This window comes from Clostridia bacterium, from assembly GCA_035628995.1.
In the GTDB taxonomy this organism is placed as follows: domain Bacteria; phylum Bacillota; class Clostridia; order Lutisporales; family Lutisporaceae; genus BRH-c25.
The window spans coordinates 1-57,671 of record DASPIR010000024.1; the positions used below are offsets into that span (position 1 = coordinate 1).

Annotated in this window: 53 protein-coding genes and 1 other annotated feature (1 of these 54 running past the window's edge); of the genes, 46 read left to right on the top strand and 7 right to left on the bottom strand. The window is 40.0% G+C overall.

Annotation, left to right across the window (positions count from 1 at the left end; genetic code table 11):
• Nucleotides 1-148: 148 nt before the first annotated feature.
• Nucleotides 149-1,897: an ABC transporter ATP-binding protein gene (locus VEB00_10480; GenBank protein HYF83436.1), complete on the bottom strand. Its 1,749-nt coding sequence runs from the start codon at nt 1,895-1,897 to the stop codon at nt 149-151.
• The gene (locus tag VEB00_10485; GenBank protein HYF83437.1) at nt 1,894-3,639 is read right to left on the bottom strand and encodes an ABC transporter ATP-binding protein; all 1,746 of its coding nucleotides are present in this window, start codon (nt 3,637-3,639) and stop codon (nt 1,894-1,896) included. The genes VEB00_10480 and VEB00_10485 overlap by 4 nt, the downstream gene beginning before the upstream one ends.
• A gap of 834 nt (nt 3,640-4,473) precedes the next feature.
• Between VEB00_10485 and VEB00_10490 the strand changes: the two genes are divergently transcribed.
• The 13 genes from VEB00_10490 (at nt 4,474) to VEB00_10550 (ending at nt 16,143) form a co-directional block, all read left to right on the top strand.
• Nucleotides 4,474-4,809: a hypothetical protein gene (locus VEB00_10490; GenBank protein HYF83438.1), complete on the top strand. Its 336-nt coding sequence runs from the start codon at nt 4,474-4,476 to the stop codon at nt 4,807-4,809.
• 63 nt (nt 4,810-4,872) lie between these two features.
• Nucleotides 4,873-7,269 (top strand): accessory Sec system translocase SecA2, encoded by a 2,397-nt coding sequence (gene secA2 / locus VEB00_10495; protein HYF83439.1) that lies wholly within the window; start codon nt 4,873-4,875, stop codon nt 7,267-7,269.
• A gap of 355 nt (nt 7,270-7,624) precedes the next feature.
• A complete protein-coding gene (locus tag VEB00_10500; protein HYF83440.1) occupies nt 7,625-8,284 on the top strand; it encodes an alpha/beta fold hydrolase in 660 nt (219 codons plus the stop codon).
• Nucleotides 8,285-8,501: 217 nt separating this feature from the next.
• Nucleotides 8,502-8,891 carry an ATP synthase subunit I gene (locus tag VEB00_10505; protein ID HYF83441.1) on the top strand — a complete coding sequence of 130 codons (390 nt, stop codon included), beginning with the start codon at nt 8,502-8,504 and terminating at the stop codon, nt 8,889-8,891.
• A 6-nt stretch (nt 8,892-8,897) separates the two neighbouring features.
• On the top strand, nt 8,898-9,587 hold the full coding sequence (atpB, locus tag VEB00_10510; GenBank protein ID HYF83442.1) for a F0F1 ATP synthase subunit A: 690 nt from the start codon (nt 8,898-8,900) through the stop codon (nt 9,585-9,587).
• 118 nt (nt 9,588-9,705) lie between these two features.
• Nucleotides 9,706-9,960: an ATP synthase F0 subunit C gene (atpE, locus tag VEB00_10515; GenBank protein ID HYF83443.1), complete on the top strand. Its 255-nt coding sequence runs from the start codon at nt 9,706-9,708 to the stop codon at nt 9,958-9,960.
• 58 nt (nt 9,961-10,018) lie between these two features.
• The gene (gene atpF, locus VEB00_10520; GenBank protein ID HYF83444.1) at nt 10,019-10,528 is read left to right on the top strand and encodes a F0F1 ATP synthase subunit B; all 510 of its coding nucleotides are present in this window, start codon (nt 10,019-10,021) and stop codon (nt 10,526-10,528) included.
• 9 nt (nt 10,529-10,537) lie between these two features.
• On the top strand, nt 10,538-11,080 hold the full coding sequence (gene atpH / locus VEB00_10525) for an ATP synthase F1 subunit delta (protein ID HYF83445.1): 543 nt from the start codon (nt 10,538-10,540) through the stop codon (nt 11,078-11,080).
• A 9-nt stretch (nt 11,081-11,089) separates the two neighbouring features.
• A complete protein-coding gene (atpA, locus tag VEB00_10530) occupies nt 11,090-12,592 on the top strand; it encodes a F0F1 ATP synthase subunit alpha (GenBank protein ID HYF83446.1) in 1,503 nt (500 codons plus the stop codon).
• Between the two features lie 17 nt (nt 12,593-12,609).
• A complete protein-coding gene (gene atpG, locus VEB00_10535) occupies nt 12,610-13,452 on the top strand; it encodes an ATP synthase F1 subunit gamma (protein HYF83447.1) in 843 nt (280 codons plus the stop codon).
• A 16-nt stretch (nt 13,453-13,468) separates the two neighbouring features.
• Complete coding sequence (gene atpD / locus VEB00_10540; GenBank protein ID HYF83448.1) at nt 13,469-14,848, top strand: F0F1 ATP synthase subunit beta; 1,380 nt, start codon at nt 13,469-13,471, stop codon at nt 14,846-14,848.
• A gap of 16 nt (nt 14,849-14,864) precedes the next feature.
• The gene (atpC, locus tag VEB00_10545) at nt 14,865-15,272 is read left to right on the top strand and encodes an ATP synthase F1 subunit epsilon (GenBank protein HYF83449.1); all 408 of its coding nucleotides are present in this window, start codon (nt 14,865-14,867) and stop codon (nt 15,270-15,272) included.
• A 106-nt stretch (nt 15,273-15,378) separates the two neighbouring features.
• Nucleotides 15,379-16,143: a DUF2087 domain-containing protein gene (locus VEB00_10550; protein ID HYF83450.1), complete on the top strand. Its 765-nt coding sequence runs from the start codon at nt 15,379-15,381 to the stop codon at nt 16,141-16,143.
• A 63-nt stretch (nt 16,144-16,206) separates the two neighbouring features.
• On the opposite strand, the gene VEB00_10555 is transcribed toward VEB00_10550, so the two are convergent.
• Nucleotides 16,207-16,557 (bottom strand): hypothetical protein, encoded by a 351-nt coding sequence (locus tag VEB00_10555; protein HYF83451.1) that lies wholly within the window; start codon nt 16,555-16,557, stop codon nt 16,207-16,209.
• A 240-nt stretch (nt 16,558-16,797) separates the two neighbouring features.
• Here VEB00_10555 and VEB00_10560 point away from each other — a divergent pair, with 240 nt between their 5' ends.
• From VEB00_10560 to VEB00_10645, 18 genes are all read left to right on the top strand, one after another.
• Nucleotides 16,798-17,652 (top strand): ABC transporter ATP-binding protein, encoded by an 855-nt coding sequence (locus VEB00_10560; protein ID HYF83452.1) that lies wholly within the window; start codon nt 16,798-16,800, stop codon nt 17,650-17,652.
• On the top strand, nt 17,649-18,356 hold the full coding sequence (locus VEB00_10565) for a hypothetical protein (protein ID HYF83453.1): 708 nt from the start codon (nt 17,649-17,651) through the stop codon (nt 18,354-18,356). The genes VEB00_10560 and VEB00_10565 overlap by 4 nt, the downstream gene beginning before the upstream one ends.
• Entirely contained in the window at nt 18,353-19,078 is a 726-nt protein-coding gene (locus VEB00_10570) for a hypothetical protein (GenBank protein HYF83454.1), read from the top strand. Before VEB00_10565 ends, VEB00_10570 begins: the two co-directional genes overlap by 4 nt.
• A gap of 162 nt (nt 19,079-19,240) precedes the next feature.
• Nucleotides 19,241-19,559 (top strand) — a binding site (T-box leader).
• A gap of 67 nt (nt 19,560-19,626) precedes the next feature.
• Nucleotides 19,627-20,646, top strand: coding sequence for a phenylalanine--tRNA ligase subunit alpha (pheS, locus tag VEB00_10575; GenBank protein ID HYF83455.1), 1,020 nt, complete (start codon nt 19,627-19,629; stop codon nt 20,644-20,646).
• Between the two features lie 29 nt (nt 20,647-20,675).
• The gene (pheT, locus tag VEB00_10580; protein HYF83456.1) at nt 20,676-23,066 is read left to right on the top strand and encodes a phenylalanine--tRNA ligase subunit beta; all 2,391 of its coding nucleotides are present in this window, start codon (nt 20,676-20,678) and stop codon (nt 23,064-23,066) included.
• A 230-nt stretch (nt 23,067-23,296) separates the two neighbouring features.
• Entirely contained in the window at nt 23,297-24,289 is a 993-nt protein-coding gene (locus VEB00_10585) for an ABC transporter ATP-binding protein (protein ID HYF83457.1), read from the top strand.
• A complete protein-coding gene (locus tag VEB00_10590; protein ID HYF83458.1) occupies nt 24,286-25,203 on the top strand; it encodes an ABC transporter permease subunit in 918 nt (305 codons plus the stop codon). The genes VEB00_10585 and VEB00_10590 overlap by 4 nt, the downstream gene beginning before the upstream one ends.
• A complete protein-coding gene (locus tag VEB00_10595) occupies nt 25,200-27,593 on the top strand; it encodes a M28 family peptidase (protein ID HYF83459.1) in 2,394 nt (797 codons plus the stop codon). The genes VEB00_10590 and VEB00_10595 overlap by 4 nt, the downstream gene beginning before the upstream one ends.
• Entirely contained in the window at nt 27,593-28,573 is a 981-nt protein-coding gene (locus tag VEB00_10600) for an ABC transporter ATP-binding protein (protein HYF83460.1), read from the top strand. Before VEB00_10595 ends, VEB00_10600 begins: the two co-directional genes overlap by 1 nt.
• Nucleotides 28,570-29,868 carry an HlyD family efflux transporter periplasmic adaptor subunit gene (locus VEB00_10605; GenBank protein ID HYF83461.1) on the top strand — a complete coding sequence of 433 codons (1,299 nt, stop codon included), beginning with the start codon at nt 28,570-28,572 and terminating at the stop codon, nt 29,866-29,868. Before VEB00_10600 ends, VEB00_10605 begins: the two co-directional genes overlap by 4 nt.
• Nucleotides 29,865-30,596: an ATP-binding cassette domain-containing protein gene (locus VEB00_10610; protein ID HYF83462.1), complete on the top strand. Its 732-nt coding sequence runs from the start codon at nt 29,865-29,867 to the stop codon at nt 30,594-30,596. Before VEB00_10605 ends, VEB00_10610 begins: the two co-directional genes overlap by 4 nt.
• Nucleotide 30,597: 1 nt before the next feature.
• Complete coding sequence (locus tag VEB00_10615; GenBank protein HYF83463.1) at nt 30,598-31,770, top strand: ABC transporter permease; 1,173 nt, start codon at nt 30,598-30,600, stop codon at nt 31,768-31,770.
• 142 nt (nt 31,771-31,912) lie between these two features.
• Nucleotides 31,913-32,482, top strand: a complete 570-nt coding sequence (gene zapA / locus VEB00_10620; protein ID HYF83464.1) for a cell division protein ZapA — start codon at nt 31,913-31,915, stop codon at nt 32,480-32,482.
• A gap of 30 nt (nt 32,483-32,512) precedes the next feature.
• Nucleotides 32,513-34,993, top strand: a complete 2,481-nt coding sequence (locus VEB00_10625) for a DUF3656 domain-containing protein (protein ID HYF83465.1) — start codon at nt 32,513-32,515, stop codon at nt 34,991-34,993.
• Nucleotides 34,994-35,006: 13 nt separating this feature from the next.
• Nucleotides 35,007-35,696 carry a response regulator transcription factor gene (locus VEB00_10630; GenBank protein HYF83466.1) on the top strand — a complete coding sequence of 230 codons (690 nt, stop codon included), beginning with the start codon at nt 35,007-35,009 and terminating at the stop codon, nt 35,694-35,696.
• The gene (locus VEB00_10635; GenBank protein ID HYF83467.1) at nt 35,693-37,177 is read left to right on the top strand and encodes an ATP-binding protein; all 1,485 of its coding nucleotides are present in this window, start codon (nt 35,693-35,695) and stop codon (nt 37,175-37,177) included. Before VEB00_10630 ends, VEB00_10635 begins: the two co-directional genes overlap by 4 nt.
• 122 nt (nt 37,178-37,299) lie before the next feature.
• On the top strand, nt 37,300-39,672 hold the full coding sequence (locus VEB00_10640; protein ID HYF83468.1) for an endonuclease MutS2: 2,373 nt from the start codon (nt 37,300-37,302) through the stop codon (nt 39,670-39,672).
• Nucleotides 39,673-39,685: 13 nt separating this feature from the next.
• Entirely contained in the window at nt 39,686-40,156 is a 471-nt protein-coding gene (locus tag VEB00_10645; protein ID HYF83469.1) for a DUF523 domain-containing protein, read from the top strand.
• Between the two features lie 307 nt (nt 40,157-40,463).
• Here the strand turns inward: VEB00_10645 and VEB00_10650 are convergent, their stop codons facing one another.
• The 3 genes from VEB00_10650 to VEB00_10660 form a co-directional block, all read right to left on the bottom strand.
• On the bottom strand, nt 40,464-40,994 hold the full coding sequence (locus VEB00_10650) for an SEC-C metal-binding domain-containing protein (GenBank protein ID HYF83470.1): 531 nt from the start codon (nt 40,992-40,994) through the stop codon (nt 40,464-40,466).
• A 19-nt stretch (nt 40,995-41,013) separates the two neighbouring features.
• The gene (locus tag VEB00_10655; GenBank protein ID HYF83471.1) at nt 41,014-41,271 is read right to left on the bottom strand and encodes a DUF5678 domain-containing protein; all 258 of its coding nucleotides are present in this window, start codon (nt 41,269-41,271) and stop codon (nt 41,014-41,016) included.
• A 626-nt stretch (nt 41,272-41,897) separates the two neighbouring features.
• Nucleotides 41,898-42,641 carry a DUF3800 domain-containing protein gene (locus VEB00_10660; protein ID HYF83472.1) on the bottom strand — a complete coding sequence of 248 codons (744 nt, stop codon included), beginning with the start codon at nt 42,639-42,641 and terminating at the stop codon, nt 41,898-41,900.
• 542 nt (nt 42,642-43,183) lie between these two features.
• Between VEB00_10660 and VEB00_10665 the strand changes: the two genes are divergently transcribed.
• From VEB00_10665 to VEB00_10685, 5 genes are all read left to right on the top strand, one after another.
• The gene (locus VEB00_10665; protein ID HYF83473.1) at nt 43,184-43,696 is read left to right on the top strand and encodes a hypothetical protein; all 513 of its coding nucleotides are present in this window, start codon (nt 43,184-43,186) and stop codon (nt 43,694-43,696) included.
• A 361-nt stretch (nt 43,697-44,057) separates the two neighbouring features.
• Complete coding sequence (locus tag VEB00_10670) at nt 44,058-44,903, top strand: HNH endonuclease signature motif containing protein (protein HYF83474.1); 846 nt, start codon at nt 44,058-44,060, stop codon at nt 44,901-44,903.
• Between the two features lie 917 nt (nt 44,904-45,820).
• Nucleotides 45,821-45,958 carry a hypothetical protein gene (locus tag VEB00_10675; protein HYF83475.1) on the top strand — a complete coding sequence of 46 codons (138 nt, stop codon included), beginning with the start codon at nt 45,821-45,823 and terminating at the stop codon, nt 45,956-45,958.
• 123 nt (nt 45,959-46,081) lie between these two features.
• Nucleotides 46,082-46,594 (top strand): N-acetyltransferase, encoded by a 513-nt coding sequence (locus tag VEB00_10680; GenBank protein ID HYF83476.1) that lies wholly within the window; start codon nt 46,082-46,084, stop codon nt 46,592-46,594.
• 383 nt (nt 46,595-46,977) lie between these two features.
• Nucleotides 46,978-47,868 carry a class I SAM-dependent methyltransferase gene (locus tag VEB00_10685; GenBank protein HYF83477.1) on the top strand — a complete coding sequence of 297 codons (891 nt, stop codon included), beginning with the start codon at nt 46,978-46,980 and terminating at the stop codon, nt 47,866-47,868.
• A 265-nt stretch (nt 47,869-48,133) separates the two neighbouring features.
• Here VEB00_10685 and VEB00_10690 read toward each other — a convergent pair whose 3' ends face one another.
• A complete protein-coding gene (locus tag VEB00_10690) occupies nt 48,134-49,342 on the bottom strand; it encodes an IS110 family transposase (GenBank protein ID HYF83478.1) in 1,209 nt (402 codons plus the stop codon).
• Between the two features lie 497 nt (nt 49,343-49,839).
• Between VEB00_10690 and VEB00_10695 the strand changes: the two genes are divergently transcribed.
• The 10 genes from VEB00_10695 to VEB00_10740 form a co-directional block, all read left to right on the top strand.
• The gene (locus VEB00_10695; protein HYF83479.1) at nt 49,840-50,172 is read left to right on the top strand and encodes a hypothetical protein; all 333 of its coding nucleotides are present in this window, start codon (nt 49,840-49,842) and stop codon (nt 50,170-50,172) included.
• Nucleotides 50,173-50,534: 362 nt separating this feature from the next.
• The gene (locus VEB00_10700; GenBank protein ID HYF83480.1) at nt 50,535-50,687 is read left to right on the top strand and encodes a hypothetical protein; all 153 of its coding nucleotides are present in this window, start codon (nt 50,535-50,537) and stop codon (nt 50,685-50,687) included.
• Between the two features lie 290 nt (nt 50,688-50,977).
• Nucleotides 50,978-51,115, top strand: a complete 138-nt coding sequence (locus VEB00_10705; GenBank protein ID HYF83481.1) for a hypothetical protein — start codon at nt 50,978-50,980, stop codon at nt 51,113-51,115.
• A 159-nt stretch (nt 51,116-51,274) separates the two neighbouring features.
• Nucleotides 51,275-51,742, top strand: a complete 468-nt coding sequence (locus VEB00_10710) for an NUDIX domain-containing protein (GenBank protein ID HYF83482.1) — start codon at nt 51,275-51,277, stop codon at nt 51,740-51,742.
• Nucleotides 51,743-52,076: 334 nt separating this feature from the next.
• Entirely contained in the window at nt 52,077-52,787 is a 711-nt protein-coding gene (locus VEB00_10715; protein ID HYF83483.1) for a class I SAM-dependent methyltransferase, read from the top strand.
• Between the two features lie 361 nt (nt 52,788-53,148).
• Nucleotides 53,149-53,970: an amidohydrolase family protein gene (locus VEB00_10720; GenBank protein HYF83484.1), complete on the top strand. Its 822-nt coding sequence runs from the start codon at nt 53,149-53,151 to the stop codon at nt 53,968-53,970.
• Between the two features lie 382 nt (nt 53,971-54,352).
• Nucleotides 54,353-55,579: a S8 family serine peptidase gene (locus VEB00_10725; GenBank protein HYF83485.1), complete on the top strand. Its 1,227-nt coding sequence runs from the start codon at nt 54,353-54,355 to the stop codon at nt 55,577-55,579.
• Between the two features lie 296 nt (nt 55,580-55,875).
• Nucleotides 55,876-56,559: a CPBP family intramembrane glutamic endopeptidase gene (locus VEB00_10730; protein HYF83486.1), complete on the top strand. Its 684-nt coding sequence runs from the start codon at nt 55,876-55,878 to the stop codon at nt 56,557-56,559.
• Between the two features lie 810 nt (nt 56,560-57,369).
• Entirely contained in the window at nt 57,370-57,543 is a 174-nt protein-coding gene (locus tag VEB00_10735) for a hypothetical protein (GenBank protein HYF83487.1), read from the top strand.
• 88 nt (nt 57,544-57,631) lie between these two features.
• A protein-coding gene (locus VEB00_10740) for a hypothetical protein (GenBank protein HYF83488.1) crosses the window boundary here: on the top strand, nt 57,632-57,671 show its start. The gene runs 296 nt beyond the window's last position; 40 of the gene's 336 nt are visible here — the first part of the coding sequence; its start codon is at nt 57,632-57,634; its stop codon lies off the right edge, out of view.

Sequence of the window (57,671 nt, forward strand, 5' to 3'; positions counted from 1 at the left end):
AGTTGAAATCTAAGCATTTTATGGGGATTTAAAGGCATTTAAGAAGATTATGTATCTTAAATGCCTTTGGGCTATTGCATAATTTGTAGTACATTTGTATATTTATTCTAGGCTACGCATTTTTCAGCGGTTTCCCTGGCACCATGAATTATACATCGCCCCAAATCCTGCGCATCTCTTCACATGATTCAAGAAGCATATCCAGACTGCCTTTTGCCTCTATTTTACCGTTCTTTAGAACTATAATCTGATCAGCTTGCCTTAAAGCCATACGACGATTGGATACTACAAGGCAGGTTTTGTCCTTTTTTTCAAACAATCTATTCCATAGGGTGTTTTCTGAATCAACATCAAGAGCGCTTGATATGTCATCAAAAACAAGGAGTTCCGGGTCTCTTATGAACATTCTTGCGGCTGCGGTCCTTTGAAGCTGGCCACCGGATAATTTTACTCCCTTTGGACCTATGAGAGTATCCACCCCTTTCTCAAGGGCTCCAATGTCCCTATCCAGAACAGCAGAGTACAGCGCCCCTTCCAGATTCTCATCCTTCTCTTTTAATCCAAGGAGAATATTATTTTTCAATGTATCGCTGAAAAGGTGAGGAATCTGGGGAGTGTATGCACTCCGTGGAGGAACAAAAAATGTTTCAGGATTGTCTACAAGCCTTGAGTTCCAATATATTTGCCCCCCGTCCTTCGGAAGAAGCCCCAGAAGTACTTTTAATAGTGTCGATTTACCTGAGCCTATACGCCCGGTAATGACTGTAAATGAACCTTTATCAATTGTAAAGCTTATATCTTCTATGCCCGATCCTGAACCTTGATAATAGTACGAAAGGCTTTTAACCTCGAGGATTTCAAGCCTGTCATATTCTGTCTTTTTAACATAGTGCGGATCAGGCAACTTTCCAATAATATATAGAGGCTTATGCTCTACCAGATTTTCTCCCGGGATTCCCTGCAGAAGCTCTGTCATACGTTCAAATGCTACATTGGACTGCTTTAAAGTGGAGAGAAAATTTCCAAAAAAGAGGGTGAAGTCCGAAACGAAGGCTAAATAGTATACAAATAATGCAAAATCTCCAATGGTGAAGGAACCGGTCCTCATATCATTTGCTGCAAGGAGTAGTATCAGCCCCGTGCCTATGCTTACTGTATTTTGATAGATAGCATCCAGGATCTGGCTTAAAACTCTGTCCTTCATCATAAACTTATGCCTTTCACTATTCAAGGACTTGAGGTTGTTTATTACAGACTCCTCTGCCGCGGCAGACTGAACCGCCTGGACCGTCTCAAACATTTCCCCTATTATACCGGTTACCTTGCTTGTAGCCTCACGGCTTGCCCTTCTGTATTTTTGTATACGTTCGCTGGCTACCTGGGCAAGGGCTACCACGGCAATGAGAGGCGTAAATACCAGCAGAGTAATCTTGACATTTATGGTTAAAAGTATTGCAATAGCCCCCGCTGCAAAACATGCTACCCCAATAGCATCAATAGTCCAGCTTACAGCATTTTCTATTTGAGCGGTATCTTCCCTGAAACAGCTTATCGCCTCGCCGACAGAACCCGGTATGGGTCTGTCCCCGGGCTTGTTAAGTATCGACTCCAGCATGTTACGGCGTAAAAGCCCACTGATTTTGAACCGGTGAAAAATATCAATTGGACCTCCTATTGCAATCACTATAACCTGTACAACACCTGCAATAAGTAACAGGGAAAGGATTCCCCATATGCCCTGCACCCGCCCGCCATTGCTTATGACATCGAAAAACTCCTTTGCAATAAGCCCTGGTACAAGGGGAACAACATAGATTAATGTCCAAGCTACACAGTTTGCAAGATAAAGCCATGGTGTGTATTTAATAAGGCACCATAAATATTTGAAAGTCTTCATGCTAGTACCTCCTCAATTCCGGATTGCATCAGGTGATAGAAATGGGAAGACTCATTCTTCAAAAGCTTCACTCTGCTGCCCTGCTCAAGTATGCTCCCATCTTCCAATATGAGTATATCATCAGAACGCTGGACTGTTTTGAGACGGTGGGCGATTATGATTGCAGTCCTTCCCATAAGCAGCTTGTCTATTGCTTTTTCAATAAGGTTCTCCGTTACAGGGTCCAGCCTTGATGATGCCTCATCAAGAATCAGGAGTCCTGGGTTCTTTAAGAATGCCCGCACAAATGCAAGAAGCTGTGCCTCTCCTGCGGAAAGCCCTCCTCCTCCCGAATCCAGCATGGTATTGAGCCCTTGAGGCATTGAGTCAAGCCAAGGTTTAAGTCCTATTTCGCAAATCGTCTTCATAATAGCATCGTCAGTAATATCGTTATTAAAGAAGGTAAGGTTATCCCTTACGGTTGCCTTGAAAAGCTGGACTTCCTGGGTCACATAGGCAATGTGGCTTCTTAACTCCTTTAGGGGAACATTCCCTATAACCTCGCCGCCCAGCCTGATTTCACCTTTCAGTACATCATAAAATCTCACAAGGAGCCTTGCAAGGGTGGTCTTGCCGCTGCCGGTGCGCCCCAGTATTCCTAAAACCCTTCCAGAAGGGATGTTCATAGTAATATTTTTAATTAGCGACACTCCTTCTTCATAATCAAAGCTTACATCATTCATTGAAACAGACAGCGCTCCATGGGGAAGGCAGCCGCCCTTTCCATCAACGACCTTTGATTTTATATTAAAAAGTTCATTTATGCGAACTATGCTAGAGCCCGCATTCTGCAAGTCCTGGAACTGCCTGCGTATTTGATTGATAGGCCTTATAATAAGGTCTGTATATTTAAATATTACATATATTGAGCCGACGGATATTATACCCCTGCTCCACAGGTATGCCCCCAATCCGAGGCCGGTAAAGTTTCCGATTTGGGATACCATCTCTGTTGCCATCCAGGGGGAATAATTCGCCACACCGCATTTGATTCTAGCCGGCGACCATTTTCTAAGAAAAAGATAGAAGCTATGCATCACATTGGGGGATGCACCGTTTGAGCGGACATCCTCCGTACAGGCAATCTGCTCCCCGAGAAACCCGAAAAACTTTGCATTAATCTCCCTATCCTTAAGGTTGTATGGGATTGAAGCTTTCTGTATGCGCCCGAATATAAAAAAAGTGATAAGGCAGTATATAACCATAACAGCACCCACTCTCCAGTCTATACCGAACAGCAGTACCACTACACCTATTATGAGACCGATGTTTGTCATAAGATTTACAGAAAACTTTGAAAAAAACTCAAACAAAGCTGTCACATCACCATCTACCCGCTGTATAAGCTCCCCTGACTGGTGTTCTTTATGAAAAGACATGTCAAGCTTCATACAGTGCAGAACAAGCTGACACCTAAGTTCATTTGTTGACTTCCAGCCTACATCCTGACTTACATATGTTGCAAATACCGCAATGACCTGTTGTACTATAGCTAAACCTATGTAAAGCAGCGCAGCATATATAAGATTTTTACCTGTACCATCACCAGTTACGGTATCTATAAAGTAGCGGATTATCTGTGGATTCACAAGTTGAAGCCCTATGCTGCCTGCAAGAAGGAATCCTAGAAGTACAACCTGGGGCAATTGGGGTTTTAAATACCTCGATAAAAGCTTTATGTATTCTCCAATACGAATTTTCAATCTATAATCCTCCTGTCAAATTAAAAAGTACGGTTTCCTACGAATTAACCACTTAAAAAGTGTAGATAGTCACTTTAGGTTTCAAATAAAATATAAAGCCATGGATTAGCAATCCATGGCCTAATACAAATCTTTTTATAAATCAAGCATTTGATATGAGGTAGGGCTATCCAGTGAATTTTCATTTCTTACTGAGCTAAAAATCATTGTAATTAACATATTTCCTACCTCTTTATCTGTATGATTATGTCATAAATATATATTACAGTAATATTATGGGAATTGCAAGCTGATGCAATAACGCTTATATTTTCCACAATTTCGAGACTTAAGTAGAACTTATTCTGGGTACGAGATGGTATTATTTATAGCTAGGTCTTATTATCCAACCCGTAGAGCAATACTTTATTATTTTAAGTACCACTTCTCACAAAGCAGAAATGCAAGTATGTGGCGGTTTAATTTATTTCATTTATAGCTTTGAATGGTAATGAGTGTCAGACATTGCGCAAAAAAACTTTGCATTAATGTCTGACAAGGTCACGCAAATTAGCCATTTCTTACTGGTTAAGTGTCAGTGATTCGCGCAAATCACCAGAACTGGTAATTTGCGCGAATGTTTGACACTCATTGCACGAATGTTTGACACTAGTTGCGGATTATAAATATCAATTAACACTTATGAAATAGTTTGATAAATAATCAAATCATTCCATACGTGTTAATTATTTTTATGTTTTTTATACTAACATAATACCCTTGAAAATTTAAAGGGCTTATGTTAGTGTATCTATAGAAATACTAGAAATTTGAATCATTATAAGAAGGGTTGAAATGCTTATACAGCTAGTTTTTCAAATAGTTATAATGTGTACATTAGCCGTTATTGCATGCATTGCATACCTATCCACTGTTGTTATAAAAAATGGTGGAGCAGGAATACCGGCGTATTTGTATGCCTACATCATTGAAAATCTGCCCCTGAATTTACTGCTTATGGTTGTGCTTCAGATGGTTTTTGCTCTTATGGGCCACAAGGTCTTCTTCAAACACGTCTCAAATCATATTATCATTTCTCTGGATATTCTATATAATGAAAGTCTTTTGCTGATTTTTTTCTGCCATACCATGAAGGGTTATAGGGATCCTCTGGAAGGAAGCTTAGTATAATTTAGTGCTGTACGCCATATAGGTGGTACATTTATACTGCGTTTTTTGAAGGAGGATATTATTATGCCCAAAAATGGAGTTAGAATAAATAGATTTTTGACTAAACTGTGCAATCCTGCTGTTGAATGGGATATCCGGTCCTATGAGTGTCAGCTCCAAGAGGTCAATCGGATAGCGTTGGGTTCTTTGAGTGACTCTGAGCTTCAAAATATGGCTTTTGAACTAAGAGATAGAATTAAGGCAGGCGCTCCCCAAAGCAAAGCAGCCATTGAAGCATTTGCGCTTGTCAGGGAGGCATCAGATAGAGTACTTGACATGCGCCCCTTTGATGTGCAGGTAATTGCCGGAATGGCCATGTGCGATGGAAGACTTGTAGAGATGCAGACTGGAGAAGGTAAGACTCTTGCTGCTGTATTCCCCGCCTTTTTCAAGGCTCTTTCGGGAAAAGGGACCCATGTTTTGACCGTTAATGATTATCTTGCTGGAAGGGATGCGGCATGGATGGGTCCGGTATATGAATTCTTGGGCTTGACGGTGGGGTATGTGAAGGAAGGGATGGGGAATGCTGAACGAAAAAGGGCCTATGGAAAAGATATAACTTATCTGACTGCCAAGGAGGCTGGATTTGATTTTCTCAGAGGTTTTCTTGCTTTATCAAAGGAAGAACTGGTACAAAGGTCTTTTCAGTTTGCAATCATCGATGAAGCGGATTCCATTCTGATTGATGAAGCACGGATACCCCTTGTTATAGCTGGAAATAGTGAGGCCTCCGGAGTAGATACCGGACTTATGGCCAGAATTGTTGAGAGCCTTAGACCACATGAGGACTATGATTCCGATGAGCAGGGCAGAAATGCATATCTGACTGAATCAGGAGTGTGTAAGGTAGAGGCTATCCTTCAATGTGACAATCTGTATGAAGAAAAAAATCTGCAGCTTTTGGTTGGATTAAATAATGCTCTGCACGCAGAGGCACTTTTGAAGCGTGATATCGATTATATCGTACGTAGGGGGAAAATTGAGCTTGTTGATGAGTTCACCGGGCGTATAGCGGATAAAAGGAACTGGCCTCACGGGCTCCAGGAGGCAATCGAAGCAAAGGAAGGGATCGTATCCCAGTCAAAGGGACAGATATTAGCTTCCATTACCATGCAGCATTTTATCCGCCAATATCCTGCAATATGTGGTATGACAGGGACTGCAATATCATCAGCAAATGAATTTCTGGAAAAGTACGGACTGAACGTAGTGGTAGTCCCAACAAACCAGCCATGCATTAGAGTCGACTATCCCGACATTGTTTTCGAAAACAAGGTGGCTAAAGAGGAGGCCTTGATAGCGGAAATAACCAGAGTGCACAAAACAGGACAGCCGATTCTCATCGGTACCTGCAGTATTGAGGAATCGGAGCGGCTGGCCAGTAAGCTTTTGGAATCGGAGATAGAGTGCCATATATTGAATGCAAAAAATGATGAGTTGGAAGCTCATATCATAGCTGAGGCAGGAGCAGTGGGGGCAGTGACCGTATCTACAAATATGGCCGGGAGGGGCACAGATATAAAGCTTGGAGGATCTGGGGAGCAGGATCATGAAAGAGTCGCGGGTCTTGGAGGCTTGTATGTCATCGGCACAAATCGGAATGCCAGTCTGAGGATAGACAGGCAGCTGCGGGGTCGTGCGGGCAGACAGGGGGATCCTGGGTTCACCCGGTTTTTTGTCAGTCTGGAGGATGAGCTTTTCAAACAGTACAGAATAAGTGATGGACTGCGTTCCATGCTATGCTCCGAAGCTTGTGACAGCTCAACAGACAATCCAATGTTCAGGAAGGAGATAGCACATGCCCAGAGAGTTGTCGAAGGGCAAAACACAGCTATCCGAAGTACCTTGAACAAATATAATGAAATACTTGAGCAGCAGAGAAGGATCATATTTAATCGCCGCCTTGACGTACTTCTGGATCGGGAGCCATTAAAGCTCATGGCTGAAAGACTTTGTGAACGATACAATATGCTTTGCCAACGGCTTGGAGAAGCAGCATTGCATAAAGCAGAAAAGCAGGTAACTCTTCATTTTATCAACAGCTGTTGGGCTGACTATATAGACTATATTTCCTATATACGGGAAAGTATTCACCTTACACACCTGGCAGGGAAAAACCCGGTATATGAATTCAACAGGCTGGCATTCGATGCTTTTGAAAGGCTTTTAGAGGATATTGAGGACAGTATCATAAAGACGCTGTCCCATGCCGAAGTTACCAAAGAAGGTATTGATATGAAAAAAGAAGGCCTGGAAGTACCAGCTTCAACCTGGACTTATCTAGTGGACGATGGAATGGAACAGCTTGGGCTTAACGCGTTATGCAGGGATCCTTTGTCTGCAGCGCTGCAGCTGCCGCTTTTCATGGTGCTTCTTCTGAGCAATCGCTATCTCAGAAAAAGGGAGAATATAAAAGATTGAGGTCGTTGTCATCAGACTATGCTGGATATTATTTTTGCCTTTCAATCATTTTGGTAATGAGTGTCAAAGAATCGTGTAAATCACCAATATTTACTCCTTATTCGTAGAGAATGAGGAGTTTTTTATTATCATAAATGCCAACATTTAATAAATAAGGATGGATTTACAGATGAGGTATCTAGTGATAACAGACTGGTAAAACTAATATATTATAAGCAGAAGCAGGTGAAGTGGATATGGGTTGGATTTTATTTATGATATTTTGTTGGTCGGCTGCTTTGATGCTTGTGCCCATAAAGCATTGGGGAAAGTCATGGTCTGTGGTTTGCAGAATGGCAAGAGAGGGGTGTAATATATGAAGCAGCAGAGCATGATTTTTGAAAAGGATATTACCATAAGACTACACCTTAAGTATCTACTGTATCTTCCTAATGAATATGGCAGGGACAGTAATGAGAAGTGGCCGTTACTCTTGTTCCTGCACGGCGCAGGGGAGAGCGGCGATGACGTGGAGCTTGTGAAAAGACATGCAATACCGAAGATGATTGAGGAAGGCCAGGATTTACCTTTTATAATAGCAGCACCCCAATGCCCGGCTGACTCATACTGGGATGCGCACTTTGACGCAATAGATGAGCTAATAAAGGAACTGGGGGCTTGCTACCCCATTGACAGCGATCGAATATATCTAACGGGGATAAGCATGGGAGGCTTTGGGGCTTTTGATCTCGCGATGGCTTACCCTGATAGGTTTGCAGCAGTAGTGCCTGTATGTGGGGGTGCATCGTACCCTGAACTGGCTTACGTAATAAAGAATGTACCTGTCTGGGTATTTCACGGGGCAAGGGATGAAGCTGTGCCTATAGGGGAATCGGAAAAGGTGGTTGAAGTGCTGAAAAGCTGCAATGGCAATGTTAGGTTTACCATCTATCCGGATAAAGGACATGATGTCTGTTCGCTGGCCTATCAGCATAAAGAACTTTTCAGCTGGCTTCTTGAGCAGAATCGGGGTTAAAGGCACTCTTTAATATATCCCAACTCAGAATCAATAGGCAATTAACACAAATCAGCGAAAGCCCGCGCAGCGACTATGCTATATGGTTAAATAAGCCATAATACGACAATTTTATACTTTTTAGGCAAAATGAGCTTAATTATTGGTTTGTAAAAGAAATTCGAAGATGCTAAAATTAATCGTTGTATAAAATTTGATTTTTGAAAAAGGTGTATGTGTGAGTAAATACGGGGATTTTGAAATATCAAGTATATATGATAAGGCAGTTAAATATTTTCTTGTAGTCTCAATAGTTTTATTTTCTTTATTTTATAGTGATGTTTCTTATGCTTTGGGTTTTGTTCTAGGTGGTGTAGCATGTCTTATAAATTTTAGTTTACTTGTTAATTCACTAGAAGGCATGGTAAGCAAAACTACTTATTCCAAAGCTTTTTTTAATGGATATTTTTCTCTTCGCCTTGTTTTAGTGCTGGCCGTTTTATTAGGAGCATTGTTACTGGAGTCTGTGAACCTGTTTACTACTGTAATAGGTGTTTTGTCAATCAAAATTGTAATAACCTGGGAAGTTTTATTAAAGCATATAAATAGCCTTAAGAATCCGGAGTGATGAAATATGTATGAAATTGAGATTTTTGGAATCCAAATGCAGATCGCGCAATCTATAATAAATATGTGGTATATAATGGCTGCATTGACTCTGATTGCACTTGCAGTGAATATTTATATTAAGCTTGGAGGCTTCAAGCTGATACCGGAGAGTAAATATCAGCTGAGCATCGAGGCATTTGTGGAGTTTATCTATAATTTTTCAAGGTCCACAATGGGCGAGAAAAATATAGGTCTGGCTCCATATATTGGGACAATAGCTATTTTCCTTATGCTTTCAAATTTTGTAGGACTTTTGGGGATCAGGAAGGTGCCTACAACCGATTATTCTGTAGCTTTAGGCTTTGCACTGACAACGTTTATTGTAGTTCAGTCCAATCAATTGCGTGCTCATGGTGTGAAGGGCTATTTAAAGGAAATGATTGAACCTTTTCCTGTATTTTTACCACTGAACATTCTAGAGAAGGTTACACCTGTACTCTCGATGAGTCTGCGTCTTTTTGGAAATATAACCGCGGGGGTAATAATTCTGGAGCTTTTGTATAGCTCACTTAGAGATGTTTCGGTATTTGCTATGGCTTTCATACCTGTACCGCTGCATTTTTATTTTGATATATTCGATGCTTTCATCCAGACAATGGTTTTTGTGATTCTGACGATGGAGTTTACTGCCAAAGTCACAGCGGTAGACGACTAAAGAACTTGTAGGATGAGTGAGGGGTGATGAGGAGTAATTTTGAAATAGTATAAGAGCAGATAGGAATAATATTTTAATACTTATTTTTGTTAAATACATTATTTGAGGAGGAAATAACATGGATCCAAGAGCATATGTAGTAGTTGGCTGCGCAATAGGTGCAGCTATAGCAATATTGGTAGCTGCTGCTGCGGCTATTGTGGAAGGTCTTGCTACAGCAAAAGCAGTTGAGGCAGTTGGAAGACAACCGGAAGCAAGGAAAGAGATAGTATCAACACTTATCATAGGTAATGCTATAACTGAATCAAACTCAATATACGGCCTTTTGGTATCGCTGCTTATAATTTTCGTTCTAGCTGGCAAATTAGGCTAAATGTAAGTAGGGGATGTTGAGTCATCACCTATTTTAGGAGGACTTGGAGGGTCGATATATGCACGAGTCTATAGTAGATTTGAATTTGAATTTGTGGACAATTTTCTTTACTCTTTTCAACGCAATGGTGCTGTATCTAATACTGAGAAGATTGCTTTTTACTCCCGTAATGAACTTTATTGAACAAAGAAAAAGCACTATACAGAACGAAATTGCAGCTGCGGATAGCTTGAAAAGTGAAGCGAATGCTCTAAAGGATGAATATGGAAGCAGACTTGCCAATATTGACAGTGAGAAGAAAGTCATTATAGATGAGGCAAGGAAGATGAGCGGCTATATTTATGAAAAGAGCAAGAAGGAAGCTGAAAAGGAAAAGGAAAGAATTCTAAAGAGTGCAGAAACAGAGAGAAGACATTTGTATGAAAAGGCCAGGGAGGATTTGAAAAAGGAAACTGCTGTACTGTCAGTAGATATAGCGGAAGAGATATTGAAGAAAAAGATAGACAGCAATGCCAACAGGCAGATACTTGACAGTATTATTGACGAATTATCAAATGTGAAGGTTTAGGTGGCATTCATGATTGAAATAGCAAGTAAAAGATATAGTCAATCTCTATTTGAAGCCGCTATGGATCAGGATAAGCTGAATTTGACATTTGAAGAACTGGATGGACTAAAGAGGATAATCGGGGATAATCAGGCATTTTTCAAGGTCCTTGAATATCCCTTTATTACTTTGAATGAGAAAATCAAAATTATAGATGAAGTATTCAGCAAGAGCTTTGATGCAATTATCTGCGACTTTTTAAAGGTCCTGATAGAAAAGGATAGGGTCTATATACTGAACGAAATCCTCAGGGACTTTGAAGAATTATACTATGATCATAAAAGACTTCTGAAAGTACAGGTCACAACAGCCTTTGAACTGGAAGAAGACTACAAGGATAGACTTATAAACAAGCTAAAGGAAGTATTCAAACAGGATGTTGTCATTGAGACCAGCATAGATCCATCAATTGTCGGAGGTCTATATATTAAGGCAAAGGATAAGATAATTGATGCTACCGTAAAAGGCAAGCTGGATAAGATGAAAGACAACCTTATGCATGACAAAAACTGAGGTGAGATAATGAGTATTAAACCGGATGAAATAAGTGGAATATTGAAAGAGAGAATAAAGCATTTCGACCAAAGGCTGCAATCAAGCGATATAGGTACCGTAATACAGGTTGGGGATGGCATCGCAAGAGTATACGGACTTAGGGATTGCATGGTAAATGAGCTTTTGGAGTTCACAAATGGTGTTTATGGAATGGCCTTGAATCTTGAGGAAGATAATATCGGTTGCGTTCTTATGGGTCCCGATCAGGATATAAAAGAGGGGGATACAGTAAAGAGCACCGGAAGAGTTGTAGAGGTCCCTGTAGGTGATGCTCTGCTTGGCAGAGTTGTTGATGCACTTGGGAACCCTATAGATGGAAACGGTCCCCTCAAGCTGGATAAGTACAGGTCTATAGGAACAACAGCACCCAGTATAGTTGAGAGAAGGCCTGTTAATCAACCGCTTCAAACAGGTATAAAGATTGTTGATGCTTTGACACCTATAGGAAGAGGCCAGAGGCAGCTTATAATAGGAGACAGGCAGACAGGCAAGACCGCTATTGTAGTTGATACAATCATAAATCAGAAAGATAAAGATATCATATGTGTATATGTAGCCATTGGGCAGAAAGCCTCAACAGTTGCTCAGATTGTGGAGACACTGAAAAATAAGGGCGCTATGGAGTATACGATTGTAGTAGCTGCCTCTGCAAGTGAGCCGGCACCTCTCCAATACCTTGCACCATACTCGGGATGTGCAATGGCAGAGGAATTCATGTATAAGGGCAAGGATGTACTGATAGTATACGATGATTTGTCCAAGCACGCCGTTGCATACAGGGCTATGTCCCTGCTGCTCCGCAGACCGCCGGGAAGAGAAGCTTACCCTGGTGATGTATTCTATCTGCATTCCAGACTGCTGGAAAGGGCTGCAAGGTTAACTGAAGAAGCAGGAGGAGGCTCCCTGACTGCACTCCCGCTCATTGAGACTCTTGGGGGAGAGCTTTCATATATACCTACAAACGTAATATCCATCACTGATGGTCAGATATTCCTTGAATCCGAGCTTTTTCATGCAGGAATCAGGCCTGCTATGAATGTAGGTATATCTGTATCCAGAGTTGGCGGAAATGCACAGATAAAAGCAATGAAGAAGGTATCAGGAAAGCTGAGGCTCAGCCTTGCGCAGTATAGAGAGCTTGCTGCTTTTGCACAGTTCGGTTCGGAGCTGGACGATGATACCAAGCAGGTTCTGGAACAGGGAGAGAGAATTCAGGAACTTTTAAAACAGCCTCAGCATGAGACAATTCCGGTTGAAGAACAGATAGTTGCTATATATGCAGTATCCAACGGCTATGCAAAAGATATTTTGTCCAGTGACGTCGGGCATTTTGCTAAGGAGCTTGTAGAGTATATAAGGAATTGCTATGAAAAGATACTGATAAATATTACTGAGACAAAAGATCTGAGCGAAGAAACGGAAAACATGTTGAAGCAGGCTATTGAAGAATTCAAGAAAAAATTTGTTTAGTATCGAGAGTGATATAATTGGCTGGATTAAATGATGTAAAAGCAAGAATTAAAAGTGTTACAAGCACCAGGCAGATTACAAAGGCTATGAACCTTGTGGCAACAATAAAATACAAGAAATCAAAGGAAAGCACCGAGCATATAAGGCTGTACCTGAGTGAGCTTAAAGAAGCAGTGAAAAACTTGTACAACTACAGAGTCGAAAAGGCATACAGCGAGCTTACAGTTGAAAGGGTGACAAATAAATCCCTTGCTGTGGTAATAAGCTCTGACAGAGGACTTTGTGGGGCATACAACTCCTCGGTAATTAAAAGTGCAGTTCATGGTATGGTTGGGAAAAGCCTTTGTGTATTAGCTGTTGGAAATAAAGCAAGGGAGTTTTTCAATAAAACAGGATTTGAACTGGTGGAAAGCTATGAGGGCATTACTGATACTGTGACATACCATGATGCAGGAATTATTGCCCATAGGATAATTGACATGTATAGGGCAAAAGAAGTAGATGAGGTAGTTGTATTTTACAACAAGTTTGTATCCACAATTAAATATGATACAACAGAGCTTAGGCTCCTTCCTCTTTTACCAGAAAAAACCGCGGGTGACAGCAATTACATTTACGAGCCCTCTCCTGTGGATGTATTTGACACGATGGCTACCGAGTATATAATAAACCAAATATACGGCATACTGCTTGAGGCGTCTGCCAGCGAGCACAGCAGCAGAATGACCTCAATGAATTCGGCAACAGATAATGCAGACAAGATGATAGATGAGCTCACGATGCAGTATAACAGAGCAAGACAAGCCTTAATAACAAATGAGATTTCTGAGATTGTGGGCGGGACAGAGGCTTTGAAATGATTAGGACGGTGAGAAAATGAATAATATAGGCAAGATTGTTCAGATAATTGGACCGGTTATAGATATCAAATTCAGTTCGGATAGACGTCCTTCACTGTATAATGCAATTAGAATCAAAAACGGTGAGGATGAGATTATCGCTGAAGTATCCCAGCATATGGGCAATGATACTGTCAGATGCATAGCTATGTCTGCAACCGATGGTCTTATGAGAGGCTTGGATGCAGAAGATACCGGCGAGCCTATAAAGGTTCCTGTTGGAAAGGATGTTCTAGGCAGAATAATAAACGTAGTTGGCAAACCGGTTGACAATATGGGAGAAATAAAGGCAGAGAAGTATTCCTCCATTCATAAGCCAGCGCCGAAGTTTGAGGAATTGGAAACAAAGACAGAGCAGTTCGAGACCGGCATAAAGGTAATTGACCTCATCTGTCCCTATTCAAGAGGCGGTAAAATAGGCCTGTTCGGTGGCGCAGGTGTAGGCAAGACAGTACTTATTATGGAGTTAATAAATAATATTGCCAAACAGCACGGAGGTCTGTCGGTTTTCGTAGGCGTAGGTGAGAGAACAAGGGAAGGCAATGACTTATGGCTTGAGATGAAGGAATCAGGAGTAATAGATAAAACCTCACTGGTTTTCGGACAAATGAATGAGCCCCCGGGAGCAAGAATGAGAGTTGCTCTTACCGGACTTACAGTATCGGAACATTTCAGGGATGAGTACGGACAGGATGTATTGCTGTTTATCGACAATATTTTCAGGTTCACACAGGCAGGCTCTGAGGTATCGGCTTTGCTTGGCAGAGTACCAAGTGCGGTTGGATATCAGCCTACACTTGCTACAGAGATGGGCCAGCTTCAGGAGAGGATAACCTCCACAAAAAGAGGCTCAATAACTTCTGTACAAGCAGTATATGTGCCGGCTGACGACCCAACTGACCCGGCTCCTGCTACTACCTTCGCTCACTTGGATGCTACCACAATGCTTTCGAGAAGCATTGTAGAGTTAGGTATATATCCTGCTGTGCACCCCTTGGAATCAAATTCCAAGATACTTGACCCCAACATAGTAGGAAAAGAGCACTATGACGTGGCAAGGGGAGTTCAGAAAGTCCTCCAGAGATATAAGGAACTCCAGGATATTATTGCTATTCTGGGTATGGATGAGCTTAGCGATGAGGATAAGCTGATAGTATCAAGAGCAAGAAAAATACAAAGGTTTTTCTCCCAACCGTTCTTTGTGGGTGAACAGTTTACAGGGATTAAAGGTAAATATGTACCCCTTGCAGAGACAGTGAGAGGCTTTAAGATGATTCTTGAGGGCGAATGCGACCATGTGCCGGAATCTGCTTTCTTCATGGCTGGAGCTATTGATGAAGTACTTGAAAAAATTTGATGTGTTGGTGATGTGAATGGCTGAGTTTAACCTTAAAATAATTACATTGGACGAAGTGTTTTATCAAGGTCGGGCAGAAGCGCTGATAGTTAGAGGCGTTGATGGCGATTTTGAAATACTGCCCCGTCATACCAACCTTATTGCTGCTGTACTGCCGGATGATATAAGGATCAGGACAGCAGAAGGGGAAAGACATGCTTTTATCAGCAGAGGTATAGTGAAGGTTACGGATGGAAGTGTGACAATTATTGTAAACACTGCCGAATGGCCAGAGGATATTGATATTGCGCGTGCTGAGGAAGCGGAAACGAGAGCTAGAAGTCAGCTTGTGTCCAGAGCTAGCGCAAACCTTGATATAGCAAAGGTGGAGCTGGCGCTTATGCGGGCTCTGGGGCGTAAGAAGACATCTAAGTTCCGAAGTTAATTCTAAATAAAAATGACAGGAAATAACCTGTCTTTTTTTATTGACATTTGCTAAACAAAAGTGTAATATGTTTATGAAATATATAAACGTTAGGGGCGAGCAGCAAGTGAATGATTTGTCGGAAATATTTTGGAATGCCAGTGTTGAAGAGATAAAAAGGGGATATGTTTTTAAGGAAGATACTGGAGAATACTTATGCTTGATCTGTGGAAAAAGCTTTGTAAAGGGCATAGTCTATTCTGAAGCTGACATTCTGTATGAAGCAGAGAAGTATATGGAAGTACATATTGTAAAGGAGCACTCATCCACATTTGAGTTCCTCATCAATCTTGAAAAGAAATATACTGGGCTGACAGACCATCAGAAAAACCTTCTGGGTTATTTTCATAAGGGGTATAGTGACAGTGATATAGTGAAGAAGCAGGAAAGCGGCAGCACATCAACAATCAGAAACCATCGCTTCACCCTTCGTGAAAAGGAGAAGCAGGCAAAGGTTTTTCTTGCGATTATGGAGCTCCTGAACCGGAAAACTGGAAAGAAGGAAAGCCTGATAAATGTGCATAGATCGGCAACTATGACAGATGAACGCTATGCAACCACTGAGGAAGAAAATGAGCAGACTCTGTGCAAATACTTCAAACATGGCTTGGAAGGTCCACTGACCGAATTCCCCACAAGGGAAAAAAGAAAGATAGTAGTACTGAGGCATATTGTGAAAAGGTTTGACTTGAATAAGAAATATACAGAGAAAGAAATAAACGAAGTTCTAAAAGGCATTTACCCTGATTTTGCAACAGTCCGAAGGTATCTTATAGAATATGGTTTCATGGATAGGCATGACGATGGCAGCCTATATTGGGTGAAAATTTAAAAAAGCAGCATTCTGTATTACTTGCAGAATGCTGCTTTTTATTGAAAACTTTTCCATCATACGTCAAATAAGAAAAAACAAATAAAGTAAAATACCGATGAGGGCTGCGGATGCATTTAAAATAAGTGTCTTGTTGAACCTATCGCTCTTGCGTCTGTATCTCATAAGATTTACAGCCATGGATATCATACAGAAAAAGAAAAGCAGCACTAAGAGCAGAAGAACATACTGCATCATATCGGTATCCCAAGCAGTTTGGAGTTTTATGTGCAAGGAGTCGTCCATATACGATTCAAAGCCGGGTTTTGCAATTAAGGTAATAAAAAGTATTAATGATATCAGGATCCAGGATATAATACCGGACCATTTGACCCATCTTACGAGTGTATCTGGACCTCTTCTTCGGTCGAGCATAATCTCACCTCCTATAGCTTGATTATAATAAACTACATAAAGGTAAGCAATGAATAATTGCAAATTTATACCTTTTGTTCTATATGAGGCGATTGACTTTATGAGACTAAAGGCTTATAATAGCAATGAATTTTTCACCCTAGGATTGCATAAAAAAGAAATCGGGGAAGGTATTTTTCAAGAGGTGTTGGAGCTCTTGATCGAGTTGATAGCTCAAGGCATTGTCAAAAAGGAGAAGCTATGATTGATGTAAAAGATTTAAAGTTCAGTTATACAGGAAAAGGGGAACAGACCCTGAAAGGCTTTGACTTTTCTGTAGGAAAGGGTGAAATATTCGGCTTCCTGGGTCCTTCGGGAGCAGGGAAAAGTACGACTCAAAAGATAATAATAGGCATTTTGAAAAACTACCATGGCAGTGTAAAGGTAATGAACAAAGAGCTGAAAGAACAAAAATCCGATTATTATGAAAAGATAGGAGTGGCCTTTGAATTTCCTAACCTTTACAGCAAGTTCACAGCAAAGGAAAATCTGTCATACTTCAGATCTTTATACTCCGGTGAAACAGAAGAGCCAATGAGGCTTCTGGAGCTGGTCGGCCTGGAGAAGGATGCTGATACCAGAGTTTCAGGCTTCTCCAAGGGCATGAAGATGCGGCTTAATTTCTGCAGGGCTCTGTTGAATAAGCCTGAAATACTTTTCCTTGATGAACCAACTTCTGGCTTGGACCCTGTTAACGCAAAAAAGGTGAAGGATATTATACTGGAGCGAAAAGCAGAGGGTTGCACTGTTTTTCTGACAACACACAATATGAATGATGCTGAGGATTTGTGCGATAGGGTAGCCTTCATTGTTAATGGGAGCATCTGCCTTATTGATTCACCCAGACAGATGATGATAGATAAAGGCAGAAAGAGCTTGAGGGTAGAATACCGCGAAAAGCAGGAGACATGCTTCAAGGACTTTGAACTTGCCAATTTAGGAGATAATCTGGAGTTCATGCAGCTTATAAAAAACAAGTCCATAGAGAGAATGCATACTCAGGAGGCAACTCTGGAGGACATTTTCATAGAAGTGACTGGAAGGGGACTGGTATGAGAACTCTAAGCGCAATATCATATGATATCAAGTTCCAGATAAGGCATGGCTTTTATTATGCTTATGCACTAGTAAGCGTTCTGTATATTGTGCTTCTCAGGGTAATGCCGGCGGATAGCAGGGAGTACCTATCCATACTCATACTATTAACTGACCCAACTGTGCTTGGATTCTTCTTCATAGGTGGAATAGTGCTCCTTGAAAAGGACCAAAACATATTCGCAAGTCTTTTTATCACTCCTATGAAGGTAGGGGAGTACATTACAGCAAAGCTTGTGTCGCTTACAATGCTTTCATTACTATCTTCTCTAGTCATTGCATTTTTCTCAACTCCGGGAAGCTATGATCCACTGCTGCTTTTAATATCGGTAGCTCCAAGCTCGGTATTTTTCACACTTGCAGGACTTGCTCTGGCAGTCAGGGTTAAATCAATAAATGGATATATAATAGCATCTCCCTTTTTCCTGACACCGTTCATACTGCCATTATTGGGATTTATGAAGCTTTTCAACTCTCCAATTTACTATTTACTTCCTGGGTATAGCTCAGTACAGCTGCTTGCTGGTGCTTATAACGGAATTTCATTTGCTGATGCGTTGTATTCCATAGTACTTATTGCTGTATGGGATGTACTGGCATATATCTGGGCATGCAGATGGTTTAGAAAATATATAATAGCAGGAATTGGAGGTGGAAGCATATGAGAAAGTTTTTGGCACTTTTCTTCGGGGATATGAAGAATATCAGCCGTGACTCAATGCTGCTCATATCTATATTTGCTCCCTTCATTCTTGCTTTTTTGATGAGACCGGGACTGACCTTTGCAAGGGAGATACTGCTCAGAGAACTCTCCTTTGATCTTTCTCAGTACTACACTCTCATAATGAGTGTCATTATTCTTATCACTCCAATGATGATGGGAATGCTGTCCGGGTTTCTGATACTGGATGAAAGGGATGAAAACATCCTGTCTTTCTATTCGGTTACTCCTCTTTCAAAGTCAGGATACCTTTTTTATAGAGTTGCAATGCCTACGGTTATGAGCTTTCTACTCTCCTTCTTCGTATTTTATTTCATAGGGATAGCAGAATGCAGAATAGAGTTTCTTATACCGGTGCTTCTGCTCTGTGCACTAGAGTCACCGATGATGGCATTATTTCTTGGTGCTTTTGCTTCCAATAAGGTGGAGGGACTGGTACTGACAAAAGCTTTTGGGATACTTTTTATTGCTCCTGTTGCTGGGTACTTTATCAAGTCAAATTGGCAATATGCAGCTGGAATAGCCCCGACTTATTGGGTTTCAAAGGCATTGCTTGAAGGCTCTCTGGCAAACGGCAGCTATTGGATATATGTTGTTGTTGGGGCGACTGTACACTTACTAATTATTAGCTTGCTCGTAAGGCGTTTTGAGAACCTTTATATATAGTAATGCATATTATGAACAAACCTCAGAGCAGCACTGAATAATTGTTTGTTATAAAGTGAATTATAGGTTTATAAAGCTGGCAAAATGTACTCATATTATTGTCAAGTATAAAGCCTTGTGATATAATCAATTAAGATTGATTTGGATAAAAATATAATATTGTAGTAATCGTTGATGGAGAGAGTAAATTGTGAAAGGCTTAAAGAGAGGTGCTGCCACAGGCTGAGAGCGCACCAGCAATGTAGCAATTGAAGTTCACTCCGGAGATTCAAGGCTGAACATGGTACCTCGTAAAGCATTTTATTTCTAGGGCGAGCGAGGCACCAAACAGATGTAGTGCATTTTTAACACTTGAAATACGGGAAATCTGTGGTGTTAAAAAGCACTGGTAGGCTTTGACGGCTGATACCGTTATATTTTTAAGCGGTTTGCAGTTATGCAAACAAGCAGGGTGGTACCGCGGATAACCTTCGTCCCTTTTTTGGGAATGAAGGTTTTAATTTTTGCCTATAATTAGTAATATGACCTTATAGAAAGGAGCATGAAAAATGAAAGAAACGCTAGAAAAAATCAAGATGCAGTCCGTTAAGGAATTGGAAAGTGTCCAGTCGCAGAAGCAGCTGGAAGAGTTAAGAATCAAGTATCTGGGTAAAAAGGGAGAGCTTACACAGGTACTTAGGGGGATGGGAGGTCTGACCACAGAGGAAAGACCCATAATTGGACAGCTTGCTAATGAAATCAGGGATTATATCAATGAGAAGATTGAAGAAACAGCATACTGCTTGAAGAGAAAGGATTTGGAGAGCAGGCTGAGGAGCGAATTCATCGATGTAACAATGCCGCCAAAAAGAAAAGCACTGGGCAATAAGCATCCGCTTACTAAAGTGTTGGATGAAGTCAACCAGATATTCATAGGCATGGGATTTTCCATAGTTGAAGGGCCTGAAATAGAAAAGACCTACTATAACTTTGATGCATTAAATCACAGCAAATATCACCCAGCAAGGGATATTCAGGATACCTTCTATGTTACAGAGGAAATACTATTAAGAACACAGACCTCTCCTATGCAGGTCAGGACAATGGAGCAGCAGAAGCCCCCAATAAGGGTTCTGGTGCCTGGCAAGGTCTACAGGAGAGATGAGATAGATGCAACACATTCACCTATGTTCCATCAGATAGAAGGTCTGGTTGTGGACAAGGGGATAACAATGGCGAATTTGAAGGGGACTCTGGACGTGTTCGCAAAGAGGCTTTACGGTGAGAACACAAAGACTAGATTCAGACCTCACCACTTCCCATTTACAGAGCCAAGCGCTGAGATGGACTGCACATGCTCCGCCTGCAAGGGAGCAGGCTGCAGAGTGTGCAAGAATGAAGGCTGGATAGAGATACTGGGTGCCGGCATGGTACATCCTAATGTACTCAGAAACTGCGGCATTGACCCGGAAGTGTACTCAGGCTTTGCATTCGGCATGGGCCTCGATAGGATTGCACTGCTGAAGTACGATGTGGAGGACCTCAGGCTTTTCTTCGAAAATGACAAGAGGTTCCTTGCGCAGTTTTAAGAATGAAAAAGAAGGAAAGGTGATAGATTATGCTGGTACCTATTAAGTGGTTAAAGGACTATGTTGATATAAAGATTGACTCCAAAGGCTATGCAGATGCAATGACAATGTCGGGGTCAAAGGTTGAGAGAATTGAAGAGCTTGGAAAGGAAATCGACAATGTTGTCGTAGGAAAAATTCTGAAGACTGAGAAGCATCCGGATGCTGACAAGCTGACTGTTGCGCAGTGTGATGTCGGAACAGAGGTTATACAGATTGTAACAGGGGCTGATAATATAAAGGAAGGGGATTATATTCCCATAGCCAAGAACGGTTCAACCCTGCCTGGCGGAGTTAAGATAAAAAAAGGAAAGCTTAGGGGCATAGAATCAAACGGAATGATGTGCTCAGCCCAGGAGTTGGCTTTAGAGCTTGACAATCTGCCTGAGGAGCTGCTGGATGGAATATATATACTGGACAAGGAATATCCTCTCGGTGCAGATATAAAGGACATACTGGGACTTAATGACACTGTGATAGAATTTGAAATAACAAACAACAGACCGGATTGTCTGAGCATCATAGGCATAGCCAGGGAAACGGCAGCAACCTTTGAGCGCGTGATGAAATACCCGGAAACAGGCTTTAAGGAAAATGCAGAAAACATAAAGGACTATATTGACATACAGGTGAAAAACAGTGAACTATGCCCAAGATATTCAGCCAGAATGGTCAAGAATATCATCATTAAGGATTCGCCCGCTTGGATGCAGGAAAGACTGATAAAAGCAGGTGTCAGGCCAATAAGCAACATAGTTGATATAACTAACTATGTAATGCTGGAGCTTGGTCAGCCCATGCACGCTTTCGACTACAGGGATTTGGAAGATAAAAAAATCATTGTAAGGAATGCAATGCCGGGAGAAACCATTAAAACTCTTGATGAAGTAGAACGAAAACTTGACGAGTCAATGCTTGTCATAGCAGACGCAACTAAACCTACTGGAATTGCAGGAGTTATGGGCGGTTATGGCAGTGAAATAAAAAATGATACTAATGCAGTAATATTTGAATGTGCGAACTTTGCTCCAGTCAATATAAGAATGACATCCAAGAAGCTGGGGCTAAGGACTGAGGCATCTTCGAGATATGAAAAAGGTATAGATACCGAGCTTGCCACAATTGCACTGGACAGAGCATGCAGTCTGGTTGAGCAGATAGGTGCAGGAGAAGTTGTCGGCGGAAAGATTGATCTGTACCCTGTTCCCAGAAAAGCTCGAAAACTGAACCTCAATGTCAAGAAGGTCAGGGACTTCATAGGAGCCCAGGATATAACCGGAGAAATGATAGTGAAGTATCTCACCTCACTTGAATTCAAGGTAGAAGTTAAAGAAGACCTGGAGATAACAGTACCTACTTTCAGAGACGATGTTAATGTAGATGTAGACTTGATAGAAGAAATCGCAAGGCTTTACGGGTATGATAAGATACCTACAGACCTGATGGATACCACCTTCACACAGGGAGGAAAGAACTACAGGCAGAATATAAGAGATATGGTAAAGACCAACATGGTTGCGCAAGGACTATACGAAGTATTGACATATTCCTTTGTCAGCCCAGGGGTATATAATAAAATAAACCTTAAAGCAGAGAATCCACTGAGGAATGCCATAAAGCTCACTAACCCCCTTGGGGAAGATCAGAGCATAATGAGAACCACAATGATACCTAATATGCTGGAGGTAATATCAAGGAACTACAACAAGAAGATAGCTGAAGGGCAGTTCTTTGAACTTGCAAAGGTGTATCTGTCTGAAGTACTGCCTTTAGAGGGACTTGCAGAGGAGAAAGAAACGCTTACCATTGGAATGTATGGAAATGTGGATTTCTTCGACATGAAGGGTGTTGTGGAGAATCTATTGGAAGAACTGAACATATATAAATACAGGATATTGTCCTCCAATAATGACAGCATGCATCCGGGAAGGACAGCAGAGCTTCTGATAAACAACAAGAGGGTAGGCTGCTTGGGCGAAGTTCATCCTGATGTGCTGGATAACTATGATATACCGGTTGTGGTGTATATTGCCGAGCTTAATTTTGAGGAAATACTAAAGCAGAGTGATATGAATATAAAATACAGGTCTCTGCCTAAGTATCCATCAGTTGCAAGAGATATCGCAGTAGTTGTGACTGAAGAGATCACAGCTGGGCAAGTAGAGGAGATTATCAGAAACAAAGGCGGCAAGCTAATTGAAGAGGTCAAGCTATTTGACATATACAGGGGCAGCCAGATTGAGGAAGGCTACAAGAGCATGGCGTACTCAATAGTATACAGGTCTGACGAAAAGACACTGTCAGAAGAGGATATCGCAAAGGTTCACAACAAAATAGTGAACTCACTTATAAATCAGGTGGGAGCAGCACTTAGACAGTAAGAATAACTATAGGGCGAACACTGTTCGCCCCTACATTTCATTAAAGATTAAGACCTCGTCAGGAAACTGACGGGGTTTTTGTTGACTTTTTCACTGATATTTCACTAAATGTTCATAAAATATTCACAATTATCCAATGAAAGTTCAATATTTTCTGATAATATATAAATAATGCGCAATAAGGTACAGTAGATTTCTGCGATTTGTTTGGGAAGCGGGGGTAGGTTGGCTTGAATAAAATCATAGAAGTAAGGGATTTGGTTAAGCACTTTGAAATCACCTCAACTAAAGGGCTTAATAAGAACTATGTAAAAGCAGTAGACGGTGTGTCCTTTGACATACTGGAGGGGGAGACTCTCGGACTTGTGGGTGAAAGCGGGTGCGGAAAATCTACCACAGGAAGGCTGATTCTAAGACTTATAAAGCCTACGACCGGGGAGATATATCTTGAGGGCAAAAATATAAACGATATTTCGGAAAAGGAGCTGAGGGGCATAAGGAAGGACATTCAGGTTGTCTTTCAGAACCCATATTCAGCCTTGGATCCAAAGATGATAATCGAGGATATCCTTTCTGAGCCCTTGAGCATACATAAAATAGTATTCAAATATGATTACGACAAAGAGGTAAAGAGACTCCTGAATTTGGTAGGCTTAAGCGAAAAGGACGCAAAGAAATTCCCACACGAGTTCAGCGGCGGGCAGCGTCAGAGAATCGGAATTGCAAGAGCAATAGCTACGAAGCCCAAGTTCATTATATGTGATGAGCCTGTTTCTGCTCTGGACGTATCAGTCCAATCTCAGATCCTCAATCTTTTAGACGACCTTCAAAAGGAGCTTAAGGTATCCTATCTTTTCATAGCCCATGGACTAAATGTCATAAGACATGTTTCCAACAAGGTAGGGGTCATGTATCTTGGGAAAATCGTTGAGTTGGGAAGCGTAGAGGAAATATTCAACAACCCGGTGCATCCTTATACAAAGGCGCTGCTTTCATCTGCGCCAATACCTGATCCCTTCAGCCATAAAGAGAAAGAAGTGTTGGAAGGGGAAATACCAAGTCCGGTCTCACCACCAAGCGGCTGCAGCTTCCACCCCAGATGCAGGTATGCTATGAGGATTTGCAGTGAGAAAAAACCATTCATACAGAATATAAACGAAAATCATAAGGTATCATGCCACTTGATTGATTCAGATAATGACTTCAAGGGGGTGTTAGCTTGATAAATAGATTTAAGTTTGCTTCAAAGAAAGTATTACTATCTGTTCTCATTTTTCTAATATTTGTCTATGTTACAGTGCTGTTATGCACTATACCAACAGACTTTACCATTACATTTGAAAATGGGAAGGCGACGCCCTCACATATCGGAGTTTTAATAATCAAAGACACAAATGAAAAGTTCATTTCGTTATTAAAGCTTGATTTGGGTAGGACAGGCAAGGATGAAAGGTCTTTGAACTATCTGGTCACAAGTATAATGAAGAATTCTGTATTTCTTTTGGCTGGCGGAATAATACTTGCAGTACTTCTTGGTGTTTCAAAGGGCATAATTGACAGTAAAAGGGGTAGTACAAGTGAGTCCAGCCTTAAAGTACTGGGCACAATTATACCCATTTCCCTCCCTGACATATTGGTTATAGCACTTCTGCAGCGTCTTGCAGTATTTCTGAACAATCACGGTATAGAGATATTCAAGGTAGGGGGCGGTGGTTCGATAAATCACGTGCTGCTTCCGATAATAGCTCTTTCGATACTTCCTGCCTGCTACATAGCAAGAATAACCTCGATGGCAATAGATAACTGCTATCAGCAGGATTTTATCAAGGTTGCAGTAGGGAAGGGCTGCTCAAGCTACAGGGTTCTCTGGAATCATGTTATGAGAAATGCAATACCGTCTATAATAGACAGTTTTCCTACTATCACTTCGATTATAATTGGCAATCTTCTTATGGTGGAAAAGCTTTTTTCTTATCCCGGCTTGACACAATCGCTTCTTAATTTTTACTCCCATAATGATAGAGACGGGGTAATAGCAAATATTATCTTAATTGGAATAATTTATTTTATTCTTGATGCGACCTTTAACATGCTTAAATGGTTGATTGTCAAGCCTCTTAAGGAGGAAAGCATATGAAGAAATTAATTGCTGGCATGGCAATGTCTAGGTTTAATATAAAGAAGCTGAACATTCCCCTGATAATTGGCATTGCAATCATTGCTGCTCTGATAATGTTCAGCATTTATCCTGAAATTTTTACCCCCTCTGATCCTTATGGAAAGGAGAGACAGGAATTTGTATTCATAGACGGCAAAATAAACCTTTTCAGTCCTCCGGTTGAGCCCTGCGCAGAATATCCATGGGGTACTGATGTATATGGACGAGATATGAGAAGCTTAATATTTTACGGCTGCAGGCTTACACTTCTTACTGCCATATTTATCGCTTTCGGAAGGCTTCTGATATCGCTTCCCCTTGCAATATTGGCGGGATATAGAAATAAACTGGCTGTATGGGTTATGCGACAGTTCAGCATAATGTTCAGTGCATTTCCTCTGATAATATTCACACTGCTTTTCACGCGAATAAAGCTTGTAGCGGATGTTTTCAAGGAGCCTACAAGTATAGTGGCATATATACTTATAATCTTTGGATGGAGCAGGCTTTCGAATCTCCTTAAAGAGAAAGTGGAGGGAATACTCAGCCAGGATTTTATTGAGGGTGAGATAGCGATAGGTAAGAACAGGCTGGAGATTGCTCTTCAAAACATAATACCACATTTGATACCCACTATTGTTGTGCTGTTTTTCCTCGAGATTGCACAGGCATTGCTGATATTATCGCAGATAGGCGTGTTTGGACTCATCGTGAGCGGAGGAATTGTCAACGGGGATGGGGATTACCGCATGCCCTTTGAAATAGACTGGGCATCACTTTTGATGGCATCTCAATGGTTTATATCGACTGGGAAGTACTGGCTTGTGCTTTATCCAGCGGCGGCCTTTTCTGTTAGCATAATAGGCTTTAACCTTCTCGGAGAAGGATTGAGGCTGGAGTTTGACAAGAGAAGCTCAAGGATAATAAGCTGGATCAGAGGAATACCCGGTTTTCTTTCCCCTATAAAACTTATATATGAAATCAGACATATTGATACCTACAGGAGAAGTGTAAGAAGAAAGCTGCTATTCTACACTGTAATACTTGTTATAGCATTCTTCCCTCAAGGAGGCAGCTTATATAAGTTCAATACAGTAAATGCTTTCAGCACAATAAGCGAGCTGTCCAAGCCTGAATATGAGGGGAGAAAAGCGGGAAGCGGAAAAAATGAGATTATAGCAAATTATATAGCGGATAAATTGAAAGGGTATGGGATTCAGCCCTTTGACGGCAATTACTTCCATGAATTTGACATGGAGACGGCCTTTAATGTCAAGAACTCGACGATGACAGTAGTTGGAGAGGCTTCAGGATCTGCTGCCCTTGAATTCAGGAAGGATTATTTCATTACCACTCCTGCAAATATAAACGGCACTTATGAGTTAACATACGTTACTCCGAAGGAAGTAGGTCTCTATATGTACAGTCGGAATGCATTCGACCATCTGCGAAACAAGGTGCTGCTCGCAGATGTCAGAGGACTTGACGGTATTGCCTTTAAAAGGTTTGTGGGAGTAATCAATAATATTGTGAAACCACAGGCTCTTATATACATTTCTGATTGGGAAAGTGAGAAGGTAATAAAAAAGGAGACTGTTGACCGCAATGCAGCAAATGACAAAGCGACGCTCAATATCTCGCTGTCCTCTGACAAAGGCGATGAACTTCTCAGGAAGGCTAATTCCAAGATAACATTGAACATAGAGTGTGAGCTTTTCAATAATCCCAAGAGTACAAGCGTGGTAGGTTATATTCCCGGTTCTGATAAAAGTCTGAAGGATGAAATCATATTTGTGGGCAGCAGCTTTGATTCAGTGGGTGATGACGAGAATATCAAGTATCCATCCTCAATGGAAGCAGGTGGCACCGCCCTTGAACTGGAGATTGCCCGTGTAATCGGCAGCAGTAAGAAAAGGCCTGAGCGGACAGTGATATTTGCTTTCTGGGATGGCACACTGACCAGAGACAGTGGCTGCATGATCTTCCTGGAGAAGTATTTTAAAGAGGAGTACAAGAAAGCCTTTTATGTAGATCTTAAAAACTTTGGCTTCGAACAATCCGATAAAGTTATTATAGATACTACCAATACCCTTCCTAAAGAGTACCTTGCGCAGAAATATATAAAAGCTTTAAAGAAGCATGCAAGAAGAAATGAAGTAAAGGTGATATATGGAAAAATTGGTTCTCCAATTACACAGTACACGCTAGAATCGGATATAAACTCTATTATTATTGATAGCGAGGGAATAGAAGAGGACATAAAGACGGCAAATGATAATCTGGATAACATAGACAGGGGAAAGCTCAAAGGTCCGGGACAAATGATTGTTGATACAGTTTATGATATAGTGTGCGGGGGTATAAGATAATGGGCAGCTTGTTTGAGATTAAGGATTTGAAAACCTATTTCATGATGGATAGGCAAGAGATAAAAGCAGTTGACGGAGTAACCTTCAGCCTCGACAGAAATGAAACCCTTGCAATCGTCGGTGAATCGGGCAGCGGAAAAAGTGTAACTGTTCTTTCTGCCATGCGTCTGATAAACCCCCCAGGAAAGATTGTAAATGGGGAGATAATGTTTGATAACAAAAACCTCCTGCAGCTGACAGAAAAGCAAATGACAATGATTCGGGGAGATAGAATCTCCATGGTTTACCAGGAGCCCATGACCTCGCTGAATCCGGTAATACCGGTAGGAGAACAGATAAGAGAAGCAATTACTATTCATAAAGCCTCATCAAAAATGGAATCCAAGGAGCGAGCTATAGAGCTTATGAACTTTGTAAGCATTCCTGAGGCCAGGTTGAGATACAATGAACTGCCGGCAAAATTCAGCGGAGGCATGCGGCAAAGGATAATGATTGCCATAGCAATAGCATGCAATCCTGATGTACTTATAGCCGATGAACCGACCACCGCACTGGATGTAACTATTCAGGCTGAAATAATGGAGCTTCTAAGATCCATGAAGAATAAGCTGAACATGTCAATGCTGCTTATCACCCACGATCTGGGGATAGTAGCGGAGAATGCTGACAGGGTCATCGTGATGTACTGTGGAAAAGTTATGGAGGAAGCGACTGTGGTCAGCCTTTTCAGAAATCCGATGCATCCATATACAGTAGGCTTGATGGAGTGCATTCCGAGGATTGACATAAAGGTAGACAAATTGAATGCAATACCCGGCTATGTGCCGCATCCCTCCCAATATCCAAGGGGCTGCAGGTTCAGCAACAGGTGCAGCAGGGCAATGGATATATGCAGCAAAGAGCTGGCGGAGCTTATAGAAATTGAAGATGGACATAAGGTAAGGTGTTGGCTATATATGAAGGGAGGAGAGGCACGATGAAAGTCAAGAAAAAGTTAGGCTTGCTGCTGGGAATAATTCTTTTGATATCAATAATAAGTATAACGACCATCATTGCAGCTGTGCCATCAAAGCACAGGAAAATTGTTATAAGCACGGCGCACAAGAAGAATCTGGTGCAGACGGTTACTGTGGAAGGTGTTGTAGAGCCTAATAAAAAGCAGATAATAAACCTTGATTCCAACCAGAAGGTGTTAGAGGTATTTGCTGCGGTCGGTCAGGAGATAAAAAAGGGAGACCTGGTCTTAAAGCTGGATAGCTCTGATAACCAGTATAAGCTGAGCGTTGAGGAGATAAACCTGAAGCTGGCAGAAAGAGAGCTGTCAAAAGTATTGAAGAATGGGAAGACTGACAAGAAAGATGTGGAGTACTCTTTTAAACAAGCGGAAATTGCATATGCAGATGGGTCGGCTGGACTGGAGTCTGCACAGAATTCACTGGCGGCTGACAAACTGCTTTTTGAAAATGGTGCAATATCAAGGAGTCAGTATGTGGAGTCACAGAAAAATGTCAGAGACCAAGAGAACAGAATGACTCTGAAGGCTATGGAAATGAACAGGGCCAGCCAGAGTCTTGCTAATTTTGACTTGGATAAGGATGAGCAGGTTTTTAAGCTTGGGAGCAACATAAGCCTTATACAGCAGAATATAAGCAATCTGAAATCAAAGGTGGATGCAGACACAAGGGCTAATATAGACGGGAAGATAGTAAAGCTGGAGGTTGAGACGGATCAATATCCGACCGATGATAACTCTCAAATACTTATATATGACATGTCAAAGCAAATGGTTAATATTCAGCTTAAGCAGCAGGAGGCCTTGTATATAAAAGAGGGAATGAAGGCTGGTATAAAGGTCAAGGGTTTGGATGAAAAAGAGTATGCGGGCACTGTAGTTGATGTTGATGATGTAGCCCTGACTTCGATAAGCGGGGGAAATGGTTCAAAGGTAAATGTCAAAATAAGCATAGATAACCCCGACGAGAGGATAAAAATAGGATACGATGTAGAGGTGAAAATTAACCTCTACATAAAGGATGAAGCAGTTGTAGTCGATTTTGAGTCTATTGTACAGGACAATGACGGGAAGAAGTACATTTATTTCGTTAAGGATAATGTGGCACAAAGAAGGCCTGTAGGCACAGGTATAGAAACAAGCTTTGAGGTTGAAATCACTGAAGGAATCATTCAGGGCGACAGGTATGTGGTGAATCCCCCGGAGGAAATGCAGGAAAAGAGTTCAATGAAGATCTGGGGTTGGAGGTATGAGTCAAAATGATTCTTAATGAATCCAGAGTACTTATCAGAACAGAGAAGCTGAGTAAATCCTATAAGCTGGGAAATGAGATGAAGGTAGCGGTTAGGGAAGTTGATATAAAGATAGTGCAGGGAGAGTTTGTTATAATCGAAGGCTTAAGAGGGCTTCAGAAAAATGTATTTGTTAACCTTATGGGGTGCCTTGAGAGACCCACTGTGGGAAAGTACTACTTTGATTATGAGGATATCGCTTTAGCAAAAGAAGGCATATTGGATGACATAAGGAAGCTTAAGCTGGGCTATCTATTCAGGGATTTCAACCTTATTGCCAGATTGACAGCAGCTCAGAATATAGAAGTACTACTGCAGGGCTTGAATATATCACAGGCGGAGAAAAGGGACAGGCTGCAGAAGACATTAAAACGCTTTGACATCGAGTCAATTGCTGAGAAAAAGGTATCTGAGCTGACCGATTATCAGAAGCAGCTGGTTTCACTCGCAAGAGCAGTTGTGAACAGCCCGCTGATGATAATTGCAGACGAACCTGCAGCAAATCTTAACAGCAAAGAAGAGAAGGAACTCATGGAGCATTTGCTAAGGCTGAACAGTGAAGGCATTGCTATTATGCTCATTACTGAGAATACAGAATTGAAAGCCTCGAACAGATTCAGGCTGATTTCCTTTCAGGACGGCAGGATATCTGAGGATAAGGAAGTCCAAAAGCTTTCCCTTGTAAGGAGGGAGGCTTGATATGAAAGTATTAATGCTTAAGAGGACTGCAAGATATTTGATATCAGCAGCAGGAATAATCATAGGTTTAGCTGCAGCAATGGTGATTTTTGGGATTGCAGAGGGTGGGACGTCTGTATTGAATGACAGCTTTTGGCGCAATGGAGTTAAGGTTTATGACGTAGAGCTTAAGGATAGAGGACTTGACTCACAGGAATATCTGCTTAAGGAGGATGTAAGGCTGCTCACTGATAAGATGCCCGAAGTTGAGGGCAGTATCCCGGTACTTAGTCTGGAAGCACAGCTAAAGTCCTATAAGGCTGCGGTCAGTGCCCGCACATTTGCAGTGAATGAAAAGTACCAGCAGTATGCCAACCTTGAAATGCTTAAGGGTAGTTTTATTAATGAGCAGGATGTGCGTCATGCAAGCAAAATTGCAGCTATTGATGAGCTTACTGCATTGGAGCTCTATGGCACGACTGATATAATTGGACAGAAGCTGGACCTTCAGGTAAACGGAAAAAAGGTTGAGTTCATAATTGCAGGAGTTTTCAGGAACTTTAATAAGAACATTGAAACAATGTTTGATGATAAGATTCCGGGCATGTGCTTTATTCCGGACAGCGTACCCGAGGATGTTTCTTTTGAATACAGCGTAGAAAAGCTGGTTGCATTGGTGAAGGATAATCTGCATAAAGAAGAAGCTGCCGCTAAGCTCAGCCACCTGCTTGAGAAAGAGCATGGGGTTGTGGGTATGTACGATATTAATGAATATAAGCAGCTGCCGGAAGTGGCAGAGTTTACAGACAAGTATCTCGTATTCGCTGTGATTATAGCAATAGTAGGGCTAATATCCGGTGGGATTGGGGTAATGTATGCAATGCTCCTCAATATACAGGAAAGAAAAAAGGAGATAGGACTATACAAGTTTTACGGCTCGGGAATAAAAGAGCTTCAGTATGATATTGTATATAGAACCCTAGTTATTTGTCATAGCTGCGGCGCGTTGGGGTTGATATTGGGAATACTGACAGGAAGCTTTATAGGGAGCTTTATAAACATCCGTGCGAGGTTTACACTGCTGTCAATTTTTATAACAATAGCGGCTTCGGTACTTGTGGGTATAATAAGCAGTCTGTATCCGGCTTCAAGGATAAAGCAGGTTGATGCTTCGGAAGCTATTTGGGGTGAGTAAGAAGTGCTTATACAGGGCATATGCGCTTATATTACAATTATTTTATGCGTATGGTAAAAAATGAAGGAAAATTTGCATTTTTTGAAGAATAATATACGGATATACATGCGATAAATTTTCAACCCAAAAGGAGTTGTAATATATGACCGAGAAGAAGAAGATAGGAGTTAGCATTTTTGGCACTGAATATGTGATGCTTGCTGAAAAATCAGAAGAATATGTGCTGGAGCTTGCAAATAGAGTAGATGCAATAATGAATGAAATCGCCAAGAGCAATTTCAGGTATAACTCAACTATGGTTGCGGTGCTTACTGCCTTGAATCTGGCGGATGCCCTTTACAAGTCACAGGAGGAGCATGCAGAAGTTTCAGAGAAGCTGGAGAACATTCAAGGAGAAATGCAGAGACCCTTTGAGGAGCTAAATGAGCTGAAACAGGAATCGGAGGCAATAAAGGAGCAATACACCAAGATGCAGAGTGAGCATACCAGATCGCAGATTGAACTGGGGAAGATAAGCCGGGAGTGGGCTAAGGCGCAGGAAGAGCTCAAGGACTTAAGGTGTGAGCTGGATGTCTCAAGAGAGACAATGAACGATGTGCAGAATAAGCTTTTCGAAAGTCAGATAGAGCTTTTGAAGACGAGGAAAGAACTTGATGATACAAAAGTAAAAAGAATAGATAAAAATAGGAACAATAGGGTAAATAATATATAGTATAAATTATTTACCTAGGAAGTGAACTTAATGAATAAAATAGAACTTCTAGCGCCTGCCGGAAATTTCGAAGCATTAGCTGCTGCTGTTGAAAGTGGTGCTGATGCTGTTTATTTGGGCGGGAATAAATTTAGTGCGAGAGCTTATGCTGACAACTTTGACGGGGAAACCCTTGCCAAGGCTGTTAGCTATGCTCATATTAGGGGTGTCAAAGTGTTTGTCACCATTAATATTTTGCTGTCAGACCGTGAGCTTGTTGAAGCACTGGACTATGTAAACTACTTATATCAGATAGGTATTGATGCAATAATAGTACAGGATCTTGCACTATTGAAACTGGCTGCAAGCGCCTTTCCCGACCTGAATATACATTGCAGCACTCAAATGACTGTGCACAATGCTGAAGGAGTCAAATACTATTCTGACTTAGGCGCAAAAAGGATAGTGCTGGCGAGGGAATTGCCCCTTGAGGAAGTGACGCATATAGCTGAGAGCACAGGGGTGGAGACTGAAATATTCATCCATGGGGCTCTTTGCGTAAGTTATTCAGGTCAATGTCTTATGAGCAGCCTTATCGGAGGCAGGAGCGGAAACCGAGGAAGATGTGCTCAGCCCTGCAGGAAGAAATATTCCTTCTACAACTTTAAAACAGGTAAAGTAGAATCTGAGAACCAAGACAAACACATTATGAGTACCAGGGACCTCAATACTTACAATAGGCTTGAAGAACTGGTGGAATCAGGGGTGACATCTCTTAAGATAGAAGGAAGAATGAAAAAAGCTGAATATGTAGCAATAGTAGTAAAGCATTACAGAACAGCTTTGGACAGCATTCTAAAAAAAGGCGGAGGCAAAGCTAAGGAAGCAGAATATGAGCTCACAAGTGCATTTAACAGGGAGTTTACTGAAGGATATCTATTCGGTAAACGAAATAGTGATATTGTAAGTATAGAGAGGCCTGACAATAGAGGCGTGAGATTGGGGAAGGTACTTAAACAGAAGGGTGATATAGCTTCTATTTACATTGAAGAAGGTTTTTTGAATGATGGTGATGGAATCGAGATAGTACCACAAGAGGGCAGAAGCACGGGAACAATAATAAGCGGCATCAGGGTTAATGGGGAAAATGTTAAAAGTGCCTTTACGGGCGATACTGCAGAAATATTCATTAGAGACAGGGTTGAAGCCGGTTCCCAGGTAAGCAAGAACCTGGACAGTGCGCTAAATAAGAAGGCAAGAGAAGAGTATGCACCGGAAAACACAAGAAAAATTACATTAGATTGCAGGATTGTTATGAAAGCCGGACAGTTTCCTGTGATAATGGCAGCAGATAAGGTTGGAAATTCAGTAAGTTATACCGATGAGGAAAAGATAGAGCCAGCCCAGAAATCCGCCACTTCAACTGAAAAAGTGATGGAGCAGCTTGGAAAAACAGGTGATACGCCTTATTTGATAAAGGTTACAGAGGCTGAGATAGAAAACAATTGCTATATACCTGCAAGACAAATAAACCGCATGCGCAGAGAGGTACTGAGGCTGCTATCCCAGAAACGATCACAAAAGCATGACCGTCCAATACTTCAATTGGATGCCGCGGCCTTAGTAGATAGTATGATATCTGATAATGAAGTTAGCAAGGATACTTCAGTGGAATTTATAGCGGGGGTCAGGAATCAGGCTGCTGCTATTAGTGCTGTGATGAATGGGGGCGCAGACACTGTATATCTTTTAAGTGATGCTTACGAGGGAGATATCACTGCTGATTCCATTAAGCTTGCTGAGCTATGTAAGAGCATGGGGAAAAGCTTGTTTTACGTGCTCCCCAACGTTGCAAGGGAAAGGGAGCTCAAGCAAATCCAAAGCAGACTTGTGAAAATTACAAAAAAGATTGGACACGAGAATTTCGGTCTTGTCATTTCGGCTTCTGGACAATTCGAGCTTGCCAGGCAACTGGGAATTGACAGGGTAAGAGTCAACTATAGCTTCAACGTATTCAATTCTGTGTCTGCAAGCCATTTATACCGTGACGGTGCAGAAGCTGTAGGGTTGTCGCCTGAGTTGAACCTGCCCCAGATACGAACAATAAGCTCTGCCTGTAAGTTCCCCCTGGAGGCTGTGGTGTACGGATATATGCCGGTTATGACCACGGAATACTGTCCCGTATCTATACAGCAAGGAGGCAGCTGCAGCGATGCGGGAGGTTGCATTAACTCTGATTATGGTATAATAGACGAGAAGGGCAAGATATTCAGAATAATCAAGCTTGGCTCCTGCAGGACACAACTTCTGAATTCCAATGCTCTACTTTTAGCAGAGGAGTTGGGAGACGTACTAGGCAGCGGCTTAACGAAGCTGAGGGCTGATTTTTATTTTGAAAGTCCCGATGAGATAAGTAATATTATGAAGTTGTTCAGAAACTATAAGAATATTGATGAAAACGACAGATTGATTATAGAGAAAATAAAAGACAAGGGATTTACAAAAGGGCATTTTTATAGGGGTGTTGATTGATAAGGAGGGGTTAATGATGGAAAGCAGTGTTAGAGTGTTGCTGGTTGAAGATGAAGAAAAGATGAGAGAGCTAATAAAGATATCTTTCAAAAAAGAAAATTTTGAAACAATAGAGGCTATTGACGGTAAGCAAGGATTGAATCTTTTCAAGACCAATCAGGTGGACATTGTGATACTGGATATCATGCTTCCTGAAATTGATGGCTGGACTGTGTGCAGGGAAATAAGAAGAATGTCTAATATTCCTATAATACTCCTGACTGCAAGAGGTGAGGAATTCGACAAGCTCTTTGGCTTTGAGCTGGGTGCTGACGATTATATAGTCAAACCCTTCAGTCCTAAAGAGCTGATAGCAAGGGTGAAAGCCTTACTCAGAAGGTCGGAGATAAAGAGCAGCGACTCGGCTTCTTATTTTCAAGTTGGAGATATTATGATCAACAGGCTTTCAAGAGAAGTAACGGTCAATGAAAAGCAGATCATTCTTACTAATAAGGAATATGAATTACTGTATTTCTTAGCCACCAACCCCAAGATCGTTTTTACCAGAGAGCAGCTGCTTCTGAAGGTTTGGGGTTATGAGCAGTACGGAGATCCCAGAACAGTGGACACTCATGTCAAGAAGCTGAGGGAGAAGCTTGGTGATTATAGCAGCTATATAAGCACCATGTGGGGGGTTGGATATAAGCTAGAGGTGCCAAAATGAGAAGCTATGGGATTTCCTTTAAGCTGTGGGCTGCAATTATTGCTATGACAATGGCACTTCTTGTTCTGACGTTGGTATTTCAGACTGAGTTTCTATATGACTTTTATTATGATCAGGAAGCGAAGCAGCTTGAAAAGGATTGTAACCTATTGTCAAAGTATATAGCAAGGGGTCAATATAATTTCACAATTCCCTATAATGGCGTAATGAGAAGGGTAAATGATATAATAATCGTTACTGATAGAAATCGAAAGATTACCTATGTGGAAGGTACAAACGAGTACAAGACGGGTTATCTTTTTGGGTTTAAGCACATTGGCAAGATCCTCAATGGTGAGACTGTTCATGAAAAAAACAAGATGATCAGGAATCCAAGCTCCGCAAGGTCAAAAGAGCTTGATACCCTTATGGTTGGGATTCCGATAAGGCAGAACTTGGGCTTTCCACAGGGGGATAGGCGGAGGTTCAATGAAAGCTATGTTGAGGAAAGATATAAAACACCTGAAATCATTGGAGCGGTTTATATTATAACCACTCTTGAGCAGATGCAGACTACTGTAGATGCCATAAGAAAGCAGTTCCTATATATTTTTATCGGTGCAATTGTGATTGCTTCTGCACTGTCATACTTCCTGTCTCAGAGCTTTTCTACACCGCTAAAGCTTATCAACAATGCTGCACTGGAGATTTCCAAGGGCAATTACGATACAAAGATAGACCTGCGTTCCAGCAGAGAGATAAAGGAGCTTGGAATCACCATTAACAACCTGGCGAAGCAGCTTTCACGTGTTGAACAGATAAGAAGGGAATTTATAGCCAATGTGTCCCACGAGATCAGAACGCCTTTAAGCTATCTTCAGGGTTACTCTGAGGTGCTGCTGGATGACCTTGTTGAATCAGAAGAAGACAAGAAGAAGTATCTTGGTATAATAATGGATGAGACGGTAAGGCTTAAAACAATGGTAGATGAGATATTGCAGTTGTCCCAGATTGAAGCGGGCTTTATACAGCTTAAGCTGGTGCCCTTCAGCATGGAAGCAATGATAAGAAGGACCATAGATAAGCTTTTACCCTATGCGTCCAAAAGAAATATAACTATTAAATTTATAAATATGTCAGAGGATGTACTTACTTGTTTCGGAGATGATAATAGAATAAAACAGGTGCTCATAAATCTGATTAATAATGCAACCAAGCATTCTTATGATTACGGAAACATTTTGATAAGCGCATACAGACAAAATGAGAGTATTTATGTGTGCGTAAGAGATTTTGGGGAAGGGATACCGGAGGAGGATCTGCCCTTTATCTGGGATAGATTCTACACCGTTGACAAGCACAAGTCAGAGAACAGCACAGGTCTTGGGCTGGCAATAGTAAAGAACATTATAAACGCCCATGGCTGTGAAATAACTGTCAACAGTGTATTTGGGGAAGGCTCAGAGTTCTGCTTTTATCTCCCCAGTTATAATGAATTTTAAACAGTTTCGCGTTTCAAGTTACGCGTTACGCGTGGCATACCAAGGCTAGGCTTCGTAGGGATGCTTAAACCCATCGCCTATTGTCCATCGACTATTGTCCGTAGAAATTTGAGGTGAATAAATTGAACGAGAAAGCACTAAGAGTTCTTGAATATAATAAGATAATAGATATGTTATGTGAGAGTACAGTTTCTGGAATGGGAAGAGATATAGCCTCGGATTTGAAGCCCTCAAGCGACCTAAATGAGGTAAAGGAGCTTCTTCAGGAGACCACAGAGGCTGTTAACCTGCTACTTAAAAAAGGGAACATTCCCATTGGGGGAGTCCAGGATATAAGGGTGCCTCTAAAAAAGGTCAAGCTGGGAGCTGCCTTGGATCCAGGGGAGCTTCTGAAGGTGGCAGATACCTTAAGAGCGGCCAGGAGACTCAAGTCCTTCATGAATGAGGACAGAAGAGAGGAAAGCTTTCCTATAATCGAGTACTATATTGAGACTTTGTCACCCTATAAAAACATAGAAGACAGAATAGGAAGCGCAATCATAAGCGAAGAGGAGATATCAGACAATGCAAGCCCGCTGCTGAACAGCATAAGGAGAAAGGTCAAGGAAAGAACAGCAGCCATGCGGGAAAAGCTGAACCATATGATTTCCTCTCCCGCTTATCAGAAATACCTGCAGGACCCCATTATTACCGTGAGGGGGGACCGTCATGTAATACCGGTAAAGCAGGAATTCAGAACTAACATACCGGGAATTGTCCATGACCAGTCGGCAAGTGGTGCGACACTATTCATAGAGCCAATGGCAATCGTGGAAATGAACAATGATGTAAAGAAGCTGAAGCTGGATGAAGAAAATGAAATCGAGCGCATTTTAAGAGAACTTACTGCATTGATAGATGAGAAGTATGACAGCATAAAGATTAATATGGAGATATTGGCTACACTGGACTTCATATTTGCCAAAGCTAAATTTGCATTGGAGCTAAGATGCACTGAACCCAGTGTCAATGCAGAGGGCAGGGTAAACATCAAGAAGGCTAGACATCCTCTCTTGAAGCCGGATATAGTAGTGCCTATTGATATATATGTAGGTGAGACCTTCAATACTCTGGTTATCACAGGACCGAACACGGGAGGAAAGACAGTCACGTTAAAGACCATAGGACTTTTGTCTCTTATGGCCCAGTCGGGGCTTCATATTCCCGCCAGTGATTACAGTGAAGTGGCTATTTTTGACGAGGTATTTGCAGATATAGGGGATGAACAGAGCATAGAGCAGAGCCTAAGCACCTTTTCATCCCATATGACAAACATAGTGTCCATACTTAAGAATGTGACTCCCAGTTCTCTGGTGCTGTTTGACGAGTTGGGCGCCGGCACAGACCCCACGGAGGGTGCTGCTTTGGCAATGTCAATACTGGAGCTGCTGCATAAAAAGGATATAAGGACTGCTGCTACCACTCATTACAGTGAACTTAAGATATATGCACTTACAACCGAAGGAATCTGCAATGCCAGTGTTGAATTCGACATAGCAACTCTAAGGCCTACTTATCGGCTGCTTATTGGCGTACCAGGGAAATCAAATGCCTTTGAAATATCCAGAAAGCTTGGACTTCCTGATGGAATCATCAAGAGAGCAAAGGAATTCATATCTCAGGATGATGTCCAGTTTGAGGATTTGATAAAAAGCCTTGAGGATGATAAGCGGAAAGCCGAAGAGGAAAGGGATACCGCTGCCAGGTTGAGATTCGAACTTCAAAAGGCTAAAGGAGAAATGGATAATAAGCTTGACAAGCTAGAAGCCCAGAAAGAGAAGATTATAAGGGATGCCCAAAGGGAAGCCCTTGAAATAGTGCGAAGATCAAAAGAGGAAACTGAGGAGCTAATAAAGGAGCTTCGTGAAGCAATACAGAAGGAAAATGAAGAAAAGACCGCAATGATAGAAAAAGCGAGGCTTAAGGTCAGGCAGAGGGAAGATGAGCTGGAAGACAAAATGGGAGAAACGTTATTTAAGAAGACCAGCAGCGCACCTCCTAAGGATATAAAAATAGGCATGTCTGTAAAGATAGTCAACCTTGACCAGAAAGGAAGCGTTCTCACACTTCCGGATGAGGATGGCAACCTGACTGTACAGGCAGGTATAATGAAAGTAAACGTAAATATAAATAACCTAAAAGCAGTGGAAGAAGAGAAGGAAAAGCCGAAAAGAAGCGGCAACACTAAGGTAAGCTCAGCGAAAGCAAGGGATGTTGCTTCTCAAATAGACTTGAGAGGACAGACCCTGGATGAAGCTCTTATGAATGTCGATAAATACCTTGATGACGCATACCTCGGCAGCGTGCCCCAAGTAACAATAATACACGGGAAGGGCACAGGGGTCCTTCGAGCAGGAATAATGCAGCTGCTCAAAAGGCATTCCCATGTGAAATCCTACAGGAGCGGCGGCTACGGTGAAGGTGGCATTGGCGCCACAATAGTGGAAATAAAGTAACGGAAGTGATTATATGAACATACTTGTAAGTGCATGCTTACTAGGCACAAACTGCAAATACAGCGGGGGAAACAACCTTACCTCCAAAGTGCTGGAGCTTATGAAAGAGCACACTCTCATACCTGTATGTCCTGAACAGCTTGGAGGCCTGACGACACCAAGAAAGCCCTGCGAGATCGATGCAGGTGGTGGCTCTGAAGTGCTGGCAGGACATGCAAGAGTAAAGAACAACATAGGTGAGGATTTAACCGAACAGTTTATAAAGGGCGCACAGGAAACGCTGAACCTGGCAAAGCTGTATGGCTGTACTAAAGCTATTTTGAAAGCCAACAGTCCCTCCTGCGGCTGTAGAACCATCTACGACGGCAGCTTCAGCGGAAAGCATAAAGAGGGAAGCGGCGTAACTGCACAGTTGCTCTTAGATAATGGAATCGAAGTAGTGACAGATATTGATTTTGAAGAAAAGCTGAGAGACCTGAAGTAATTTTAGGTCTCTTTTTTATGGTACAAATGCATTTGAGGTATTTTACCAATTTAGTAAATAATGGTATAATATAATATGAATTACCACTATATGGAGTGATTCACGACACATGTCGGCCATCCCACCATATTGGCATCATTCACGACAAATGTCGTGGTTGCGGTAGTTAGCCAACATTTCCATCCCCAGTATTCCCCTCAGCCTCCACATCATTGTCTGGGTGTGGCGATGGGGTAGGATTTTTTATTTTTGGTAATAAAAAAGACTCCTGACCTAAATCAAGAGTTTTTTCTATATCAGTATTTTTTTATGGACGACAGCATTTTTTATATTTTTTTCCACTACCGCAAGGGCAAGGGTCATTCATACCAATTTTATTTGCATGTTTTGGTTGTTGGGCTTGTCCAAGTGCGACATAATCAGTAGTAGCGCAAGAAGGTACTCTAAATGAAAAAATAGTCTTTCCACCAAAGTTTGAAACAGAAAAATCTCCCATATTCATAACATCCATACCAATTAGTAAATCAGCAGACGAAATAGTCCCTTCAGTTACTCTAAGCCTTTGTATACATATTTTGTTCGGCAACCACAAATCAATTACATAGGTGTTAACATTACAATCTCCATTAGCTGTACATACTCTTGCCATACCTGTAGGGAGTAAATTTAACTGCTGGACTATCCTATTTGTAATTACTGTACCAGATGCACCTGTATCCCAAATCGCATTATACTGATTTATATTCGTTGGGTTTTGAATAGGGTCAGATACTCCTACTTGGTTTATCAATACATTTGCTAAACCATTTGAATAAGTGGTGAAAGATGAAGTTTGCATAATTTACCTACCTTATCAGTTAATGTACAAAATGCACTCGTGAGTGATAAGATTGTGTATAACTCTCTTCATTAGCTTGACATTTTTGAACAAGGAAAGTTCCTAATTCTTCTGTTTTCTTTGTTTCAATTATCGCGTCATCTATAGTCTCATAAGCATTTAGTACTTGTCCGTTCTTTATAACAATATATTTGTCCTCATACTTTTTAATTAGTTCATCCAAATTCTTAATATAATACTGGAACTCTTTTTCTAAAGACAGTTTTTGGTTTTCCATGTAAATACCTCCTCCTAATTATATCCTATTCAATATAAAGCATATTGTCAATACATATAATGAAAAGTACCTTTAAATAAGATATCGACTATTATCATTTAAAGTATTATATGTTATGAAAAGTATTTCATTCATTGTACTAAGAACACCTAAAAAATTCCTCTAGCTAATTGATGAGAAAGAGCTATCTTGTAGTAAGTATATATATTATATTTATAGTACATTATATGGTATAATTACCCATATAGTGCTATTGCCAACCAACGTTATGGGAACGTCGGCTAACAATCCATTCACGGACATTTTTGCTGTAGGTTCGGCTTTGGGGTAAACGTCGTGAATGGAAAGACGTTAGCCGACATTTCCCTCCCATGTATTCCCCGCAGACTCCACATAATATTAGGGCATGGCGTTGGAGTTTTTATTTTTTATGGTTTTTAACAATAAAAAAGACCTTCAACTAAGAAGGTCTTAAAATATAAAAGACCTGATGCTTTTTCAGCTTAGGTCTTCTTTTTATATGGATGAATAACTTTACGTAGCTCATCCACAAAATACTATATTTAAGTCATCTTTTCGATAACTTCAATATAATATTACCTTTATCTTAACCGGATGTCAAGCAATTATGTAATTATTTTTAAACCAAATCGTTCTTTTAGGTTACAATTTCCATTATAAAGTTTAGAATCTATTAAGTCAAATACATTAGGTTTTTTCTGCTTTTTAATATCATAATTATAACTACACGCTCTATTTAATGGATTAGGAATAAAATCTGCAATTTGTAATCCTACATTATCATCCTGTTTCATGGAAAAGTTAATTGTAGTCAGTCTTTTTTGAAAAATAATCTTGTTAAAAAATAATGTCCCATTGGCTACAATAGTATGATAATGACTAGCAAGTCTAGTATCATCTGTAGGAGTTCTTGATTCAATATATATTATGCCTTTACCCTCATTATGTTCCAAGAAATGGACAAAGTTTTCTAAAATAATCTGAAGAGCAACAAAATAATCATTGTTTGCATATTTCTCACAATATAGTTTTTTATATTCTACAGGATTAATTCCAACTCCTATCGTAGTTATATTGCAACTATCAATAATATTTCTTAACCCATTCCAGAATCCCTTTTTCTTTTCAAAATCTTTCAGTATATCATATGGAGGTTTTTCGGGATCTCTTATCTCCGATTCGTGCAATACTACAGTAGTATTATTGAAAATTACATTTTTTAGACTATTTACTAATGGAATCATCTTTTGAACATATTCATTTTCCTCTATTATATAGCCACCGAGACAAAAATATTGCAGATTGCCTGATGGCTTTGATTCATCTAAAAATAAATAATAATTACTCATATACAATTCCCCCCTACAAAGCACTTCCTAAATTTTACCACAATTTGACACAATATAAAATGTTTTGTAGGTTTTTAATTTGTTATGTTTATGCCGCATTATATGGTATAATTATCCATATGGCGCCATTCCTAACCAACGTCAAGGGAAACGTCGGCTAACAATGCACTCACGTGGCATTTGCATAAGGGATGCGGTAAGTTAAATAATAGGTTTCCTTAATAATGGTTGGTTTTACATCCCTTCACCGGGTGTCACCACCGCCAAGGTGGGAAAGGCTCTGGTGTCCGGTTCAGGGACGTCGTGAGTGCGGAGACGTTAGCTGACAGATAATGCAGATTGACTTATGCAAGAAGTAATACTCTCATATTGCGTAAAGGTTTATTTAAAAAAAGTTATTGGGATAAACTATCTTTCTTAAAACAGCATTATTTAACTATTGAATAAAACAATTAATATAACTCTTGTTTAGACTAATAATCTTATTTAGTATTGTCTACCAGTAGAATCATACAAAGTAGATATTAGGTAGGAGGTCAAAATTGAAGAAGCATGCTATAGATTTCTTATTATCAGGTAAAGTTATTATAACTACTTTTGTAGTAGCCTTATGCCTATATACATGGATTTATATATCATATAACCAACCAGAGCATATTGAATATAAGTACAATGGAATAAAATATCAGGCTGGCAATCCGCAAAATGTAGAAACAATTAATATCGAAATCAAAGGGAAATATGTAAAAGAATTATTTGTGAAAGAAGTAGAATTTTTCGGTACTATAAAGGTAGGAGAAAAAGTGTTTTCTTGCAACCCAATAAAATTTAATAGAGACAAAATGGGTGAATTGAAGTCCTACGGAACTATATATGTAAGTGATGAGTTTGAAAAATTAACCATTGAGATTCTTGAACCAACGCATAATGGTGGCTATAGTTTCAGTCTTAGAAAGGGTTGGTTAATTTCAGCACCTTGCAATAGTAGGAAGGAAGCCATTGAAATCTCAAATGCTCTTATGAAAAGGCTATACAAAGGGTTAGTAATAGAGTAATGTGATTCATTTCTTTTTATAAGGTGCAATCTCCTATGCGGAGTTTGTGAGAGATTTGAACTCAAGAGAGGCAATATTAACATAAGCGACACATGACAGGTCCCGAGTACCGGCAGCGGTATACAAAGGTTATTAAGCTAGGCGTTGCGGGACATTATCCATTAGCTAACAATGTACTCACGTGGCATTTTTATAAGGGATACGGAATGCTAATTAATAGGTTTCCTTATTAAAGTTTCGATTTACATCCCTTCACCGGGTGTCACCACCGCCAGGAGGACAGGCTCTGTGGGTCCGGTTCAGGGACGTCGTGAGTGCGGGACCGTTATACGAAATCGCAGGAGGAAAGAAGGTAAAAAGTGTGGAAGTAACTTGTGATAATAGGAACATACCCTTGTCAATACAACGTACGGTTAGGCAACGTTGTGGCTTTGGTTGTGTTATTTGCGGATTCCCTCTTTATGAATATGATCATATAAAAGGGTGGGCTAATGTACACGAACATGTTGCAGAAGATATAACTCTTTTATGCGATTTACACCATCGCGAGGCTACATCTGGCCTTCTACCAAGAGATAAGATTATTGAAGCAAATAAAGCACCTCACAACTTACAAAGTGGTATAAGTAAACCATTACAACTTCATTTTGAAGGAGACTCTTGTGAAGTTCATATTGGTGGTAATTACTTTACAACTAAAATGTCTGGAGATTATACGGAATCAATACCTATCATAGTAGATGGCATCCCTTTGATTGCTTTTATCTTACAGGATGGTCATTTATTATTAAATGTAAACTTATTCGATGAGTATAACCAGCTAGTATTACGTATTGTTAACAATCAGCTGTTTTATTCAATTAGTCCATGGGATATTAAAATTGTTGGAAAGACACTTACAATTCGTGAGAAGGCAAGAAAAATGCTGATTAGGATGACTTATGAGCCACCAAATAAAGTAGTTATAGATAAAGGACGTTTCCTATGTAACGGGGTCGAAATATTAGTAGATAGTGATCAAATCTTAGTAACAAATAATAACACTTTAATTAGTGGCTGCTCTTCAACTAATTGCCACGGAGGTTTGATAATCGGACCTACTTCTAATCCGATTGGCGGCTTTATGTCCCTTCAAGGTATTAGTCGGTATCTTGGTGACTCTAAAGCATCACTAGCTTGGGCTAAATCAATAAAAGAAGAGTTTTAGACTCGCGACTTCGTATAACAAAGCACTCACGCTGCGGCACGTAAGGAAAGGGCAAGGAGCATGCGTGCCTTGGGTTGCCGATGCCATTGCTCTGGAGTAAAGGCAGCAACCACACCCCTTCACTGGGAGCGGAGCTCCGCCAGGAGGCAGGGTTTTGCGGGTCCGGTTCAGGGACGTCGTGAGTGCGAAACCGCTAGATGACATTGTTTGCTAAGTTGGAGTTATTATAAAGCGTGATTCTTGTTATTTAAGTAATTTAATAGGGAGGAAATGTAATATGAAATTTGTACATTTGATTAAATTGCTATCAAAAATTATTTATGATCCAAGAGGTGCTTTTACTAGTGAAAGTTTCGAGACATATAGTGTCAAGCTTCTAAATGTTTTATATTACCTATTTTTTACTTTTACAGGGGGATTAAGTGTATTTTTGCTTTACTATGGACCAACGAGAGGATATAACTTAGCACTGTTGATAAGATGCCTTATAATGATGTTGATTTATTCTTTCATAGTAAAAAAAATCACAGTGGTATTTTACTATTTTATACTAAATATAAAAAACGAAAGCAATTTGTCATTTAAACAAACAGAAGTAGTATTACTTCCGATTATATTCTTATTTTGGTTTATCAATTATTCTGGTGGATTATTACTTAGTGGAATTCCAATTACAAAGATAATCTTGGGATTTGTTCCGTTTCTATGGTTTAATTATATGATTTTTTTACTTTTAAGATATAAACTTAGGCAAAGTAATATTAAAAGTATATTGTTATCCATTATACCTGTGATATTATATACAACATCTATTTTTGTTAATAGATTACATTAAGAAGTTAATTATTCAATATTTGATTATAGAAAATGGCAAACAACATCATCTAACAATGCGCTCACGCTGCGGCACGGCGGGTATGAGCAAGGAGTATGCGTGCCTTGGGTTGCCGGATGTATTTACTATGGAGCAGGAGCAGGGCAACCACACCCCTTCACCGGGTGCAAGCACCGCCAGTGGATTAGAGCTCTGTGGGTCCGGCTCAGTGGTGTCGTGAGTGCGAAACCGTCAGATGACACTTAATGCAGAATGATTTACGTAATAAGTACCATTTTTATATTGCATATCAGTAATATATTACGAACTAAACATTATTTATATAATATACAGGAGGTACTATATGATTATACGGCAAGAACAACCGACTGATTATGATGAAGTCTATGAACTTGTTAAAATATCATTTGCCACATCTACTAATGAGGGTGAGTGGGACTATTTGAATGAAGTACGAAAAAAAGATACCTTTATTCCTGAACTTTCATTGGTTGCAGAGAATGAAGATAGAAAACTAATTGGTCAAATCGTTTTATATAAAACAAGCATTACTACATCTGATAATGTTTATACTGAACTCTTACTATCTCCTATAAGTGTTCATCCCGATTTTTTTCGCAGGGGAATTGCTCGCGCAATGATGATGGAAGCTTTTCAAATTGCAAAAAGTATGAGATATACATCTGTATTCCTTTGTGGTGAACCAGACTTTTATCATAAGTTTGGGTTTAAGCCGTCTTACGAATATGGGATATTCCATATTGCTGATAAAACAAAAAATGCCGAATGGTGTATGGCTCTTGAATTGACACTTGGCGCTTTATCAGGTAAAACTGGAACTATCAACATACAATAATGTATAGTATAAGCATAATACTAAGTTAAATTACTTCACTATTTTTATATAATGCGTAACTTGAACTTAAGATTTAAGGGCGCGACATCCTGTCGCACTCTGAATTACGGGGCTTTCGACGGCGTATAACAAGGCTTCTGCACAAGGGGCTCGGGGGTCATATCCATGAAGTATCCCTAATGGGTTATTCATGAAGAAGGGCTTGCCCACAGCTTCCAAGCTAAGCGCAGTCGCGCCCGGCAACCGGGAAACCAAGATAAGAGCTATCTAAGTTCTCCGGTTGCCTTAAGCCTGAAAGCCGTCGCAGAAGCAAACCGTTATACGGAAGATGGTGCGGATTGGTTTATGTAAGAAGTACTATTTTAAAATGGGGGTATAAAGTTATGAGTGAAACTTTATGGAATGAACAACTAGAATTTTTACGAGCCATTCGCACTGGTTGGTGTAATAATGATTACATTGAATTCTTGGTTGAAAGAGTTTGGAAAATAAATAAGGCAGTCAACATAATAGATTTTGGATGTGGCTTTGGATATGTCGGATTGTTATTGCTACCGATATTGCCTAGCGGAAGTACATATACGGGTATTGATATTAGTGAAATTCTTTTAGAAGAAGCAAAGAATATTTTTGCAGATTCAGGATACTCGGCAAGATTTATTAAAGCAGACCTAAATGAGTATGAACCCAAGGAAAACTATGATATTGCTATATCACAAGCAGTTTTAAGGCATATACCTAATGCAAAGAACATCCTAGAAAAAATGATACAATCTGTTGTAAATGGTGGTTTAGTAATCTGTATGGAGGGAGATTTAGAAATAGAAAAGGCAGGGCAATATTTCAATGGCTTTGATTATACAGATCTTAATATGCCATATTTGCATCGGAAAATTTATAAAAAAGAATTGGAAAATGGAGGGAGGGATTATAGGTTTGGCATTAAAGCTCCTATATATATGCAAGAATTAGGTTTGCATAATGTTGGAGTTAGAATGAATGATAGTGTTAAATTTGTTAACCCATATGGAGTTAAGGATGAACATACCAAACAATATAACGCAATGACTAAAGCTTGGGGATGGAATAAGCATTTATCAGAGGATGATAGAGTAGAGTATATTAATGAACTTATAGAAAGAGGCTTAAGTAAGCAGGAAGCAGAAATGTATGTAAATGGTGAAATAAAAATTAGTGAATACGTAGTGAAACACAAGGATAGAGCTTACATAATTCAAGCACCATGTACACTCATATCATATGGAACAAAATAAGTCCAGTTATGTGCAAACTCCTACGCGGAGTTTGTGAGATTTAAACCCAAGAGAGACAATATTTATATAACCGGCACATGTCAGGTCTCGGATACCGGAAGCAGTATATGAATATAATGGCAAGGCTCTGCGGGGCACCATACATCAGATAAACCAGCTAATCACAGTCAAGTGATTTAGTAAAATAAATTTATCCTAGTAAAAGTTGCAATAGCAAAGCTAGCCTATTCAAGAATAGGCCTTGAACTAATAACATCAGTCTATGCTACTCGGCTTTAAACTCGGTTTGAGTACTTAGCATTCCGAAAATAATCCTTAGAAGCTTGTTGCAGGTGGCAACCAGTGCAACTTTAGGAGGCTTCCCTACATTTACTTTATTGGTATAATATTCATAAAGCACAGAGTTACATGGTCCCTTTGGCCGCTTTCTAACAGCGGCTGAGGCAGCCTGAAATAAAGCCTTCCTTAAGTAGGGAGTACCCCTTTTGGATATCTTGGTATTCTTCGCTCTGAAGTTACCAGACTGATAAACAGAAGGATCTAGTCCTGCATAAGCAACTAATTGCTTAGCAGTTTCAAAGTTACTAATGTCACCAATCTCTCCAAGAATGGTGGCTGCTGTTACTTCTCCTACCCCTGGGATGGATAGTAGGAGCTGGAAGTCAGGAGAGAGCTTAGCCCATTCATTGATTTGAGCCCGTATATCAATCAGGATTTCTTTGTGGGTCAGCAATGACTTTATATAGCTTTGCAGAACCCGGATATTGGACTGTTGGGCACCATCATAGGATAAGCTTTCTCTTGCAGCAGCAATAAGCATGTCCACCTTTTGGTTACACCAATCATTGGAGTGTCTAGATAGTTTAATTAGGTTAAATAGCTCTTCACGTTTGGCAGAAAGAACAGCCGCAGGTGAAGGGAAAGAGGAGATAACTCTTAGTGATGTCGGATTGCATAAATGATCAAACACAGTATCGTATTTAGGAAACACGAGGGTGAGCAAGCTTCTGAACTTTAACTGGGTTTCAGTATTCAATGCATTAAATCCATCCCACTGTCTGCAAAGGCTTCGAAGTTCTTGCACATCATGCTTTTGTTCCTTGAAGGGCATTAAGTCGTTAGTATAGTAGACCTGTGCAATACGGAAAGTATCAATAGGGTCAGTCTTAATCTTACGAATTGACTTACGCTTCTGCAAACTTGTTTGTAGAGGATTCAGCACATAGACAGAATAACCAAGGTTCACAAAATACTGTGTGACAGGTTTGTAGAAGTTTCCTGTTGCCTCTAAGACAACATCAGGTATACTGCTAGTACTGTTTTGAAGATCCTTAAGACAGCAAAGAGCAGATTTCATTCCCTCGGGAGTATGGGAGAAATCAAAAGGTTTTGTATAAGGTTTGTTGTAAGAGAGAAAGCCGGTAGCAAAGCTGGATGATTTAGATACATCAATACACAAAGCAGGATTGTTCATATAATACCTCCTTACTTTCTGGGTCTCCTCATCTGACGACCCTCAACAGGTTCGTACGGTGATGCGTGCTATAAGCACAACCAGCTCAATCGAGGTATGAGTGTCAGCAAGGTTAAAACAGTTTATGCGACGGGATCAAAGTCCCAACAAAGCCCACGTTTTTCACCCAGATTATATACTTTAAGCATACAAGAAAATGAAAAATGTTCATACCCAGATAAGCTGGTTATGAACCTAGTATACGAACAATGCCCTCACGCTGCGGCACGGCAGGTTGAAGCAAGGAGCAAGCGTGCCTTGGGTTGCCGGATGTAATTGCTTTGAAGAGGGAGCAGGGCAACCACACACACTTCACCGGGAGTGCAACTCCGCCGAGAGGACAGGCTCTAGGGTCCGGTTCAGGGACGTCGTGAGTGCGGAACCGTTAGGTGAAATGTGGTGTGGGTGCCCGCCATCCGTGGCGGGATTATATCGAGATTAGAAATATTGAGGTGCGTATGCATAAAGATGTGGATTTCCATATTCCTAAAAGCTTAGTTTTGGCGCAAGAACTCCAGAAGGGAAGAGATTATTATAACTCACGAAACCTGTATAATGATTTTTTTATTAATAATCAAAACCACTATTTGAGGTTTAAAGCTTTATTTGAAGTTGCTGATAATTGGTTTCATGAGAAAAAGTACGCAAATGCAGAAATATCATTTAGTGAGTTCATCAATTACTGTGACAAACAGCAAAACTTGACAGAACAGGAGAAAGAATGGATTAAATACTATAGACAGTTAGCCTTAAGTAGGATAAAAGAGATAAGTAAGGTTATAAGAAAGTGAATTGATGATTAATCTTTACTTTTATTATGGTAGTGATTTTAGTTTATTATGAGCAAATAGATAATATAAAGATAGTCTGTAAGTGTATATTATGGTAACTGCCATCCGTGGCAGTTTCTGAAGCTAGGGACACCAGACTCCACCTAACAACATGTTTGCGCTACGGGTTGGGGAGCAGAGGCAAGGGGTAAGCCAACCACCATCCCGAACCTAACATAAGAGCTATGTAAGATTCGAAATAGTCGCAAACACCGGGACGTTATCTGACAGGTGATGTAGGTGGAGTAGAAGAAATATATTTGCTTTTTTTAAGCATAAGATATATTGCATATAATTTAATGAACTAAGAGGGGTGATTGTTTGTGGGTTTTGGATATACTTTTGCAGCGTTAATACCTTATTTGATAACATTGGGTATTTCTATTTATGCGTTTGTACTTTTCGTTAAGCTTGCTAAGAGAGGAATTAAGGCACTTGATATATACATAGAAGAAAAAACTAAAAAAGATCTTTAATACGACTATTTCATATTATATAGATAGTAAAAGTATAATTTGGTGCGCTAGTATTGAGCGGGATAAAGGGAGAAAAGCAAACAGAGAAAGTATATTGATAAAGTGTTGTTCTGCAAGGTACAAACTCCTATGCGGAGTTTGGTAGAGATTTAAACCCGAAAGGGACAATACTTACAGAAGCGATTCAAGTAAGGTTCCGGATACCGTCAGCGGTATATTAAGATACTTAAGCAAGTCGTTGGGGACATCACCCATCAGATAACAAAGCGCTCACGCAGCGGCACGGCGGGATGTGCAGGAAGCGTGCGTGCCTTGGATTGCCGGACGCATTTGCTATGGAGCAGGAGCAGGGCAACCACATCCCTTCACCGGGAGCGAAGCTCCTCAAGGGAGACAGGCTCTGCCGGTCCGGTTCAGGGACGTCGTGAGTGCGGAACCGTTAAATGAAATTGGTCGCAAAGGCCGCCACATCGTGTGGCAGGTTGAGAGGTAAAGGCTTTAAAGCCTTCATTATAGAGTAACAGTATTAATCAGCAAGTATAATGTTAATATATCCCATGAGAGTTTTAAATTGGAGGATAACGGAATTGGCTATAAGAAATGCGACAAAAGCAATTATTGTGCGTGATGGAAAAGTATTATTAAATAAGTGTAAAGGATATCATGGAGAACTCTATTATGATATGCCGGGCGGTGGTCAACAGCAATATGAAACTATGGAAGAAGCTGTAGTTAGAGAATGTTTAGAGGAAACAGGATATTTAGTTAAAGTTGTACGCTTTGCTGCACTTGCAGAGGAAATATATGATAATACGGAAATAAGGCATAAATATGCTGACTATTCACATCGGGTACACCATATTTTTATCGTCGAATTTGTTGATGGAATATTGCATGAACCTACAGAAATAGATTTTCAACAAGAAGAATGTCAATGGATTGATATAAAAGAGATATCTCAAATTGATTTAAGACCAAGGCAGATTAAAGAGAATTTTGTAAAAATAATATCTTCTACAGTTCCGCTATATTTAGGATCGATATACATGTACTAATCAACCGAATATTATGTTGCCAATGTGTGATTGAGAGTTTAATCTGCTTTGTTCACATAGAGCGGCGCTTATTGAAAGATTACAATGCTTTGAGGGGCCGACATCCGTGTCGGCCTCTGAACAAGCGGGACGACCAACTTCACTTAACAATGCACTCACTTGGATAGCACAAGGCACACCCCTTCACCGGGTGCAAGCACCGCCAGGGAGTAGGGCCTATGGGTCCGGTTCAGTGGTGTCGTGAGTGCTGGACGTTAAGCGACATTCGACGAGATTTTCCGGGCATTCATGCCCGGCTTATATGGAGAATCTAGTATGTCTGGAGGTAAATTCAATGGAAATTGATAATGAGATAATACAATCTGAGGATGATGTTTTTACTATGCTTGATACTCTTCTTCAAAGAAGAGACGGAGAGTGGTGGAATAAATTTTACTCTGACAGAAATAAACCAGTGCCATTCTTTATTGATGCGCCTGACGAGAACTTAGTATCTTACCAGAAAAAGGGTTTGCTTGAAAAATCAAAAGTTCTTGATATTGGGTGTGGAAATGGAAGAAATTCAATATATCTAGCTAAACATGGATTTGAGGTAGACGGAATAGATTTTTCAAGCACCTCAATTGAGTGGGCTAATCAAAAAGCTAATGAGAATTCTGTAAGTGTAAAATTCATTAACCAATCCTTCTTTGACTTTGAAGCATCATGCAATAGTTATGATTTCATCTATGATAGCGGTTGTTTACACCATGTAAAACCTCATCGAAGAAATCAATATATTAAAAGAATTGTAGATTTACTTAAGCCAGAAGGATATTTCGGACTTACGGCTTTCAATCTCAAAGGTGGGGCAAATATCTCAGACTATGATGTTTACAGAGATTTTTCTATGCATGGTGGAATTGGTTTCTCAGAACATAAGCTGAGAACTATACTTTGTCCTTATTTCGATATTATTGAGATCAGAGAAATGAAAGAAATTGATGACAATAGTCTGTTTGGCAAATCATTTTGCTGGGCAGTGTTGATGAAAAATAAGAAGTAAAGGTGAGGGACGGTTGGCGTCCGTGCCAACCACTGAAGCTATGGCCGTCGAACGTCGCCTAACAATATGTTTGCGCTATGGGTTACTAGCTGTAAGTCGAGTAGAAGGTTCAGTAACCATACCCCTTCATCGGGAGCGGAGCTCCGCCAAGGAGTAAGGCGTTGATGTCCGATTCAGGGATGTCGCAAACACGGAGACGTGAGATGCAATCCCATGCGGATTTTACCGCGACATCGTGTCGCTAGGAAGAGCTATTGGGCTATCGTTAAAATCAAAATCATTTTTAGAGTAAAGATTTTATAATACATATTTGTTTGATTTAGTGAAATAGTCTCAAATTATAAATTATGAGGAGGACATTATGATTATTGACGGACATGCTCACGCTTGTGGTGAATATTATAATATTGAAAGCATTCTAAGAGTTTTAGATTCCAATAATACGGACAAAGTTGTATTGTGTCCTGGTGAAGCAAATAGTAAAAAAACTTATGGACTACCACTATTATCTGAGAAGTTTCCTAATAAAGATTTTATATTTGTGGTCAATAGAATTATTGGTTTTATTACAAAAATTAATGGTGCAGCCAAACACATTAATGAACATAATAGGTATGTGTATGAGCTTTTTCAAATGTGTCCTGATAAAATAATACAATCTTACTGGGTAAACCCTCTTGATAATGACTGTTTAACAAAGCTCAAAGATGATTACGCTAAATACAACTTTAAAATTATTAAATTGCACCAGTGCTGGCATAAGTTTGACATTTCGAACGAAAATTCTACAAAAATTATTGAGTGGGCGTTTGAACAGAGTATTCCCATATTTATTCATATTTCTACAAAAAAACAAGTACAGGCATTTATTCAAACAGCAAATAAATATTATAATAATACCTTTATAGTAGCCCATCTAATAGGGTTTGAGGACATTTATGAGCATGTGAAAAACAGCAATATTTACTATGAAGTGTCTCCTCCTCAACTAATACCAATAAACAAATTAAAAATTGCTATAAGTAAGGTGGGAGCAGAGAGATTGATATTAGGCTCAGACACACCTTATGGTAAGAATAATCTACGAATAAATATCGACTGTATTAACAGTCTTGATATAAGTGAACACGAGAAAGATTTAATTAAAGGACAAAATATGTATAAGCTTCTATTTTCTAAATGAGTATTGTGATAATGTAATATGTAAATTATTTTGTATATTAATGAGTTTTTGCTACTTGAAGTGGTAAGTTAAAGTATAGTGACACATACAAATAACTGCAAATTTAAGGCGCTACGCCCGTGCGGCTCTGGCTCTGCGGGGCATAGGACAGCATCTAACAACGGTTTCACACAAGGGCTCGAGAGTATATACATGAAGTAGGCTTCTGTAGAATGAGCATGAAGAAGAGTTCACCACAGTCCTTCACCGGGAGCGGAGCTCCGCTAGTGGGAAAGGCTCCGGGGTCCGGTTCAGTGGTGTCGTGAGTGCGAAACCGTTAGGCGACAGACTTTCTCACTTATTAGGAATGATTTAGATAATAACATTTTGGGAGGTTTATAACATGAAGAAATCACTTAAATATTTATTACTCTTAGTCATATTTGGACTTGTTGGTTGTACAAGAACGCAAACAGTTGTTGAAACCGAAATAACACCAAGAATTTCACGGTATCCATCAGCAATAGATTTTAAAGGTCTTCACGGAAAATTAGAAACCCTACCTAAATATGATGAAAATTCTAGTGATAATTGGCAATTAGATGTTAGGAGCACAGATTTATCTTTACTAGATTTACATGACAGATTAACTGACTTGTTACATGCAGATTTTGATAGTGAAACAAAATGGTCTGATAAATTACCTGAGAACTTTGACCCTATGAAGATAATGGAGTTAGGTAAAGATCCAGGCCTAAATATCAGAGAGCTGCACAAACAAGGTATTACTGGTAAAGGAGTAAGTGTTGCGATAATTGATCAGACACTACTAGTAGATCATAAAGAGTATGCTGATAGAGTAAGGTTTTATGAAGAAATAAACATCCGGAAAGATGAAGAAGCACAAATGCATGGTCCAGCTGTCACATCAATTGCTGTTGGAGAAACAGTGGGTGTTGCACCTGAGGCAGAACTTTATTATATTGCAGAGACTCATGGAACCTATAAAAAGGATGGATTTGATTGGGACTTTACATATTTAGCACAATCCATCGATAGAATTCTAGAAATTAACAAAAGCTTACCTATACATAAAAAAATAAGAGTTATATCTATTTCGGTAGGCTGGAGTCAAGATGAAAAAGGGTATAAAGAAGTTACAGAAGCGGTAGAAAGGGCAAAAAAAGAAGGCATTTTTGTAATTTCATCATCACTACAAAAAACTTATGGCCTAAAATTTTCAGGATTAGGAAGAGATAGCTTAAGTGACCCCAACAATTTTAATGATTGCAGACCTGGTTCATTTTGGATGAAGAGATATTTTGCTGGAACTATTAGCTTAGAACAAGATACACTATTGGTCCCTATGGATTCAAGGTGTACAGCGAGCCCAACTGGACAAGAGGACTATGTGTTTTACTCTCAGGGTGGGTGGAGTTGGTCCATTCCATATATTGCTGGATTATATGCGTTATCCTGCCAAGTAGATTCAAGCATTACACCAGAGGTATTTTGGAAAAAGGCACTAGAAACAGGTACAACTATTGATATTGAGAAGAATGGCAAAATATTTAAATTAGGCAAAATCGTTGATCCCGCCAAACTTATTAAAAGTTTTGAAAAAAATTAGCTAATAGAATTAGATATAATTTTTATTATCTACATGGAAAGTCCATACGAACAAAGCCCTCACGCTGCGGCACGGCGGGCTGGAGCAAGAAGCATGCGTGCTTTGGGTTGCCTGACGCATTTACTTTGAAGCGAGGGCAGGGCAACCACACCCCTTACCGGGAGCGAAGCTCCGCCAAAGGGGACAGGCTCTGGAGTCCGGTTCAGTGGTGTCGTGAGTGCGTAAACGTTCTGTGACATGTGGCGGAAAAGGTTTGGCCTATCCAAGCCTCACATTAAAACAAGGAGGGATATTTTTTGATAACAGACAAAAGTATAAGGCAAAAAAGAATGAGAGTACTTATAATATATATTTTAATATTTTTTACAGTATGGACTATTTATGAGTTGGTTTTTTCTACAAATGTTTATAGTAATAATGATGTTTTGAATATTATAGTAAAAAATAGTATTAAATATATTGTCTGGACTGTTCCTGTTTTCATACTTCTCAAATATATTTATAAAACAAATCCGATTTCATATCTAAAATTAAATAGTAATGCGATAAGAGGGCTAATATGGGGAATTGTTATTGGAATTTTTATAGTTATATACCATGTTATAAGAAATTATATTATGGGAGATGGTAAGTTTGATTTTAATATTGATATATACACATGGATACATAGAATTATTCTAATAGGTTTAACAGAAGAAATTGTATTCAGAGGATTTATATTGCAGAAACTCCAAGAGGGAATAGAATTCAAGTATGCCAATGCTATATCATCAGTTTTATTTGTACTGATACATTTTCCTAAATGGTATATGAGTGGAATACTGAGTTTTGAAAAAATTACTTACTTTATTTTATCCACAGCGTTTGTATTGGGATTTGGATTATTGCAAGGATATGTATTGAAAAGAACAAAATCTTTATGGGCATGCATGATAATTCATTCATTTAACAATCTAATTAGTACAGCTATGAAGGTTTAAGTGCTTTAAGGCGCCGCGTCCATGTGGCTCTGCCGTTGGAGCCCGCCACACATCGCAGAAATCAGCTAATCGCAGTCAAGAGGTTAAGGAAAATGAATTTTCCCAGGATAAGCTTTCTCTTGCAGCAGCGATAAGCATGTCCACCTTTTGGTTACACTAATCATTGGAGTGTTTAGATAGTTTAATTAAGCTAAAGAGCTCTTCACGTTTGGCAGAAAGAACAGCCTCAGGTGAAGGGAACGAAGAAATCACCCTTAGGGATGTTGGATTGCACAAGTGATCAAACACAGTATCGTATCTTGGAAATATCAGGGTGAATAGGCTTCTGAACTTCAATTGGGTTTCAGTATGCAATGTGTTAAATCCATCCCACTGTCTGCAAAGGCTCCGTAGTTCTTGCACATCATGCTTCTGCTCCTTGAAGGGTTTTAAATCATTAGTGTAATAGACCTGTGCAATACGGTAAGTATCAATGGGGTCAGACTTAATCTTACGGATTGATTTGCGCTTCTGCATACTGGTTTGGAGAGGGTTAAGCACATATACACTCTTTCTTAAAACAGCATAATTAACTATTGAATAAAACTAGTATAATTCTTATTTGGACTAATAATCTTATTTAGTATTATCTACTAGTAGAATCCTAGGAAATAGATATTAGCTTCTATGCTGTTTGAACCTGATAAGTTGACTGAAAGCGATATAGGCAAGTTATCGAAGATCTTCTAATGTAAAAGTATGTCAATATGAACTAAATCATAATCCTAGATAGGGAGCGAAATATTCTTAAATGAGAGGTAAGAATGAGATATGATTAATAAAGCAAAAGTATTAATTGGAGCGATTATTTTATCTTTGATTTCTTTAGGATGGATTATTGGGGATGTATTCTTGTCTGACTATGGAGTATTGATATATTTTGGCTTAGTTGCAGCCATATTATTTTTAATAGTTATAATTAATTTTAAATCGAAGAAGGTGTAATATAGACTTCCTTTTTATAATTGCTGAACAAGAGCCATTTCATAAGAACTTATTTATTGTATATTATACGACTTTAGGGGGAAAGCATATGAGCAAAAAACTTTTATATATTAAACTAGGACATACAA

Bases quoted from the DNA above. Each gene is read 5' to 3' on its own strand.
- VEB00_10480 (HYF83436.1), bottom strand. From the start codon at position 1,897: ATGAAGACTTTCAAATATTTATGGTGCCTTATTAAATACACACCATGG.
- VEB00_10490 (HYF83438.1), top strand. From the start codon at position 4,474: ATGCTTATACAGCTAGTTTTTCAAATAGTTATAATGTGTACATTAGCC.
- secA2 (HYF83439.1), top strand. From the start codon at position 4,873: ATGCCCAAAAATGGAGTTAGAATAAATAGATTTTTGACTAAACTGTGC.
- VEB00_10500 (HYF83440.1), top strand. From the start codon at position 7,625: ATGAAGCAGCAGAGCATGATTTTTGAAAAGGATATTACCATAAGACTA.
- atpB (HYF83442.1), top strand. From the start codon at position 8,898: ATGTATGAAATTGAGATTTTTGGAATCCAAATGCAGATCGCGCAATCT.
- atpE (HYF83443.1), top strand. From the start codon at position 9,706: ATGGATCCAAGAGCATATGTAGTAGTTGGCTGCGCAATAGGTGCAGCT.
- atpF (HYF83444.1), top strand. From the start codon at position 10,019: ATGCACGAGTCTATAGTAGATTTGAATTTGAATTTGTGGACAATTTTC.
- atpH (HYF83445.1), top strand. From the start codon at position 10,538: ATGATTGAAATAGCAAGTAAAAGATATAGTCAATCTCTATTTGAAGCC.
- atpA (HYF83446.1), top strand. From the start codon at position 11,090: ATGAGTATTAAACCGGATGAAATAAGTGGAATATTGAAAGAGAGAATA.
- atpD (HYF83448.1), top strand. From the start codon at position 13,469: ATGAATAATATAGGCAAGATTGTTCAGATAATTGGACCGGTTATAGAT.
- atpC (HYF83449.1), top strand. From the start codon at position 14,865: ATGGCTGAGTTTAACCTTAAAATAATTACATTGGACGAAGTGTTTTAT.
- VEB00_10555 (HYF83451.1), bottom strand. From the start codon at position 16,557: ATGCTCGACCGAAGAAGAGGTCCAGATACACTCGTAAGATGGGTCAAA.
- VEB00_10560 (HYF83452.1), top strand. From the start codon at position 16,798: ATGATTGATGTAAAAGATTTAAAGTTCAGTTATACAGGAAAAGGGGAA.
- VEB00_10565 (HYF83453.1), top strand. From the start codon at position 17,649: ATGAGAACTCTAAGCGCAATATCATATGATATCAAGTTCCAGATAAGG.
- VEB00_10570 (HYF83454.1), top strand. From the start codon at position 18,353: ATGAGAAAGTTTTTGGCACTTTTCTTCGGGGATATGAAGAATATCAGC.
- pheS (HYF83455.1), top strand. From the start codon at position 19,627: ATGAAAGAAACGCTAGAAAAAATCAAGATGCAGTCCGTTAAGGAATTG.
- pheT (HYF83456.1), top strand. From the start codon at position 20,676: ATGCTGGTACCTATTAAGTGGTTAAAGGACTATGTTGATATAAAGATT.
- VEB00_10595 (HYF83459.1), top strand. From the start codon at position 25,200: ATGAAGAAATTAATTGCTGGCATGGCAATGTCTAGGTTTAATATAAAG.
- VEB00_10600 (HYF83460.1), top strand. From the start codon at position 27,593: ATGGGCAGCTTGTTTGAGATTAAGGATTTGAAAACCTATTTCATGATG.
- VEB00_10605 (HYF83461.1), top strand. From the start codon at position 28,570: ATGAAAGTCAAGAAAAAGTTAGGCTTGCTGCTGGGAATAATTCTTTTG.
- VEB00_10610 (HYF83462.1), top strand. From the start codon at position 29,865: ATGATTCTTAATGAATCCAGAGTACTTATCAGAACAGAGAAGCTGAGT.
- VEB00_10615 (HYF83463.1), top strand. From the start codon at position 30,598: ATGAAAGTATTAATGCTTAAGAGGACTGCAAGATATTTGATATCAGCA.
- zapA (HYF83464.1), top strand. From the start codon at position 31,913: ATGACCGAGAAGAAGAAGATAGGAGTTAGCATTTTTGGCACTGAATAT.
- VEB00_10625 (HYF83465.1), top strand. From the start codon at position 32,513: ATGAATAAAATAGAACTTCTAGCGCCTGCCGGAAATTTCGAAGCATTA.
- VEB00_10630 (HYF83466.1), top strand. From the start codon at position 35,007: ATGATGGAAAGCAGTGTTAGAGTGTTGCTGGTTGAAGATGAAGAAAAG.
- VEB00_10635 (HYF83467.1), top strand. From the start codon at position 35,693: ATGAGAAGCTATGGGATTTCCTTTAAGCTGTGGGCTGCAATTATTGCT.
- VEB00_10645 (HYF83469.1), top strand. From the start codon at position 39,686: ATGAACATACTTGTAAGTGCATGCTTACTAGGCACAAACTGCAAATAC.
- VEB00_10650 (HYF83470.1), bottom strand. From the start codon at position 40,994: ATGCAAACTTCATCTTTCACCACTTATTCAAATGGTTTAGCAAATGTA.
- VEB00_10655 (HYF83471.1), bottom strand. From the start codon at position 41,271: ATGGAAAACCAAAAACTGTCTTTAGAAAAAGAGTTCCAGTATTATATT.
- VEB00_10660 (HYF83472.1), bottom strand. From the start codon at position 42,641: ATGAGTAATTATTATTTATTTTTAGATGAATCAAAGCCATCAGGCAAT.
- VEB00_10675 (HYF83475.1), top strand. From the start codon at position 45,821: ATGAGCAAGGAGTATGCGTGCCTTGGGTTGCCGGATGTATTTACTATG.
- VEB00_10680 (HYF83476.1), top strand. From the start codon at position 46,082: ATGATTATACGGCAAGAACAACCGACTGATTATGATGAAGTCTATGAA.
- VEB00_10685 (HYF83477.1), top strand. From the start codon at position 46,978: ATGAGTGAAACTTTATGGAATGAACAACTAGAATTTTTACGAGCCATT.
- VEB00_10690 (HYF83478.1), bottom strand. From the start codon at position 49,342: ATGAACAATCCTGCTTTGTGTATTGATGTATCTAAATCATCCAGCTTT.
- VEB00_10695 (HYF83479.1), top strand. From the start codon at position 49,840: ATGCATAAAGATGTGGATTTCCATATTCCTAAAAGCTTAGTTTTGGCG.
- VEB00_10705 (HYF83481.1), top strand. From the start codon at position 50,978: ATGTGCAGGAAGCGTGCGTGCCTTGGATTGCCGGACGCATTTGCTATG.
- VEB00_10715 (HYF83483.1), top strand. From the start codon at position 52,077: ATGGAAATTGATAATGAGATAATACAATCTGAGGATGATGTTTTTACT.
- VEB00_10720 (HYF83484.1), top strand. From the start codon at position 53,149: ATGATTATTGACGGACATGCTCACGCTTGTGGTGAATATTATAATATT.
- VEB00_10725 (HYF83485.1), top strand. From the start codon at position 54,353: ATGAAGAAATCACTTAAATATTTATTACTCTTAGTCATATTTGGACTT.
- VEB00_10735 (HYF83487.1), top strand. From the start codon at position 57,370: ATGATTAATAAAGCAAAAGTATTAATTGGAGCGATTATTTTATCTTTG.